The sequence below is a fragment of the Robertmurraya korlensis genome (assembly GCF_023715225.1).
Taxonomy (GTDB): domain Bacteria; phylum Bacillota; class Bacilli; order Bacillales; family Cytobacillaceae; genus Robertmurraya_A.
Genome location: NZ_JAMBNS010000012.1, coordinates 113,507 through 171,177, shown reverse-complemented (window position 1 = coordinate 171,177; position 57,671 = coordinate 113,507). Strand labels below are relative to the sequence as shown.

At 39.9% G+C, this 57,671-nt stretch carries 44 protein-coding genes and 2 riboswitches (2 of these 46 running past the window's edge); of the genes, 33 read left to right on the top strand and 11 right to left on the bottom strand.

Annotation, left to right across the window (positions count from 1 at the left end; genetic code table 11):
- The 12 genes from M3175_RS19920 to M3175_RS19865 form a co-directional block, all read left to right on the top strand.
- A protein-coding gene (locus M3175_RS19920; protein WP_251522806.1) for a sugar ABC transporter ATP-binding protein crosses the window boundary here: on the top strand, window positions 1-1,198 show its 3' portion. 335 nt of this gene lie to the left of the window's left edge; only the last 1,198 of its 1,533 coding nucleotides appear in the window; its start codon lies beyond the left edge, outside the window; its stop codon occupies window positions 1,196-1,198.
- A gap of 12 nt (window positions 1,199-1,210) precedes the next feature.
- Complete coding sequence (locus tag M3175_RS19915; protein WP_251522804.1) at window positions 1,211-2,218, top strand: ABC transporter permease; 1,008 nt, start codon at window positions 1,211-1,213, stop codon at window positions 2,216-2,218.
- A gap of 2 nt (window positions 2,219-2,220) precedes the next feature.
- Window positions 2,221-3,231: an ABC transporter permease gene (locus M3175_RS19910; RefSeq protein ID WP_251522802.1), complete on the top strand. Its 1,011-nt coding sequence runs from the start codon at window positions 2,221-2,223 to the stop codon at window positions 3,229-3,231.
- Window positions 3,232-3,293: 62 nt separating this feature from the next.
- Window positions 3,294-4,337 carry a rhamnose ABC transporter substrate-binding protein gene (gene rhaS, locus M3175_RS19905; RefSeq protein ID WP_251522800.1) on the top strand — a complete coding sequence of 348 codons (1,044 nt, stop codon included), beginning with the start codon at window positions 3,294-3,296 and terminating at the stop codon, window positions 4,335-4,337.
- A gap of 272 nt (window positions 4,338-4,609) precedes the next feature.
- Window positions 4,610-6,379 (top strand): sensor histidine kinase, encoded by a 1,770-nt coding sequence (locus M3175_RS19900; protein WP_251522798.1) that lies wholly within the window; start codon window positions 4,610-4,612, stop codon window positions 6,377-6,379.
- Complete coding sequence (locus M3175_RS19895; protein WP_251522795.1) at window positions 6,357-7,829, top strand: response regulator; 1,473 nt, start codon at window positions 6,357-6,359, stop codon at window positions 7,827-7,829. The genes M3175_RS19900 and M3175_RS19895 overlap by 23 nt, the downstream gene beginning before the upstream one ends.
- A 239-nt stretch (window positions 7,830-8,068) precedes the next feature.
- Window positions 8,069-9,382: an ABC transporter substrate-binding protein gene (locus tag M3175_RS19890; protein WP_251522792.1), complete on the top strand. Its 1,314-nt coding sequence runs from the start codon at window positions 8,069-8,071 to the stop codon at window positions 9,380-9,382.
- 79 nt (window positions 9,383-9,461) lie between these two features.
- Complete coding sequence (locus M3175_RS19885) at window positions 9,462-10,328, top strand: carbohydrate ABC transporter permease (protein WP_251522789.1); 867 nt, start codon at window positions 9,462-9,464, stop codon at window positions 10,326-10,328.
- Window positions 10,328-11,215: a carbohydrate ABC transporter permease gene (locus tag M3175_RS19880; RefSeq protein ID WP_251522787.1), complete on the top strand. Its 888-nt coding sequence runs from the start codon at window positions 10,328-10,330 to the stop codon at window positions 11,213-11,215. Before M3175_RS19885 ends, M3175_RS19880 begins: the two co-directional genes overlap by 1 nt.
- A gap of 87 nt (window positions 11,216-11,302) precedes the next feature.
- On the top strand, window positions 11,303-14,242 hold the full coding sequence (locus tag M3175_RS19875) for a family 78 glycoside hydrolase catalytic domain (RefSeq protein ID WP_251522785.1): 2,940 nt from the start codon (window positions 11,303-11,305) through the stop codon (window positions 14,240-14,242).
- Window positions 14,223-15,791, top strand: a complete 1,569-nt coding sequence (locus M3175_RS19870; RefSeq protein WP_251522782.1) for an alpha-L-rhamnosidase-related protein — start codon at window positions 14,223-14,225, stop codon at window positions 15,789-15,791. Before M3175_RS19875 ends, M3175_RS19870 begins: the two co-directional genes overlap by 20 nt.
- 25 nt (window positions 15,792-15,816) lie before the next feature.
- On the top strand, window positions 15,817-16,698 hold the full coding sequence (locus M3175_RS19865; RefSeq protein WP_251522780.1) for an ROK family protein: 882 nt from the start codon (window positions 15,817-15,819) through the stop codon (window positions 16,696-16,698).
- Between the two features lie 44 nt (window positions 16,699-16,742).
- On the opposite strand, the gene M3175_RS19860 is transcribed toward M3175_RS19865, so the two are convergent.
- Complete coding sequence (locus M3175_RS19860) at window positions 16,743-17,561, bottom strand: mechanosensitive ion channel family protein (RefSeq protein ID WP_251522778.1); 819 nt, start codon at window positions 17,559-17,561, stop codon at window positions 16,743-16,745.
- A gap of 177 nt (window positions 17,562-17,738) precedes the next feature.
- On the opposite strand from M3175_RS19860, the gene M3175_RS19855 reads away from it, so the two are divergent.
- Entirely contained in the window at window positions 17,739-18,320 is a 582-nt protein-coding gene (locus M3175_RS19855; protein WP_251522776.1) for a DUF4256 domain-containing protein, read from the top strand.
- A gap of 330 nt (window positions 18,321-18,650) precedes the next feature.
- Window positions 18,651-19,913 carry a cell division protein FtsZ gene (gene ftsZ / locus M3175_RS19850; RefSeq protein WP_251522773.1) on the top strand — a complete coding sequence of 421 codons (1,263 nt, stop codon included), beginning with the start codon at window positions 18,651-18,653 and terminating at the stop codon, window positions 19,911-19,913.
- A 109-nt stretch (window positions 19,914-20,022) separates the two neighbouring features.
- Here ftsZ and M3175_RS19845 read toward each other — a convergent pair whose 3' ends face one another.
- The gene (locus M3175_RS19845; RefSeq protein ID WP_251522771.1) at window positions 20,023-20,997 is read right to left on the bottom strand and encodes an AraC family transcriptional regulator; all 975 of its coding nucleotides are present in this window, start codon (window positions 20,995-20,997) and stop codon (window positions 20,023-20,025) included.
- 258 nt (window positions 20,998-21,255) lie between these two features.
- Between M3175_RS19845 and M3175_RS19840 the strand changes: the two genes are divergently transcribed.
- From M3175_RS19840 to M3175_RS19810, 7 genes are all read left to right on the top strand, one after another.
- Entirely contained in the window at window positions 21,256-22,653 is a 1,398-nt protein-coding gene (locus M3175_RS19840) for a PTS transporter subunit EIIC (RefSeq protein WP_251522769.1), read from the top strand.
- A gap of 54 nt (window positions 22,654-22,707) precedes the next feature.
- A complete protein-coding gene (locus M3175_RS19835; RefSeq protein WP_251522766.1) occupies window positions 22,708-25,296 on the top strand; it encodes a glycosylhydrolase-like jelly roll fold domain-containing protein in 2,589 nt (862 codons plus the stop codon).
- A gap of 13 nt (window positions 25,297-25,309) precedes the next feature.
- Entirely contained in the window at window positions 25,310-26,356 is a 1,047-nt protein-coding gene (locus tag M3175_RS19830; RefSeq protein WP_251522764.1) for an AraC family transcriptional regulator, read from the top strand.
- Between the two features lie 341 nt (window positions 26,357-26,697).
- Window positions 26,698-28,119 carry a rhamnulokinase gene (gene rhaB, locus M3175_RS19825; RefSeq protein ID WP_251522762.1) on the top strand — a complete coding sequence of 474 codons (1,422 nt, stop codon included), beginning with the start codon at window positions 26,698-26,700 and terminating at the stop codon, window positions 28,117-28,119.
- 18 nt (window positions 28,120-28,137) lie between these two features.
- A complete protein-coding gene (gene rhaA, locus M3175_RS19820) occupies window positions 28,138-29,391 on the top strand; it encodes an L-rhamnose isomerase (protein WP_251522760.1) in 1,254 nt (417 codons plus the stop codon).
- Between the two features lie 145 nt (window positions 29,392-29,536).
- A complete protein-coding gene (locus tag M3175_RS19815) occupies window positions 29,537-30,301 on the top strand; it encodes a DeoR/GlpR family DNA-binding transcription regulator (protein WP_251522758.1) in 765 nt (254 codons plus the stop codon).
- Window positions 30,302-30,548: 247 nt separating this feature from the next.
- Window positions 30,549-31,721: an iron-containing alcohol dehydrogenase gene (locus M3175_RS19810; RefSeq protein WP_251522756.1), complete on the top strand. Its 1,173-nt coding sequence runs from the start codon at window positions 30,549-30,551 to the stop codon at window positions 31,719-31,721.
- 52 nt (window positions 31,722-31,773) lie between these two features.
- Here the strand turns inward: M3175_RS19810 and M3175_RS19805 are convergent, their stop codons facing one another.
- The 7 genes from M3175_RS19805 to M3175_RS19775 form a co-directional block, all read right to left on the bottom strand.
- Window positions 31,774-32,025 carry a hypothetical protein gene (locus tag M3175_RS19805; RefSeq protein ID WP_251522754.1) on the bottom strand — a complete coding sequence of 84 codons (252 nt, stop codon included), beginning with the start codon at window positions 32,023-32,025 and terminating at the stop codon, window positions 31,774-31,776.
- Between the two features lie 185 nt (window positions 32,026-32,210).
- The gene (locus tag M3175_RS19800; RefSeq protein ID WP_251522752.1) at window positions 32,211-32,474 is read right to left on the bottom strand and encodes a tape measure protein; all 264 of its coding nucleotides are present in this window, start codon (window positions 32,472-32,474) and stop codon (window positions 32,211-32,213) included.
- Between the two features lie 156 nt (window positions 32,475-32,630).
- Window positions 32,631-33,635, bottom strand: a complete 1,005-nt coding sequence (locus M3175_RS19795) for a DUF3231 family protein (protein WP_251522750.1) — start codon at window positions 33,633-33,635, stop codon at window positions 32,631-32,633.
- Between the two features lie 132 nt (window positions 33,636-33,767).
- Window positions 33,768-35,714 (bottom strand): FtsX-like permease family protein, encoded by a 1,947-nt coding sequence (locus tag M3175_RS19790; protein ID WP_251522748.1) that lies wholly within the window; start codon window positions 35,712-35,714, stop codon window positions 33,768-33,770.
- Entirely contained in the window at window positions 35,704-36,465 is a 762-nt protein-coding gene (locus M3175_RS19785) for an ABC transporter ATP-binding protein (RefSeq protein ID WP_251522824.1), read from the bottom strand. The genes M3175_RS19790 and M3175_RS19785 overlap by 11 nt, the downstream gene beginning before the upstream one ends.
- Before the next feature lie 99 nt (window positions 36,466-36,564).
- The gene (locus M3175_RS19780; RefSeq protein ID WP_251522746.1) at window positions 36,565-37,569 is read right to left on the bottom strand and encodes a sensor histidine kinase; all 1,005 of its coding nucleotides are present in this window, start codon (window positions 37,567-37,569) and stop codon (window positions 36,565-36,567) included.
- A complete protein-coding gene (locus tag M3175_RS19775; protein WP_251522820.1) occupies window positions 37,566-38,258 on the bottom strand; it encodes a response regulator transcription factor in 693 nt (230 codons plus the stop codon). Before M3175_RS19775 ends, M3175_RS19780 begins: the two co-directional genes overlap by 4 nt.
- A gap of 226 nt (window positions 38,259-38,484) precedes the next feature.
- Here M3175_RS19775 and M3175_RS19770 point away from each other — a divergent pair, with 226 nt between their 5' ends.
- Window positions 38,485-39,669: a GGDEF domain-containing protein gene (locus tag M3175_RS19770; protein ID WP_251522744.1), complete on the top strand. Its 1,185-nt coding sequence runs from the start codon at window positions 38,485-38,487 to the stop codon at window positions 39,667-39,669.
- Window positions 39,670-39,751: 82 nt separating this feature from the next.
- Here the strand turns inward: M3175_RS19770 and M3175_RS19765 are convergent, their stop codons facing one another.
- Window positions 39,752-41,080, bottom strand: a complete 1,329-nt coding sequence (locus M3175_RS19765) for a flavin monoamine oxidase family protein (RefSeq protein WP_251522742.1) — start codon at window positions 41,078-41,080, stop codon at window positions 39,752-39,754.
- 202 nt (window positions 41,081-41,282) lie between these two features.
- Between M3175_RS19765 and M3175_RS19760 the strand changes: the two genes are divergently transcribed.
- The 5 genes from M3175_RS19760 to aroQ all read left to right on the top strand — a co-directional run bounded on the left by M3175_RS19760 (window position 41,283) and on the right by aroQ (window position 46,262).
- A complete protein-coding gene (locus tag M3175_RS19760; protein WP_251522739.1) occupies window positions 41,283-42,719 on the top strand; it encodes a DEAD/DEAH box helicase in 1,437 nt (478 codons plus the stop codon).
- A gap of 120 nt (window positions 42,720-42,839) precedes the next feature.
- Complete coding sequence (locus M3175_RS19755) at window positions 42,840-43,610, top strand: YhfC family intramembrane metalloprotease (RefSeq protein WP_251522736.1); 771 nt, start codon at window positions 42,840-42,842, stop codon at window positions 43,608-43,610.
- A 47-nt stretch (window positions 43,611-43,657) separates the two neighbouring features.
- Window positions 43,658-43,749: riboswitch (cyclic di-GMP riboswitch) on the top strand.
- A 43-nt stretch (window positions 43,750-43,792) separates the two neighbouring features.
- Window positions 43,793-44,662: an amidase gene (locus M3175_RS19750; RefSeq protein WP_251522735.1), complete on the top strand. Its 870-nt coding sequence runs from the start codon at window positions 43,793-43,795 to the stop codon at window positions 44,660-44,662.
- Window positions 44,663-44,777: 115 nt separating this feature from the next.
- Window positions 44,778-45,662 (top strand): LysR family transcriptional regulator, encoded by an 885-nt coding sequence (locus tag M3175_RS19745; RefSeq protein ID WP_251522734.1) that lies wholly within the window; start codon window positions 44,778-44,780, stop codon window positions 45,660-45,662.
- 141 nt (window positions 45,663-45,803) lie between these two features.
- Window positions 45,804-46,262, top strand: a complete 459-nt coding sequence (aroQ, locus tag M3175_RS19740; RefSeq protein WP_251522818.1) for a type II 3-dehydroquinate dehydratase — start codon at window positions 45,804-45,806, stop codon at window positions 46,260-46,262.
- Window positions 46,263-47,083: 821 nt separating this feature from the next.
- On the opposite strand, the gene M3175_RS19735 is transcribed toward aroQ, so the two are convergent.
- Window positions 47,084-47,944 carry a TetR/AcrR family transcriptional regulator gene (locus M3175_RS19735; protein WP_251522733.1) on the bottom strand — a complete coding sequence of 287 codons (861 nt, stop codon included), beginning with the start codon at window positions 47,942-47,944 and terminating at the stop codon, window positions 47,084-47,086.
- Window positions 47,945-48,127: 183 nt separating this feature from the next.
- Between M3175_RS19735 and M3175_RS19730 the strand changes: the two genes are divergently transcribed.
- The 6 genes from M3175_RS19730 to M3175_RS19705 all read left to right on the top strand — a co-directional run.
- Window positions 48,128-49,669 (top strand): DHA2 family efflux MFS transporter permease subunit, encoded by a 1,542-nt coding sequence (locus M3175_RS19730; protein WP_251522732.1) that lies wholly within the window; start codon window positions 48,128-48,130, stop codon window positions 49,667-49,669.
- A 117-nt stretch (window positions 49,670-49,786) separates the two neighbouring features.
- Window positions 49,787-50,464 (top strand): response regulator transcription factor, encoded by a 678-nt coding sequence (locus M3175_RS19725; protein ID WP_251522731.1) that lies wholly within the window; start codon window positions 49,787-49,789, stop codon window positions 50,462-50,464.
- A 1-nt stretch (window position 50,465) separates the two neighbouring features.
- A complete protein-coding gene (locus M3175_RS19720; protein WP_251522729.1) occupies window positions 50,466-51,458 on the top strand; it encodes a sensor histidine kinase in 993 nt (330 codons plus the stop codon).
- A 96-nt stretch (window positions 51,459-51,554) separates the two neighbouring features.
- Window positions 51,555-52,238: an ABC transporter ATP-binding protein gene (locus tag M3175_RS19715; protein WP_251522728.1), complete on the top strand. Its 684-nt coding sequence runs from the start codon at window positions 51,555-51,557 to the stop codon at window positions 52,236-52,238.
- Window positions 52,235-54,823, top strand: coding sequence for an ABC transporter permease (locus tag M3175_RS19710; RefSeq protein WP_251522727.1), 2,589 nt, complete (start codon window positions 52,235-52,237; stop codon window positions 54,821-54,823). The genes M3175_RS19715 and M3175_RS19710 overlap by 4 nt, the downstream gene beginning before the upstream one ends.
- 436 nt (window positions 54,824-55,259) lie before the next feature.
- Window positions 55,260-55,457: riboswitch (cobalamin riboswitch) on the top strand.
- 328 nt (window positions 55,458-55,785) lie between these two features.
- Window positions 55,786-57,671: the 5' portion of a ribonucleoside-diphosphate reductase subunit alpha gene (locus tag M3175_RS19705; RefSeq protein WP_251522726.1), read on the top strand. It continues 400 nt past the right edge of the window; the window shows 1,886 of its 2,286 coding nt (coding positions 1-1,886); the start codon lies at window positions 55,786-55,788; its stop codon lies beyond the right edge, outside the window.

Below are 57,671 nucleotides of genomic sequence, written 5' to 3'. Positions count from 1 at the left end.
AAGAAGAATTCGCTGGAAGGAAATGCATGAGGAAGCCAATCGATTGTTAAAAGAATTAGGTGCTAGCTTTGAAGCCAAAACCATTATGGGAACGCTCAGTGTCGCACAGCAGCAGATGGTTGAGATTGCAAAAGCCTTGTCGACCAATGCCAAAATCATCATTATGGATGAACCAACGGCAGCACTGAGCAGAAATGAAAGTGAAGATCTTTATCGAATAACGGAGAAGTTAAGAGATAGTGGCACATCGATCATTTTCATTTCGCACCGGTTTGAGGATATGTACCGATTGGCAAGCAAGGTAACCGTTTTTAGAGACTCCAAATATATCGGCTCTTGGGGTGTTCATGATATTTCCAATGAAAACTTAATTGTCGCGATGGTAGGAAGAGAAATTAAGCAGCTGTTTCCAAAAGTGGAGGCTACTATAGGACCAGAAGTACTGCGTGTCGAGGGATTAGGGAAAACGGGCTTTTTTGCAGATGTCTCCTTTACGCTACGAAAAGGAGAAATCCTTGGAATCACCGGATTAGTAGGAGCGGGACGAAGCGAGGTATGTCAAGCGATCTTCGGTGTAGAGCCCGCAGACAAAGGAAAGATTTTCGTCAAAGGGACAGAAACAAGAATTCAAACACCGCTCCAGGCGATGAACAAAGGAATAGGATACTTGCCTGAGGATCGGCAACAGCAAGGACTCATTCTTTCATGGGGAATTGATAAAAACATTACCTTGTCCTCCTTGTCTCTAATATCCAAAAAAGGGTGGATGAATCGGAAGAAGGAAGACGAGTATGCGAACGATCTATCAAAAAAAGTGAATGTGAAAACACCGAGTGTGGCCAACTTGGTTAGCTCTCTTTCAGGGGGAAATCAGCAAAAGGTGGCTGTGGCAAAGCTATTGATGACGGGGTTGGATATTATTATCCTTGATGAGCCAACGAAAGGTGTCGATGTTGGAGCCAAGTCTGCTATCTATGAAATTATTAGCAATCTGGCTGCACAAGGATACGGTGTCATTATGGTTTCCTCGGAGATGCCAGAAGTAATCAGTATGAGTGACCGAATTCTCGTGATGAGAGAGGGAAGAATTACGGCAGAAATGCAAGCAAAGCAGGCGACACAAGAAGCGATTCTTGAAGCAGCGATGGCGAGTAAGGAATCAACAGAAGGTCAATCGCTTGAGGCATCTGGCTTATAAGGGGGGAGAATTATGACTGCAAACAATGGACAAAAAGGAACGCTTATAGAAAATATCGCCAAATTCCGTGAGGTCGGATTACTCGGCTTCATCATCATCCTATCGGTCGTCATTCAATGGAGAAATTCTAGCTTTTTAACATGGGAAAACATTAATGACATGATTACGAATACGGCCATCTTAAGCATTCTTGCGGTGGGGATGATGCTCGTTATTATCACAAGAGGAATAGATCTATCCATCGGGGCGACTCTTGCATTATCAGGAATGATTGCAGCTTTAACGGTGGGAGCGTTTCCGAATCTGAGCCCCATCTTGGCCATTTTATTAGGAACTATGATTGGGTTGGTGAGTGGAGTCATCTTAGGAGCGATTATATCAAAGGGAGGCGTCCTTCCGATCATCGCGACACTGGGAATGATGTACATCTTCCGTGGTCTTACCTTTATGGTGAGCGGTGGACAATGGGTGAGTGCTCATCAAATGCCAGATAGTTTTAAAGGCATCGCAACGGGTTCTTTTTTAGGAATCAATAATCTTATTTTAATAGCTGTACTCATTTATGTAGCATTCTACTATTTTATCAATCATACAAGAACAGGCAGACAAATTTATGCGGTCGGAAGCAATCCTGATTCAGCCAAGATCAGCGGTATTAACCATGATAAAATCATCTGGCTTGTGTACACAATCATGGGTGGTCTCTCTGGTTTGGCTGGAGTGTTGTGGGTATCGAAATTCGCTTCTGCTCAAGGAGATACAGCGTCTGGTTATGAGTTAACGGTGATCGCTGCATGTGTTCTTGGGGGAGTCAATATTGCAGGAGGATCGGGGAAAATCTCCGGAATTATTCTAGGTTCGGTGTTAATTGGGATTATGAATAATGCCCTTCCTTTAATCAATGTTTCTCCTTTCTGGCAGACAGGAATACAAGGGTCCATTATCCTCATCGCTGTTGTATTAAATGCCCTTGTGAAACGAGGAGTAGATATGAATGCTCTTATGAGGAGGAGAATCTAACAATGGATCAGGTAAATAAAAAACCATTTTCATGGAAGGGCTTCTTCCTGCAGTGGGAATGGATGCTCATCCTATTGTTTCTAGTGGTTAATGTCATTAATACGAATCTATCACCCTTCTATTTAGATAGTGTTGGGTTAAGGGATGCAACCATGACGTTTCTGGATAAGGCATTTATGGTCTTTCCGATGGTGATGATTATGATTTTGCGTGATATAGATATTTCTGTTTCTTCTACAGTGGCTTTGGCTTCTGTCGTCATGGCTCATTTGTATACCTTAGGCGTTCCAATGGAGTTAGCGGTTGTGATTTGCCTTGCGGTGGGAGCTGTTTGTGGTCTGATAAATGGGCTCTTGATTGTAAAGTTTAAGGAGCTTTCAGCTGTTATTGTTACGCTCTCCACGATGATTATCTACCGCGGAATCGCTTATATCATTTTAGAAGATCAATCAGCCGGTTCTTTCCCTGAATGGTTTGGATTCTTGGGATGGGGATATATTGGCGGAGTACCATTTATCTTGATTGCCTTTGTCATGATGGCGGTGCTGTTTGGGTTATTGTTGCACAAAACGACATTTGGTAGACGAATTTACGCCATCGGGAACAATCCCACAGCCAGTCGTTTCTCGGGTGTGCAAGTGGATAAAATCAAAATTATTGTTTTTACACTTGCTGGTGTGATGGCGGCTATTACGGCCCTCTTTTTAACATCAAGAATGGGCAGTACAAGACCCAATGTGGCGCTCGGATACGAGTTAGATGTGATCGCGATGGTGGTGTTAGGTGGGATTAGTACAGCTGGTGGAAAAGGAAAAATGATTGGTGCCATTATCGCTGTTTTCCTCATCGGATTTTTACGGTATGGACTAGGACTGATCAATATGCCAGCGCAAGTGCTAATGATCATCATTGGACTGCTGCTCATTGTAGCGGTTATGGTTCCCAACCTGAAACCCAAAGCGAAGGCAAAAGGAAAGCCGCCGAAGAGTCAAGATCAACAGATTGCTGGATAAATACAATGCAGTCCAAGACTGTATGTAGATAAATAAAACATTACAAAAAAGGGGAGAACAAAATGAAAAAGCTGTTCCTAGAATTTTTGTCAATTTTTCTAGTATTCTCAATGCTTGCGGCTTGTTCGCAAACATCCTCGAACGAGGGATCAGGTGATTCTGGTAGCAAGGATGGGAAGAAGCGTTTTGCTATCGTCTTTAAAAACACTGGTAACCCTTATGGAGAAAAACAAATGGATGGGTTTAAGCAAGCGATCGAAGCGCTTGGACATGAAGCGATTTTAAAAGCTCCAGACCAGCCAACTGCTGAAGCGCAAATTCAAATGATTGAAGAGCTGATTTCTCAAAAAGTGGATAGCATTGCGATTGTAGGAAATGATCCAGATGCACTTCAACCGGCCTTGAAAAAAGCGATGGACCAAGGTATTAAAGTTCTTTCTCTAGACTCTGCTGTTAACGCGCAAAGTCGTATGGTTCACGTTAACCAAGCGGACCCTGTGGCAATTGGTCGTGTGCAAATTGAAGCGATTTCAGAAATGATTGGTGGAAAAGGACAAATTGCTGTACTTAGTGCAACTTCTCAAGCAACGAACCAAAATGCTTGGATTGAGCAAATGAAGGAAACCTTAAAGGATCCAAAATATAAAGATATTGAACTAGTAAAAGTAGCTTACGGAGATGATTTACGCGACAAGAGCGTGTCTGAAACAGAAGCTTTATTAAAGTCTTACCCAGATCTAAAAGGAATTATTGCTCCAACAACCGTAGGGATTGCGGCTGCTGGAAAAGTATTAACGGACAAAGGTCTAAAAGATAAGGTTCACTTAACAGGTCTTGGATTACCTAGTGAAATGGCAGAGTATATTGAAAGCGGTGTCTGTGATTGGATGTACCTATGGAATCCAATTGATGTAGGATACTTAGCAGGATATGCTGCGGATGCTCTAGTGAATGAGACGATTACAGGTAAGGTTGGCGACAAATTCACTGCGGGTGACCTTGGTGAGAAGGAAATCGTTGAAGACGGAGATGGCACGCAAATCATGCTTGGCGATCCGTTCAAATTTGACGCTAGCAATATTGCTGAGTGGAAAGAAGTATACTAATTTGGGAAGGGCTTACAGGTGATGTCTGTAAGCTCTTTTTTGTTTTGGAGACTTTATCGAGATAGTAAAAGGAATCGCAAATAAGTTTTCCGAATCGCAAATAAACACCTAAAAAGAAGCGCGGAGGAAAACAATTTTGTTTAAAAGTGATTGAATTTCATTAAAAGGCTTTCTAGATCACCGAAAAAAACGATAGCATTCACGAAATCTATGTATTATAGTTACTTAAAAAAGATTCGACAAACTTCCTCGCTCAAAAGGTGATGATTAAAATGAAAGCGCTTATCAATAAGGTTAAAAACGAAAAATATCGGTATAGAAATTTCATCTTAATTTTAGCTCTTTCTATTGGTCCTTTGATGGGCCTAGGATTTGTTTCTTTTAATATTACGAAGAATCTATTAATCGAGAATCAGACGTCCACCATTCAAAATCATTTAGAAACGTCGAGTGAGGTAGCCGATTTATTGTTTAGAAATATCATTAATATGGAACGGATCATCACGTGGAATAAGGATGTCCAGAAAGAATTAAAGGAAAGTGTCACACTTGATGTGGCTGGTGGGAGATTGGTAGACAATGGGTCCCTCAGGCGATTACAGGATCATATTGCTAGCAGTTTTATAGATACTCAGGATATCGAATCGGTTTGTATTTTTAATGTGGAATTTCAAGGTATGTGTTATGGGAAGTCGGAAAGTTACGGGCGGTATGGAAATGGCGGCTTTCACGAATATATACAAGATACAGATTGGTATAAAGAAGTGGTAAAGAAAGATGGGAAGTCAATTTTTTACGGATATAATGTGCTTCAAGGAAATAAATCGGCCAACACGTTTTCCTCTGTTAAACTACTGAAGGATCCAGGGGAATTTTACGATCCTGCTACTACAGGGATATTAGTGGTGAATATTAACAAATCAATATTTTCCAGGGTATTTAAAAAGAGTGAGGGTAGTGCCTTCCTAATTTTTGATCAGAATGAGGGAATCATGCGTGATGTGTATCACTATCCAAGTTCCTTTCAAATAAATGAGCAATCGGACTCTCCGTTAAAGGACTTGAAAAAGGAAGGATATATTGTCACAGACTACAAGAATCGCATTACGGGCTGGACTTTTTCCCATGTGATTAATGAAAAGGAACTATTAAAGCAGTCTAATCAAATTAGGAACGTCACGATTTCCATCGCATCGGTCATCGCCATTGTTGCGTTTGTATTCTCATTTTTATTATCGGAAACTCTATCGAATCCAATCATGAGGTTACGAAAAATGGCAGCTGAGTGGACGAATGGAATATTTCATCCGTCTGAATCAGATACCCCAACAGATGAAATTGGAGCGATTGGGCAGACCTTTCAAAAAATAACGGGTGAGAATAAAGCATTGAATGAAGAGTTAATCCGTGCACAATTAAAGGAAAGAGAGGCAGAGCTTCGAGCGTTGCAAGCGCAAATTAAGCCGCACTTCCTTTATAACACGCTAGATTCGATGTATTGGATGGCGGAGCTAGAAAATAATCATGAAGTAGCAAAGATGGCCGTAGCCCTTTCTGAGACCTTTAAGTTAAGCTTAAATAATGGGAAGGATATGATTCCTGTTTCCAAGGAACTCGAGCATATTAATCACTATTTAACCATTCAAAACCTACGATTTAATCATCGCTTTAGGTATGTGGAGGAAGTAGATCCACTTCTACTAGATAAAGAGATTCTTAAATTGCTTCTTCAACCGTTAGTGGAAAATGCCATCTATCATGGTCTTGAGCCTAAGGTTGGAAAAGGAACGATTACATTAACCGGTCGACTCGAGGATGGTTGGGTTCTTTTCACGGTTGAGGATGATGGGGTAGGAATTGAAGACCTCGATGTTACGAGAACGGGTTATGGCATGCAAAATGTGAGAGAGCGTTTATTCCTGTGTTATGGACAAGAGAGTGAACTTACCGTTACGAGTAAAGTGAACGAAGGGACTAAAGTAGAAATTCGTTTTCGAGATCATAAAGGGGGTCAAGAGCGTGCGGAAGGCAGTCATTTTTGATGATGAATTTATCGTACTAAAGGGTCTAGAACGAATGATTGATTGGGCTGAGTATGACGTTGAGTTAGTGGGAACGGCTGCTGATGGAGAAGAGGCCTTAAAAATCTTTCATGACCATCGACCAGATATCGTTTTTACAGATATACGTATGCCAGGAAAAGACGGATTACAAGTTATTGAAGAAATCTTAAAGGAAGCACCTGAGACGCAATGTATTGTGTTCAGTGGATTCAATGAGTTTGACTATGTGAAAAAGGCCTTAAGGTTAGGTGTAGTAGATTACTTAGAAAAGCCGATCACGATTCCTATTATCAAAGAAGCGTTAGATAAAACACTCAGCCGAATTACTCAACAAGAAACGGTCAATGTGTTAAAAGACAACAGGCAGAAAGAAAAGCTAGAAAGGGAGACATTACATTTATTATTTGGTAAAGGTGATGTGTCACAGTGGAGAGAGCTTTTTGGCCAAGAGGAAAAAACGCTTGAAGGGGTAACCGTTCTCGCCCTTTCTTCACCAGTTCAATGGCCTGGACTGATCAAAGGTCATCGAATGATTCCTATCCAAAATGGAGTAGAGAATCTGTTGGTTCTTTGTCATTTGGTAAAGGAGGATGAAAGCTTTTGGGCAACCTTGAGGAAATGGTCAGAAGAAGCTGGGGTGACCGTGGGCTCGGGAAAATCGTATTCCAATCTACTAGACATTAATAAAAGTTATCATGAAGCTTTACATGCTCATAGATACGCGCAGTTTATGAATGAACTAGACTGGTATCGATTCGAGGATATTGGTGAACATCCAAGCTATAGTACCGACTTATCGAAACATGAACAAGCCGTCATGTTCCATATCCGAACAGGGGATAAAGAGGGATTATTAGAACCTCTAAATACTTTAATCAGTCAAATAGAAAGCAGGAGGCTTCATCCGGACGTTATTGAGCGGGATATCCTAAAGCTAGTCTATCTCGGTTTAGAGGTGTTAAAAGAGACTGGGTGTGACCCAAACCAGACATGGCCAAATTATATGCCTCATCTTGAAATTCGCAAGCGGCAAACAAAGGAAGACATGTTCGCTTGGGTTTTCGATCAACTGGAGAAGATCATGGATGCTTCTATTAATATTCGCTCTACTTATAAGCATGAAGCGGTTGAACGTGCTTGTGCCTTTATACAAGAGAATTTTACTAGAGATCTAACCCTCCAGGATGTTTCAGATCATGTTGGAATGAATGCAACCTATCTTAGCCTCTTGTTTAAAGAAGAAATGGGTGAGTCGTATATCAAATACTTAACTCATTTGCGAATGGAAAAAGCAAAGAAGCTCCTGCTGGAGGGGAAAAAAGTAGCGGAGGTAAGTGAGTTAGTCGGATATCATAGCTATAGACATTTCTCCGAGCTTTTTAAAAAGCATGTTGGGATTAAGCCAGGTCAATTTAAGGAAATGAAATAGTCTTGTTCCAATGAACAGGACTATTTTTATGTACAAAAAATTCATACCCAAACAAAAAATACGGACGTAATCAAAAAAATGAGACCATTAAAAAATACAGTGAAAGCACTTACAATAAAGATAGATCCAAGGACAACAACCGGGGAAAACATAAAAATAGAATCTGATCTTCCTTTAAGGAAGCGAGACAGCTGTCATTGGATTATAGGTCATCATTATATATAAGGGGGAAGTAAAAGATGAAGGCTAAAAACAAAATTTTTGCCGTGCTATCAAGTGCCGCGTTATTCGCAGGAATTCTAGCAGGCTGCAGCAGCAACGACAGTGCTTCAGGAGACAAAGAAGAAGATTCAGGACAAGTTACGCTAACCATTCTTGTGGATAACCAATCCAACTTGGATGGGATGAAAGCGGTAACAGATGCGATTGAAGAGAAATATGACATAAAAACCGAATATGAACTGCGACCAGGTGGAGGAGAAGGAGACAATTTAGTTAAAACACGTCTTGCAACAGGAGACATGACAGACTTAATGGCATACAACTCTGGTTCTCTTTTCCAAGCATTAAACCCTGAACAGAATTTTTTAGATATTTCAGATGAACCTTTTGTAGAAACCATAATGGATGATGCAAAGGAAGCTTTGTCTTCAAATGGGAAAGTTTATGGGATTCCGGCTGCAAGCTTTATGGCAGGAGGCTGGTTTTACAATAAAAAGATTTATGAAGAGCTAGGCTTATCTGTTCCGAAAACATGGGATGAGCTAATGTCGAATAATGAAAAGATAAAAGAGGCTGGAAAAACAGCGGTGATCGGTTCATACAAAGACTCTTGGACGGCACAAGTTGTCGTACTTGCGGACAATTACAATGTCCTTCAACAGCATCCAACTTTTGCTGAGGATTTCACCGCAAACAAAGCAAAAATTGCGGACACACCGGGAGCTCTTCGAAGCTTTGAAAAGTTAGCTGAATTGTTTGATGCAGGGTACTTAAATGAGGATTTCCTTGCGACTGGTTATGAAGCAGGATTACAGAAATTGGCTGAAGGTGAAGGGGCACATTATCCAATGTTAAGCTTTGCTCTTCCGATGTTACAAATGAATTACGCAGAGGAATTAGATAATATTGGATTCTTCCCTCAACCAGGTGATAGTGCAGATGAAAACGGATTAACCGTCTGGGTACCAGGTGGAGTATTTATTAATAAAAACACAGAGCATCCTGAAGAAGCAAAGAAATGGATGGAATTCTTCGTATCGCAGGAAGGTAACGATCTTTACAATGCTAAGATCACGCCACAAGGACCTCCGGCTATTAAAGGAGTGGAGCTTTCAGATGATGTGTACGGTGCTGTTAAAGATATGCTTCCATTCTTTGAATCAGGTAAAACAGCACCTGCTCTTGAATTCTTAAGCCCAGTAAAGGGGCCAAACCTTCCACAAATCGCTGTTGAAGTAGGAAGTGGTATTTCAAAGGCTAAAGCTGGAGCAGAATTATATGACAAAGATGTTGAAAAGCAAGCAAAACAACTTGGCCTTGAAGGCTGGTAATCAGCTGGTTAAATGAGAGGAGGCCCTGTCAATAAGACAGGGCTAATTTTCTAACCAGACTAGAAAAGGGGAATACTTTATGACAAAGCTAACCAATCGATCGTACACGTATTACTTCTTATTGCCCGCAGGAATTATATACTTCGTGTTTTTCCTACTGCCCACGATCATGTCGTTTTTCTTTAGTATGACATGGTGGACCCTCACGGATTGGAAGTTTATCGGTCTCGAAAATTTCATCACTTTTTTAACTGAACCATCATTGAATATTGGTTTTAAAAATACCCTCATATACGCGATTGTGACCTGTTCATTAAAGGTAATTCTAGGACTTTTACTGGGTGTATTCTTAAGTCAAAAGCTAAAAACGATTGGCTTTGTACGATCTATGGTTTTCTTTCCAACCCTATTAAGTACGATTGCTGTCGGAATGGCGTTTGCGATGATGATGCATCCCACACAAGGGCTAATTAATACGGCGCTAAAGATTGTTGGAATTACAGGACCAGATTGGTTAGGAGACACGACCATTGCTCTATTATCTGTTGCATTAGTAGATGTATGGAAAGGGGTAGGGATGGCAACGGTCATCTTTATCGCAGGAATTATGTCAATCCCAGAGGACTATTATGAAGCACTAGCGATTGATGGTGGGAACTCATTTCATAAGTTTTGGAATATCATTGTTCCTTTAAGCAGACCAGCCATGAACTCTGTTATTATTCTAGCTTTTATCGGTGGATTACGTTCGTTTGATTTAGTGTGGGCAATGACAAAGGGAGGCCCTGGATTTAGTACCGACTTGATTGCTTCTATTATTTATAAGCAATACCAAGGTGGCTTTTATGGTCTCTCCACAGCAGGAAACGTGATCTTGTTCATTGTGGTTTCTGCTCTTGCCTTCCCTTTATATGCATTCTTGAATAAGAAAGAGGTGGACTTATAATGAGTGAAACGCAGATCGCAGTAAAAGCTGAAGCACCATTTCGCACCAAGCATACGAGAAAAAGAAAGACGGTAAGGAAGTTATTTAGTGAGATCTTAGCGATCATCCTTTCCTTAATCATTTTCGGTGTTCCATTTTACTTCGTTATTGTTAATGCGAGTAAGGATACGAAAGAGTCTTCTCTATTAAATATGGACCTTCCAAGCTCGTTTCAACTTGTAGAAAATATCCAATCCGTTATGGCCGCTCAAAACGGAATGATCGTAAGAGCTTTCTTCAATAGTATGATGATCACGGGTTTTTCAATTGCCATTTTGATTTTAGTAGGGGCCATGGCTGGATATGTACTTCAACGTCGAACAAGCAAAATGTCACCGTTCTTCAACTTTTTGATTTTAGCTGGACTTATTATTCCTCCAGCCATCGTACCAACGATCTGGGTTCTTGATGGAATCGGACTATTTAAAACGATGCCAGGCATTATTTTAGTAGAGGTAGCACTGAACTTACCATTTACCATCTTGCTTTATAAAGGATTTATGGCAACACTTCCAAAAGAACTGGATGAAGCCGCACTGATTGATGGCTGTGGAAGAATGCGCTTGTTCTTTAGCATTATCTTGCCATTGTTAAAACCAGTTTCAGCTACCGTCATCGTTCTAACGGCTGTTGGAGTGTATAACGATTTCGTTAACCCGTTATACTTCTTCCCAGGTGCTGAAAACGCTACGTTACAGTTAACACTCTATAACTTCTCAAGCATGTACAATACGCAATGGAACTTGTTATTTACCAACATTCTATTAATCTCGATTCCACCACTTATCTTGTTTATTTTCTTCAATAAGAAAATTGTAGCAGGTATGACTGCAGGAGCTGTTAAGTAGAAAGGATGCAGAAAAACAAATCTTACTTGTCCAACAGAATGTGAAGGATCAGTGGGGTTTGTTTTTTTATTAAAAGGAGGCACAAAAATGGCTGGACTTCATATTACCAATCTAACATGCGAGTATCGTGAAAAACCTATAGGGATTGATGTAAAAAATCCAAAATTGAGCTGGCAGTTGGAATCTGATCGACGTGCTACCTTTCAGACGGCCTATCAGGTGCAAGTATCAATATCTAAACACTTTGAAAATAGTATTTGGGATACAGGAAAAGTAGAGTCTGATCAATCCATCCAACTCGAGTATACAGGTCCAATTCAGTCTCGAACCCTATACTTTACTCGAGTCAAAGTGTGGGATAACTACAATCGGGTATCGGATTGGAGTGAGGTCTCTAGTTGGGAAACAGCTTTCCTTGATCATAATGAGTGGGAAGCTAGCTGGATTACTCCAGACGAAACGATGATGGATCCTCAATCAGAGGAGATTTTTCAACTAAGGAAAGCTTTTACCTTGGAAAAAGCTGTTGCTTCCGCACGTGTGTATGCGACAGCCGCTGGATTATATGAGGCGTATATCAATGGAAAGAAAGTGACTGAAAACCTTCTGACACCTGGCTGGACGAGTTACCAAACCCGCTTACAGTATCAAACGTATGATGTTACCGAATTATTGTCAGAAGGTGGAAATGCGGTGGGGGTCCTTCTAGCAGATGGCTGGTACAAAGGGAACTTAGGCTGGAGCAATAAAAGAAATATCTTTGGTGACCAGCGAGCCTTCTTGATGCAGCTTCACGTCAAGTATGTGGACGGTTCAGAAGAAGTGATCAGTACCGATCCATCATGGAAGGCTTCAACAGGACCGATTGTATCTTCGGAGTTATACCATGGAGAAGCCTATGATGCACGCTTAGAACAAGCAGGCTGGAACCAATTTGAGTTTGATGATACCAATTGGGCTACCTGCGTAGTGATCAGCTTACCTTTTTCACATCTGGTGGCACAAGAAAATTGGCCAACAAAAGTAACAGAAACACTTCGACCAGTAGAGGTATTTGTGACGACATCCGGTGATACCGTTATGGATATGGGGCAAAACATGGTTGGACGCATGCGTTTTCAGGTAGAAGCGCCTAAGGGAACCGTCATCACCTTGGAACATGCAGAGGTTTTGGATAAGGACGGCAATATTTATTTCGGAAATTTACGAAAAGCCAAACAATGTGTGACTTATGTTACGAAGGGAGAAGGAGTAGAAACCTTTGCTCCACATTTCACCTTCCAAGGCTTTCGTTATGTAAAAGTTCAAGGTTATCCGAATCAAGAAAACAGTCTAGATCTTAGTCAATTTACTGGAGAGGTCATTCACTCAGATATGCCAGCAACGGGTGAATTTACTTGCTCCGATCCACTTGTGAATCAACTTCAGAAAAACATTGTCTGGGGACAAAGAGGAAATTTTGTCGATGTTCCGACCGATTGTCCGCAAAGAGATGAGAGGCTTGGCTGGACAGGAGACGCACAAGTATTTATACGGACGGCACTTTATAACTACCAAGGCGCTCCATTTTTCAAAAAGTGGTTAAGAGATCTGAAGGCAGATCAGTTGGAGGACGGAGGCGTTCCATTTGTCATTCCAGACTTGCCTAATTTAATGGGAGGGAATTCCTCTTCCGCTGCTTGGGGAGATGCGGCGACGGTTTGTCCGTGGACCGTGTATATGGTGTATGGAGATAAGAGCGTCCTTGAAGATCAATACGACAGCATGAAAGCATGGGTCGAATACATTCGGAAACAAGGAGAGAATGAATTCTTATGGAATACGGGCTTTCACTTTGGAGACTGGCTTGGCTTGGATGCAAAGGAAAACAGCTATGTTGGAGCCACTCCGAGAGATTTCATCGCTACCGCTTTTTATTTCCACTCAACAAGGATTTTAAAAAACAGTGCGATTGTATTGGAAAAGTACGAAGATGCAGCTGAATATAGCAGTCTATTAAAAAAGATAAAAGAGACGTTTGTCCGAGAATTCATCTCTCCAACTGGGCGACTCGTTTCTCCCACTCAGACCGCGCATGTACTCGCTCTAGCCTTTGACTTAGTAGAGGGTGAAACGAGAAAACGAGTAGCTTCAGATTTAAATCATCTAGTCATCGAAAATGACTACCACTTAACAACAGGCTTTGTTGGCACGCCATATCTATGCTTTGCACTTTCAGAAAATGGCTACCATGATACCGCTATGAAACTACTGCTTCAAGATAGCTATCCATCATGGCTTTACTCAGTGAAAAAAGGGGCGACCACCATTTGGGAGCACTGGGATAGCATCAAGCCAGATGGAAGCTTTTGGAGTGATGATATGAACTCTTTTAATCACTATGCGTATGGAGCCATTGGTGATTGGATGTACCGTCGAGTAGCCGGATTAGATATGGATGAAAGTGATGTTGCTTATAAAAAGATTCTCATTCGTCCTCAATTTGCGGGTGGGAAGCTGACACATGCTAGAGCTGAACACCAGTCCTTATATGGAAAAATGGTCTCGTCGTGGGAATGGACGAAGGATGAAATCAGTGTACGGGTTGAAATTCCTGCGAATACGACGGCGACGATTGTGTTACCGAATGTTCATAGTGAGCATCTAAAGGAAAATAACGTAGAAGTCGTTCATGCAGAGGGAGTCGTACAGGTTGAAAATCACGACGGGGATGTTCGGATCGAAGTCCGTTCGGGCGTATATACCTTTACGTATCCAAACCAAATGGGAAGCTTGGATCTGTTTACAAAGAATTCTAGAGTGCTAGACTTTCTTTCCTCTTCAAAAGCGATGGAAGTACTTGAGAAGCACTCTCCTGGAATATCCGAAAAAATTGGGCCTTTTTCACATATGAAATCCTATACTCTAACGTGTTTCGCTAAGGAACCAACTATTCAACTAAGTGATTTAGATGGAATCATTCAAGAAATTAATGAAGCTATTATAGCCGAAAAAAAGGAGACTAATCATGAGTACTCAAAAGCTTAAGAATCATGTGGTAGTAAAAAATGAAGCCTTTATTGAAGAAGCTCACCGATTGAAGCCAGAATTAAAAAACAGTGTGGTAAAACCGACTGCGCTCGTTCATGTGGTTCCTAATCCCGATGTAATGCATGGATGGAAGGTGGAGCCTGCATCTTCCATGGATGAATTACAAAAACAAGAATACAAGAAAGGTGATTCGTTTATCGTTGATTTTGGGGACCACCAAGTGGGGTACCTAGGCTTTCGCGTTCGACCAGTGGGAAGTCCACCGGATGCCCCGTTAAAACTGAAGCTAACAATTGGAGAAATGCCTGTAGAAATGGGTGAACCATTTGAAAACTATGACGGCTGGTTAAGTAGTGCGTGGTTACAGGAGGAAACGATTTTTGTAGATGTTTTGCCAGCAACCATTTCCCTTCCACGCAGATATGCGTTTAGATACGTGAAGTTTGAGGTCCTAGCCACCTCGCAGAAATATCAAGTGATGTTTGAAGATATTGAATGTAGGGCCGTCACGTCAGCTGATCTCGAGGCGGTAGAGGTCTTGGGACATCCAGACTCTATGCTACAAAAAATGGATGAAGTCAGTATTAAAACCTTAGCCGATTGCATGCAGGATGTGTTTGAAGATGGACCGAAGCGTGACCGCCGTCTATGGTTAGGAGATTTACGTTTGCAGGCGCTAGCTAACTATGAAACGTTTGGGACGAATGATTTAGTCAAGAGATGTTTATATCTTTTTGCCGGTGTACCGAATGATCAAGGAAAGGTGTCAGCTAATGTATTTATTGAACCACAGTTGATCGCAGATGATACTTTTTTATTTGACTACTCTCTTTTCTTCTTATCCACCTTACACGATTACTATCTAGCAACACGAGACCAAGAAACATTAGTAGAATTATGGCCAACCGCATACCGTCAAGTGGAACTGGCTCTTGAACGATTAGATGAACAACATATTTTAGTAGATTCTTCAGAGTGGTGGTCATTTATCGATTGGCAGCAAGGCTTAAATAAGCAGGCTCCTTCACAAGCCATTTTAATTTATACGTTAAAACAAGCCGTCTTTTTAATGGAAGAACTGAATGTGTCGGAAAAGGAAATTGTTGCAGCTCGTTTAGAGGAGATCGTTGGTGCAACGAAGAAGTATTTATGGGATGAAGAACAACAGTTTTTTGTGAGTGGGCAAGAGCGACAAGTATCATGGGCAAGTCAAATCTGGATGGTTTTAGCTGGTGTCGTAACAGAGGAAGAAAGTAAGCAATTGATGCTGCATTTATTGGAGGAGAAACCTGAGATCGGAATTGCCACTCCATATATGTATCATCATTTTATTGAAGCATTACTGATTGCGGGAGAAAAAGAGCTAGCCATTTCTGAGATGAAAACCTATTGGGGTGGAATGATTGAAGATGGTGCGGATACCTTTTGGGAACTTTATGACCCGAAAGACAAAGAATTCTCCCCATACGGAAGCCATTTGATCAACAGTTATTGTCATGCTTGGAGCTGCACGCCAACATACTTAATTCGAAAATACCATCTATAAGTTCGTTGGCTAAAAGGAGAAGAAGATGAAAAAGTATATTTCTTTTGACGTGGGTGGAACAAAGGTAAAGCACGGAATCGTACTTGAAGATGGAACGATTGTGACAAAAGGGAGCTACTCAACTACCTGTGATGACCTAGAGGTCTTTTTGGTTGATATGGTCAGAACGATCATGGAATATAAAGAGGCTCATGAAGTGGAAGGCGTCGCCATTAGCCTTCCGGGCTTCATTAATCCAAGCACCGGTTTTGCTGAGAGAGCAGGAGCCATAATAGCTCTGGACAGAAAAAATCTAAAGGAGCTCCTGGAAGCCATGGTTCCTTTACGAGTGGAGATTGAGAATGATGGAAATTGCTCGGCGTTAGCGGAAAGATGGAGCGGAAATGCCGTAGGCTGTGATGACTTCATTTGCTATACGATCGGCACAGGAATTGGCGGAGGGATCATGGTGAATGGAAAGATCGTCCATGGCCATACATTCCGCGGTGGTGAATTTGGCTTTATGCTAACGAAAGTAGATGCTAAGGGGAAGGAAATGCTTCATACCAACTCTTCTACCACAAGTCTGATCAAAAGGTATAGAGAGTATAAGGGCTTGGAAGCGGATGTAAAGGTTGAGGGAGAGTCGATTTTTTCCGAGGCTACTGAAAATCAAGAGGTGGACCAATTAATTCATGACTGGTTGGAGCATATAAGTTACGGACTCTTTAATTTGGCAGTGACTCTCAACCCACAGAAGATCCTAATTGGTGGGGGAGTTAGTGCGAGAGAAGGTCTAATTGAGCAAATTCAAGAAAAGCTAGAAGAACTTGAGTGGTGGAAGTTTTTAAAAGTGGAAATTGCTCCATGCAAACATAGAAATGATGCCGGGATGATTGGGGCAGTATATCACTTTATGAACAAATAAATGGAACAAGAAGGGACCTATGCATGAGCATACGTCCCATTTTTTTAGTGGCCCGTGTTAAAGTTCTCTGCCATCTCCAGGTTGTTCATATAGGCAGCCATGGCCAATTCATACCTGACCTTTTTGCTAGCTTCAACGAGATCTTCTTCCTTCACTAGTCCGGATATGGAGTACCTATGACCCCTGAAATCAACGTTCAGTTCGGTGATTTGGTTAAATTTGAAGCTCTCCAAGGGAACACCTTTCTCATCCTTCAACAAGAATTCTCCATATTTCTCGTTACAAGTTTGAGCTACTTCGTCTAGTACCTGATAAGCGTCCTCTGGATTTTGGCTATAGCTGAGAACAAGGCTTTCGTTCACCCGGCGCCTTCCCCTGCTCCCGTTATGTAGTTCATTGATATTGCTATAGGAAACCGAATACAGGTAACCATCAAACTGACGAATTTTCAGGTGGCGCATGCTGATTTCCTCGATTTTCCCCTGATGATTTCCATTAATGATCACATAATCTCCGTGATGAATCTGACGTTCAAACAAGTAAGTCAGCCCCATAATGTAATCACGGATGATATGCTGGAAAATCAATGCCAGAGCACCGGCCACCACGACCGAACCGGTAACAAGCCTAGTTAGGTCATAGAAATTGCTGAGCACATAAAGAAAGAAGAACACCAGTCCCATTAACTTGGTCACCTGGTACGCGAAATGCATCAAGGTTTCTTCGCGCTTTTCATCCAAGAAGCTCGTTTTGTCAAAGAAAAGCTTGATGGATTTACGAATCAAATAAACAGTAAGTATAATCAGCAATGCCACAATTAAAATCTTTACGGGCAATTTTTCGAACAGTTCCAAGGAAAACATTTGATCAACCCTCCACTTCTTTTACTATACCAAAGGAATGTGGAAAAGGAGAAAAATTAACTTGCATAAATGGATGGGAATACTATCGTAGTTTTTTGAAAACGATTTATTTTTAAACTACAATGCATATATACTTAAACCATTAGAAGTAATAACCAACCATTAGGGGGAATGAAGATGACAAAGGGAAATGCCATCAGTAATAATGAGGAATTGTCATTAGACCAACGTGAAGATTTAATTAAAGTATTGAAAGCTCGTTTTGAAAAAAACATAAACCGCCACAAAGGTCTTGAATGGGATAACATCCAAGCGAAGCTGGAAGTGAACACGGAAAAACTGTGGTCGCTTTATGAAATGGAAAGAACCGGCGGTGAACCGGATGTGGTTGGTTATGATCAGGAGAAGGACGAATACATATTTTATGATTGTTCAGTGGAAAGTCCTAAAGGTCGCAGAAGTGTTTGTTACGACCACGAAGCGTTAGAGTCAAGGAAAAATCATAAACCGGAAAATAGCGCAATCAATATGGCATCTGCCATGGGCATTGAACTATTAACAGAGGATCAGTATCGAGAGCTGCAGCAGCTTGGGAATTTTGATATGAAAACATCGAGCTGGGTACAAACACCCTCTGCTATTAGACAACTCGGTGGGGCCCTTTTTTGCGACTGTCGCTTCGATCATGTCTTCTTGTATCATAACGGTGCCGAATCTTACTATGCTGCAAGAGGATTCCGTGGCTCGCTAAGGGTCTAAATTTTGTATGAGGACTTCCTAGCGATGAGTTAGCGTTAAACTATAAAGTGAATGTATGAAGAGAAGAAGTGGTCGATTATGACCACTTTTTCTTATTCGATAAACGGGACCGCACGTTACCAGCGTTACCTCGCCATATTCCCGTCATATCTGTAAACTCCTGCCGAGTCGCTTGTGCATCACACCCACGAAGAATGACACTATGTTACTGTAAAATTACAGTTCTTTAACAAATTGCAGGAAAAGACAGAATTTCCATGCTGATAGCGAATTTTATAGGTATAGAGAAAAATAGGGGGCAATATCTGAAGCTATTTGGGGGGACTATATATGCTAGGATTTGAAACCAATATCGATCAATTTGCCACTATAAAAGTAATTGGGGTTGGGGGCGGCGGAAATAATGCCGTGAACAGGATGATTGAGGACGGTGTGCAGGGAGTGGAGTTCATTGCCGTGAATACAGATGCGCAGGCTCTCAACATGTCAAAAGCGGAGGTCACGATGCAAATCGGCGGTTCGCTGACCAGGGGCCTGGGGGCTGGTGCCAATCCTGAAATCGGCAAAAAGGCTGTCGAGGAAAGCAGGCAACAGATCAGGGATGCCTTGCAAGGTGCGGACATGGTGTTCGTAACGGCAGGAATGGGCGGCGGAACCGGGACCGGAGCTGCGCCGGCGATTGCCCATATCGCGCGCGAACTTGGTGCACTTACAATTGGAGTGGTGACTCGTCCGTTCACTTTTGAAGGCCGTAAGCGGGCACAAAATGCGGCCTCTGGAATTGAAGAGATGAAGAAAGCCGTTAATACCTTAATTATCATTCCAAACGAGCGATTGCTGCAAATCGTTGACAAGAAAACACCGATGATTGAAGCCTTCCGTGAGGCGGACAATGTCCTCAGGCAGGGTGTACAGGGCATTTCCGACTTGATCGCTGTGCCAGGCTTGATTAACCTGGACTTTGCTGACGTGAAAACGATCATGTCCAACAAAGGAACGGCGCTTATGGGCATCGGAGTGGCTTCAGGCGAAGACCGTGCTGCCGAAGCTGCCAAAAAGGCCATCTCCTCGCCGTTGCTTGAAACAAGCATCAATGGCGCGAAAGGAGTGCTGATGAACATCACAGGCGGCATGAACCTCAGTTTGTATGAAGTTCAGGAAGCGGCCGATATTGTGGCGGCTGCAACAGATAATCAGCTTAACATGATTTTTGGATCGGTCATCAATGAAAATTTGAATGAAGAAATCATGGTGACCGTGATTGCCACCGGCTTCGATCATGATGAAGAAGACGCACCTCCGTCAAACACATTGCACCGTTCTGGAGACAGGATTGCCATTTCTCGAGAACAATACCACGCTCAGTCGAGACAGCGAGAGCCTGTTGTTCATGCAGAATCGGGTTATTACGGCCAAGCCCAAAATTACAGCCAGTTCGGAAGCTACGGCCAATCCGGCAACTACAGCCCATATGGCAATCACAGCCAGCCGCCTGCCTACGAAAATCCCTCGAATTACGAACAGGATACCGAGCAGCAAGAAGACTCGCTTGATATTCCATCGTTCCTGCGTAAGCGAAGCAGAAGGCGGTAAACCAACGAACAAAAAAGGTTAAATCATTGGTGATTTGATCTTTTAATTAATAAAGAAAACTCGCCTTTTTTGGGGGCGAGTTTTGCTTTTTTATAGGCCAATTTTGATGTCAGCTTTTCTTTCTGTACTCATGTGGAGTCATTCCATAGAGTTCTTGAAACTTTTTATAAAAAAATCCTAAGTTTCTATAGCCGATCTCATGGGCAATTTCATCAATGTTCATTTTACTGTTGGTTAATAAGATGGATGCACGTGTCATTCTCTGCATTTGAATGAGGTCTTTAAACGAATGCCCTGTACTTTTTTTCAGGTAGGTACTTAAATAATTGGGATGAAAGTTAAAGTGCTGGGCTGTTGAAATAAGTGAACAACTATTAAAGTTATCTTCTAGGTATTGCAAAATATCACCAAGGTACGTTTTGGAAGAACCAATATATTCTTGAGATTTATTATTTTGGTAGGTCCGAAGAAGTTCTCCAAAAATAATAATCATATAAGATTCAATCATATCTTTTGAGAAAATTTGTGGTTGATAATATTCAAGCAAGACATTTTCAATGACATCTTTTAGATGCTCATTTTTTCCAGAGTGAAACATGATGTATCTGTTGTGATTTTGGGTCGTTGAAATGGAGTTGACTAGAAAGCTCGAGATAATCCCGTTGCCAGCTAATCTACTTAAAAAAGATGTAGAGATAAAAGACTTAGGTAGTAGAAAATTAATAATAATGTCTTCTTCATAGGTGTTTTTTATCGTATGTGGAACATTAGTGTCTAGTATACAAACGTCCCCTTCAACCAGTTGAACTTCCTTCCCATTGATGATTTGGGTACAAGATCCAGCGTAAACATAATTGATTTCCACATAACTGTGTATATGCATAGGAATCACTGAATACCGAGAGTGCTTGGTGACCCAAATATGATTCATGTCAAAATCAAAAACATAAACAGGGTCACCAGGATGATCACTAACGGTTTTAAAGTTTTTATACTTGGTTAAACCTTGCTCTGGATTTTGCTTGTGCTTTAATTCGCTCTCAGACATTTCAAACAGGAGATGTCGTAATTCCGTTTTATTCATTAGAGCCTCCAAGTTCTAAATTCTATATATGAAGTTTGGTAAGTCGATTGATGAAGTATAGACGTTACGATTGGTTCTACTCATTGTTAAAATAAGTTTATGATAACGTTATCAATTTAAAAAAAAGCAAAAAATTACTGTGTAATAATAAAAATCTTACTCTATTAGATGATTGAGAGGCAAGGTATAAATTTTGAAAACTGCTTGGTTTTTGTTAGTTTTGAATCACTTCAAAGACGAGAAAAGGAGTTGGATTACATGAATTATGAACAAGTCGCTAGGGATGTTTTAGCTGCTGTTGGTGGGAAAGAGAATGTAAGCAGTGTGATTCATTGTGTAACAAGATTACGATTTAAGTTGAAAAATCGCAGTATAGTAGATACAGATCAAGTGAAGCAAGTAAATGGTGTGATGACCGTTGTTGAGAGTGGGGGGCAATACCAGGTAGTTATTGGTACCGAGGTTCCCTCTGTCTACCAGGAAGTGACGAAAATCATCGGTGAATCTCCAGTGACGGTAGAAGAGAACTCCGAAGAAAAGAAGTCTTTGTTTAATCGTTTTATAAGTATGATTACAGGAATTTTTATGCCGACAATTGGTGCACTTGCTGGGGCGGGGATTCTTAAAGGGCTGCTTGCCTTGTGTGTGTCATTAAAGTGGATGACTACTGAAATGGGCACATACCAGATCTTATACGCTGCGGCTGACGCCCTTTTTTACTTCTTTCCCATACTAATTGGATTTTCAGCAGGAAAACGATTTGGCGCCAATCCATATATAACAGCTTCTATTGGTGCAGCACTCGTTTATCCAACCATGCTCACAGCCTTCACTGAAGGTACGGCACTATCATTTTTAGGAATACCAGTAGTTTTACTGAATTATACTTCTTCTGTATTTCCTATTATTGCTGCATCTTGGATTGCTGCTAAGTTAGAAGGATTTTTAAATAAGAAACTTCACGCCTCTATTAAGCTATTTGTCACACCGCTTATTGTGATAGCAGTTGTATTGCCACTAACATTTCTAGCAATAGGACCTCTTGTTACGCAAGTGAGTAATCTATTAGCAGCTGTCACAAATGGAGCTTATAATTTATCTCCATTGATTGCGGGGATTATTCTAGGAGCTTTCTGGCAAGTCATTATTATTTTTGGACTACACTGGGGATTTATTCCTCTACTCATCAACAATATTACAACACTTGGGTTTGACCCAATCAATGCATTATTGTTTGGACCTGCAATGGCTCAAGCTGGTGCCGCATTGGGAGTGGCTCTTAAGACTAGAGAAAAGTCAATGAAGGCGGTAGCAACTTCTGCGAGTATTTCAGGGATCATGGGTATTACAGAACCAGCGATCTATGGAGTGAACCTTCCGACAAAGAAGCCTTTTATTATGGCATGTATTGCAGGTGGAATCGGAGGGATTTTTGCTGGAAGTATGGGGGCAAAAGCTTTCGGATTTGGTGCTTCAGGAATCTTTGGCATTCCGCTATTTATTAATCCAGAAGGGTTTGATGCAGGATTTGCTGGATTCCTCATTTCTATTGGAATTAGTTTCTTCGGTGCAGCTATCCTGACTTATTTGTTCGGATTTAAGGATAAAGAAGTGAAAACTAATACTACTAAAATGGCAAATGTAGAAGTGAAGTAAGAGGGTTAAGAACAAGTACGCCTATGGTACAGGCCACATAAGGAATGATTCAGAATGAAGAGATTAAACGAAGTGCTAGAACATAAACAAGGTAATTATATCTTCCCATTCTTATGGTTACATGGAGAAGAGGATCAGCTTTTAAGAGAATATATGCAAAAGATTTATGATACGGGAATTCGGGCGGTATGTGTCGAATCCAGACCTCATCCTGATTTTCTTGGAGAAAAATGGTGGCGTGATATGGATGTGATCATGGATGAAGCAAGAAAGAGAGAGATGAAAGTATGGCTTCTTGACGACTCTCATTTTCCTACTGGTTATGCTAATGGGAAAGTGGAATCTGACCATCCAGAGCATGTGAAAAAATATTTGAAGATTCATCAACTAGACTTTGTTGGTCCACTTGAGGATGCCTCTATTTTAGTAAAGTGGGGAAGTCCGGGAAATCGATTGTCGCTCGAGCACAAAATAGAAGCGGTTCAAGATGAAATTTTGGGTATTGTTGTGGCTAAAAAGACGGGTCCAAATAGCATTGACCCTAAAACCTTACAAAATGTCAGTTCTTTTGAAAGTGAAGGAGTCTTACGTTGGAATATACCAGAGGGAGAATGGCGAGTTTTTGTTATGCTCCAAACCATTTTTGGTGGAGAGAAGCATACAGAGGGATACTTAAATCCACTTGATCCTGAAGCAGTAAAGGTATTAATAAACGAAGTATATGAGTCGCATTATTCTCATTATGCGGATGACTTCGGAAAGACATTTGCCGGTTTTTTCTCAGATGAACCTCGTTTCGGGAATATGCATGGGTCGGATGGATCGATCGGAAGATATGAAATGGTCTTTCCGTGGAGGGAAGATCTATTAGAGAAATTTGATAAGGAGGAATTGATCAAGCTTCCGTTGTTATCTCCTATAGAAGCAAATGGTGCTGAACACTCGATTCGATACAAGTATATGGACGTGGTTTCACGTTTGTATGGAGAAGCCTTTACAGGTACGCTGGCTTCTTGGTGTCGTGAACATGGAGTCGAATATATTGGCCATCTCATTGAAGACAATAACTCTCATGCGAGGTTAGGCTACGGAACGGGACATTACTATCGTGGCTTATGGGAACAAGATATGGCGGGTCTCGATGTGGTGTTAAATCAGATTATGCCTGGTATGGATAAGGGTCCTTTTAAATCAATGACATCCAAAGGTTGGGATGGCGAGTTCTTCCATTATGCTATGACAAAAATGGGAACTTCTTTAGGTCATTTGGATCCAAAAAAGAAAAATCGAACGATGTGTGAAGTCTATGGTGCCTATGGTTGGGCTGAGGGAATCAAATTAATGAAGTGGATTACGGACCATATGTTAGTAAGAGGTGTAAATCATTTTGTTCCACACGCGTTTTCACCGAAGTCATTTCCAGATCCGGATTGCCCACCACATTTTTATGCCAATGGATACAATCCGCAATATCGCTTTATGAATGTCTTATTTAATTATATGAATAGAGTTAGCCATTTATTAAGTGGGGGAAAGCACGTGGCTAAAGTTGGTTTGCTTTACCATGCGGAAGCAGAATGGTTAGGGGAGTACATGCTATTTCAAAAGCCGGCACGTGAATTAACCCAGCACCAAATTGATTTTGATGTTATTCCCATTGATTTAATTTGTGAAGCGAGCCTTCAACAGAGGCAGTTCAGAATTAATGAGGAATCATTCGATGCATTGGTTATTCCTTACTCGGAGGCATTGCCACAAAAATTCCTTGAGAGAGTGAAACAGTTAACCGATGCAGGTATTACGGTACTATTTGTTGACGGAACACCAACAAGGAATGAGGAAGGGTTACCTATAAGCGAATGGATACAAGATTGTGAAGTGGTTGGACTCCATGATCTTGCAAATATGCTCTATTCAAAAGGGATATATGAAATCAAAGCGTCAGAGAAACAACCTTATTTACGCTACTACCATTACGAACAACCAGACGGACACATCTATATGTTCTTTAACGAAGATCCTTATAAGCGTATTGAAACAGAAGTGACTTTAGGGATCGGAACACATGTGGTTGCATATGATGGGTTTTCGAATTCATTCCGAAACATTCCCTACAAAATTGTTGATGGTAAAACGATCGTTGGGTTAAGCTTAGAAGCCTATGAGTCTGTCATCGTAGTAGAAAGTATCGAGGAAAAGACAAATCACCCTGCCTTAACCATAAGTGAGGAAGTAAAGGGAGATTGGCAAGTATCTTTCTCATCTTCTAAGATGTACCCTGATTTCGAGCCGGGTGCGAAACTAGTAAAGCTTCAGGATATATCTAAGCTGGAGGGATACACTACTTTTTCAGGAACAGTGAAATATGAAGTGGAATTTCAACTGAATGAGGTACCAGAAAATGCCGTTCTTGATTTAGGAAAAGTGTATGAGGTAGCTGAGGTAACACTTAATGGAAAAAATCTTGGCGTAAAAATCACTCCACCATATGTATTTGATGTGTTGGGGTCACTGGTCGAAGGGACAAACTCTCTAATCATTGAGGTAACCAATAATTTAGGAAGACAAGAGCAAGATTATTTGTCACAGTACATGATATTAGAGCCGACTGGGTTACTAGGTCCGGTTATGTTGAAAAAATAATAGATAGAGAAAAATGGAGCTTGCAGTGTTTATCCCTGCAAGCTTTTATATTACACTAAAGACAACACAAATCACGTTCATGAGGTGTAATATGGGAAATGATCTTCTTGCAACCTTGATGGAAATGACAGAAGAAGAACAGATGATTCTCGAGCAAAGTAGCGAAATCAAAAAGGACCTTTATACGAATCAAACGTCTTTTATTATTGAAAGTGAAAAGTTCTTGAATCCAAACGAGATGATTATGCTGCGAAAGCATACACGATTTATTGATTTTCCCAAGCATCGCCACAATTATATCGAAATTAATTATGTGTTTCATGGTGAGTTAAAGCAGAAAGTTGGAACGGAGAATGTTCACTTAAAGCAGGGCGAGCTATTATTTTTGAACCAGCATATTGAACATGAAATTGAAGCTTGTGCAAAAGAGGATATTATTATTAATTTTATTATTCAGCCAAAATTCTTTGATTTCATTTTTTCGTATTTATCCTCAACGAATTTAATGAGTAACTTCATTATAAACAGCCTCTATAATCACACGCAGAACGGACAATACTTATACTTTGCTGTTACACATGTGGAGTCTATTCAAGAGTTAATAAAGAAGATGATGGATGAAATCATGGAACCTTCGTTATTTTCAGAGTCTACCTTGAAGCTTTATATGGGGCTTTTAATGATAGAGCTATTAAAGCACACAGATAAATTAAAGCAAAATGAACTAAGCACCGAACATCACTATATCCTTGTCGAGACGATGAAGTATATTGATGAACATTATCAAAATGCTTCTCTCTATGAATTAGCTGAGCAATTGAATCAGCCTCACTATGCAGTAAGTAAGCAAATTAAGCAGGCGACGAAATATACTTTTAAAGAGCTTCTACAGGAAAAGAGACTAACAAAAGCCAAAGAGTTTCTAGAAAGAACCGAAATGCCGATTACAAAAATCATTGATGAAGTAGGCTACGATAATATGAGCTACTTCTACCGGATTTTTAAAAGCAAATACGGAAAAACTCCCAAGGACTATCGAGTGGAGCTGAAGAGCAGATGAACTTTGTGTTCAGCTGCAAATAAAATTCTTGAATCGCAAATAAACAACTGAAAAGCAACTTGAAGGGGAAACTTTTTGTTTAAATTTGGTTAAAATAGCCCTCTAGAGAAACAGAAAAGCACTGGTCGAATATAATTTCGGCCAGTTTTTTATGTTTTTAATGAAAAATTGGCCCTTCTATTCAATTTAAGCTCTTATGACTGTCGGAGCTGACCAAGCTGCTTCCGCTTTTCTTCTTGCAAATAAGGTCAATAAATTAAGTGAATCCCGTTATAGGATATTTCTCTGAATCTAGTATGATAGTAGTATCGTAAGCGGTTACACCAAAAGGAGCGTTGAGGATGAACAAGTACAGTATTGCTGTTGATATTGGTGCTTCAAGCGGAAGATTAATGTTAGGCTATAGAGAAAATGGGCAATTACAGTTACGTGAATTATATCGATTTGAAAATAAGATCGTGCAAAAAGGGACCCACTTTTGCTGGGAGATTGATCGACTGTTTGAGGAAATCAAAACAGGGTTAAAAAAGTGCAGTGAACTAGGTATTGCACCAGATAGCATCGGGATCGACACGTGGGCGGTTGACTTTGTCTTACTAGATGAAAATGATGAGCCGCTTACAGAAGCTGTGTCCTATCGTGATCCACGAACGGACGGCATGATGGAAGAGGTATTCCAGATCATCTCAAAAGAACGACTTTATCTAGAAACAGGGATTCAATTTCAAAAGTTCAACACAATTTACCAGCTCTACTCACTGAAAAAGAACCATCCTGACATTTTAGCAAAAGCAAAATCCTTTTTAATGATACCGGATTATTTAAACTTTTTACTCACAGGAAAAAAATCGAACGAATACACCAATGCAACATCCACACAACTGGTCAATGCTTTTACGAAAAAGTGGGACTACGAGCTGTTAGATATTTTAGGAATTAATAAGGACATGTTCCATGAAATTCAACTGCCAAAGACGATTCTAGGAAACTTGAAGGAAGAGCTTGTATCTGAACTTGGCTTTGATATGAACGTTATTCTCCCTGCCACACATGATACCGGATCGGCCGTCATCTCTGTGCCAGAAGAGGAAAGTACCATTTATATAAGCTCAGGAACATGGTCGTTAATGGGGACGGAGAATCATTTCCCGATCTGTGTCACGAAAGCGCTAGATTACAATTTTACCAATGAAGGCGGCATCGATTATCGCTTCCGTTTCTTGAAAAATATTATGGGGCTTTGGATGATTCAAGAGGTAAAGCGAAACTACGATCATGAATACTCCTTCGCTAGACTAGTAGAACTGGCGGAAGAGGCAGGAGACTTCCGGGCGATCGTAAACGTCAATGATGATCGATTTTTAAAACCGGAAAATATGGTACAGGAAATGATGAATTATTGCATCGAGACGGGACAAAGTGTTCCTAGTACACCAGGGGAAGTGGCGAAATGCGTGTATGATAGTTTAGCCGCTAGCTACAAAGAAACCATCGGAGAAATCGAGAGCATCTTTGAAAAGTCATTCCATAAGATCAATGTCATCGGTGGTGGCTGTCAAAATGAAATGCTAAATCAGCTTGTGGCGGATGTGACGAATAAGGAAGTGCTCGCTGGTCCGATTGAAGCCACAGCTATTGGGAATATCGTAGCTCAATTGATGGCATTAGGTGAATTTACGGATCTAGAGGAAGCACGTTCTATCATCAAACAGTCTTTTGAAGTGAAAAAGTACGAACCTACTAAATCAGTAGCCAACTCATAATCGGAGAGGAAGAATATTATGACTATTAAGGAAAACTATGAACTAGCAAAGCAAGCATACGCAAAATGGGGAATCGATGTTGAAGACGAATTACAAAAATTAAAATCAGTTCCTATTTCTATCCACTGCTGGCAAGGTGATGATATAGGGGGATTTGAAGTAAATCCAAGTGAGCTATCTGGTGGAATTGATGTAACCGGAAACTACCCTGGAAAGGCAACGACACCGGAGCAATTGCGTAGCGACCTAGAAAAAGCACTTTCTCTCATTCCAGGAAAGCATCGTGTCAATCTTCATGCGATCTACGCAGAAACAAACGGGGAAGTGGTAGATCGTGATCAGCTAGAGCCAAAGCATTTTGAAAATTGGGTTGCTTGGGCGAAGGAACAAGGATTAGGGCTAGATTATAACCCCACTCTATTCTCCCATCCAAAAGCATCAGATGGATTAACCCTTTCACATCCAGATGAAGAGATTCGTGAGTTTTGGATTAATCACTGTATTGGAAGTCGAAAAATCGGGGAGTATTTCGGAAAAGAACTGGGAACTCCAGCGTTAACAAATATTTGGATTCCAGATGGCTATAAAGATATTCCGAGTGACAGATTGACGCCAAGACAACGCTTAAAGGACTCTTTGGATAAAATTTTCGCAGTACCAGTTGATGAGTCATATAATCTTGATGCAGTAGAAAGCAAAGTATTTGGAATTGGGTCTGAATCGTATGTGGTCGGTTCTCATGAATTCTACTTAGGCTACGCATTAAAGAACGATAAAATCTGCTTACTAGATACAGGACATTATCATCCAACAGAAACAGTATCCAACAAAATCTCTTCGATGCTTTTATATAGTGACAAGGTAGCACTTCACGTATCAAGACCTGTGCGCTGGGATAGCGACCATGTCGTGATTTTAGATGATGAACTAAAAGAAATCGCCCTTGAAATTGTTCGTAACGATGCACTAAATCGTGTAATCATTGGTCTTGATTTCTTTGATGCAAGTATTAACCGTGTAGCGGCTTGGACAATTGGTACAAGAAATATGGTAAAGGCACTGTTATACGCGATGCTTGTGCCAAACGAAAAGTTAAAACAGCTTCAAGAAGAAGGCAATTTTACCGAAAGATTGGCATTAATGGAGGAATTCAAAACCTATCCGTTCGGAGCAATATGGGATTATTATTGCGAACAGATGGGCGTGCCAGTAAAAGAAGCTTGGTTAGAAGAAGTAAAATCATACGAAAACGAAGTACTTTCAAAAAGATAACAAAAAAGATAAGTAGATCTTCCTTTGTGGAGGTCTACTATCTTTTTGTTTTTCAAAGAATATGCTATAATTTAACATGAAATTAACATAAAAATAAAAATAATCAAATATAAATCAACGTTCAATCGGGGAAGGGTGTACGTTCGTGCTTGTAGCTGAAAGGCAGAGGAAAATTGTTGATCTAGTTAATGAACGTTTAAGTATAAGAGTGTCAGAACTGAGCAAAATTTTTTCAGTGACGGAAGAAACGATTCGTAGAGATCTTGAAAAGTTAGAAAAGGATGGCTTGCTAGAAAGAAGTCATGGTGGTGCCGTAAGTATTGACAAGGAAGATAATGAAGTTTCTTACTTGGAAAGAGAAATTACCAGAGCGGCTGAAAAGCGTGCCATCGCGTTAGAAGCGGTAAAAATGGTGGAGCCGGGGGATCAAATCGTACTTGATGCGAGCACTACCGCTTGGTATATGGCCAAAGAGCTGCCAGACATGCCGTTAACGGTCTTAACGAATTCAATTAAAGTAGCCCTGGAGCTAAGTAAAAAGGAGCAAATCCGTGTGATCTCAACGGGTGGAAACCTAATGTCGATTTCACTTTCGTATGTAGGTCCTCTAGCAGAACGTTCCTTGAAAATGTACCATGTGAACAAAATGTTCTTTTCATGTAAGGCGATTCATCCAGATGGTGGACTTAGTGATACGAATGAACTGCAAGCGTTATTAAAAAAGGACATGATTCAGATTGCGGATAAGGTGATCTTAATGGCGGATTCAAGCAAATTTGGAAAAAGAGCCTTCTCGCAAATCAACTCATTATCCGCTGTGCATAGCATTATTACCGATTCAAATATGGATGATCGGACAAGAGAGAGACTTGAAGAAAAGGAAGTCAAATTAATCTTTGTCAATATATAAGAGGAAAACAGACCAAGCTAGGTCTGTTTTTTATTATGGTAACAGAATTAAACAAAATATCTTTGTGTCCAAAATGTTAAAAATCAAAAATAAACAAAAATATATACCTGTATTTATGTTGATTATATAAAGTGAGGGGAGTAAGATTAGAGTATAGGAAATATAAAGAAAGGTTTTTGAAAACCCTTCGTAATTTTTTTGTATTCATTTGTGAAAAGGTGAACAATTGTTGAAGGAGGAAGAAAAGATGAGCAATGCACGTGTGTATTATGTACCAAGCACCAACCTAATGGGCAGAGGCTGTTTAAAAGAACTGCCAGCACTTGTAAAAGAACTGAGTCAAAAAAAGGCATTAGTTGTCACGGATAAGTTCTTAAATCAATCCGGTTTAGCAGGAAAAGTTCTTGCGGAACTCGATACGATTGATCTAGAATATGTCATCTTTGATGATGTAAAACCCAATCCTACAGTTCAAAATGTGTATGAAGGGGTTGAAGTGTTTAAGGAAAACGCTTGTGATTTCATCGTATCAATTGGTGGAGGATCTCCTCAGGACGCGGCAAAGGCAATTGGACTTTATGTAACAAATGGAGGAGATTTACGAGACTATGAAGGTGTTGGAAAAACTAAGAATAAGTCGGTTCCGATTGTTGCTGTCAACACGACCGCTGGTACTTCCAGTGAATTTACTATTAACTATGTAATTACAGATACAGATCGTGAAGTAAAAATGGTTATGGTGGATAAAAACAGCTTAGTAACCATCTCAGTAAATGACCCAGAACTGATGGTTGATAAACCAGCTGATTTGACTGCTGCGACGGGGGTGGATGCACTCACTCACGCAATTGAAGCGATTGTGACTCCAGGTGCCTTCCCTGTTACAGATGCAACCGCATTAGCGGCTGTTGAAATCATTTTTAACTACTTGCCTCGTGCCGTAAAAGACGGTCATGATATTGAAGCTCGAGAACAAATGACATACGTCATGTTCCTAGCAGGTATTGCCTTTAACAATGCAGGACTAGGTTTTGTCCATGCGATGGCGCACCAGCTTGGTGGTGTGTACGATCTTCCACACGGAGTATGTAACGCCATGCTTCTACCGATTGTGGAAAGAGAAAATGCGAAACGTGATCCGAAGAAATTCCGTTTAATTGCCAAAGCAGCAGGCATTCAAGTGGAAGGAAAAACAGATGAGCAATGCGCCGATGAAGTAATTGAAGCAATTAAAGCTCTATGTAAGGAAGTAGGAATTCCAAGCACCCTTGCTGAGTTGGGGGTAACGGATGTGGATTTAGATAAACTAGCAACAAATGCATTAGCGGATGCTTGTGCACCAGGGAATCCATTCCAGCCAACAAAAGAAGAAGTGATTGAAATGTTTAAAGAAATCGCATCTCCTGTAGTATTAAGCTAATTTTTATAAGAGAATGTGGTGACGAAATAGAAAGTACAAAATAGCGTGAGACTCACGCTATTTTTCTTTTAAACAAAGGTATATTCAGTTTGCTTAGAATAATTGCATTCGTAGGGGACACACTTCCCTTAGGATTCGGACACCCAAGGGCAAATTCCTTCAAGTCCAGTCCGAATAACCCATTGATTTGGACACTCAAAGACGATTTCCTTTCATGTCTTGTCCGAATAATCCATTGATTCGGACAGTCAAAGGCCACTTCCTTCAAGTCTAGTCCAAATAACCTCAGGATTCGGACAGCCAAAGGAGAATTCTTTCAAGTCCAGTCCAATTACCCTCAGAAATTAGACTCTCAAGGCCAATTTCAAAGCGCGAACCTCTACTTAATCATTTATTTTTACAAAAAGGGCATGGAGTTTCCTCTGTTAGCTACCATACAGCAATTATCTTCATATCCTTGCAAAATCAAACGGAGTCCTTTAATAATGGCTATTCATTAATATTCTTGCTCACACGATTTTCGGAAGCTGAATGGTTATCTTCTTTATCGCCCTCCACCATCTGGTTACCAATCGCACCGCCTGAAACACCGCCAATTACAGCACCAACTAGTCCAAATGGAGAACCGATCATCGCACCCGCAACGGCTCCATTCAAAGTTCCTGCTGCTTCACTGTAGTCATTGGCCCCTTGGTTGTTGTCATTCTCTTCTACCTTTTCTTCGAAGTTATTGCGTTCGTTATTCGGATCCATCTACTCACTTCCTTGCGTATTAGTGGGGAATATTAAAATATGTAAGCGCACCATCTTAAACATATCCTACCCAGCCGAAGTCATTTACTTACCTTGTTTAGTAGTTGTTTCTTACTATCATTAAGCAATAATGAGATAAAAAAATGAAGGCCTCTATTATTCATCTTGTGCAAGTTCTTTTCTATTGGGAGCAAGTGGTGGTTGTTCTAACCACTTGTTTTTTACCATAAGATCAAACCAGTTTTTAGTAATGGCCAATGATTTTAGAATGGCTTTTTCATAAACGCCCCCTAGGTCTGTTCTCATGGCAGTTGCTAGACCTGTTCCGTAATATACTTGTGCCGTTTGAGCCAAGAATCCCATATGATACAACATTAATTTGTCTGAAAAAGGAGAGTCTGTGGACATGGTAACCTCTGATTCCCAAGACATTGGAACGGGCAAATTATCTTTGTGCAATATATTTGAAAGGGATTGTATGTTTCCATCTGCAGCTTTTTCTAAATCCTCAAAAAACTTTCTTATTTCTTTCGAACCAGTGACTTGACTGAATCCGATTGAAAGAGCTTTTGCCATAATGCTCTTTTTTATGTTAAGAGAAAGACTGATTAATTCTGTTGCAGATAAAAGTCTCCCTTTTCCGAAGATTCCGTCTATAAAATCTTTAGCAGAAATAAATTCAGGGCCCTCGTTAGGATAGAAATAGGGGTCTCTTTGAAATTTTCCCTTTTTAAGCAATAGATCAATAGTTAAGTCGTACATTCTTTTTGCATCATGATCACATGAATTGTAAAATTCCCGTAGGTCCTTTCTGACAGAAACACTAAAAGCAGTTGTATGTCCCAACAAACCATTTATCGTCATAATATGTAAATAATTTAAGCAGAATGTGTCAGAGAACAATCTTTCTGCACCTTTATTCAGGTCGGACTCAGTGAATCCAATGGGAACTGGAAAGCCCTCTTTCTCAATGAGGGAAACAAGCTGCTTCTTTTGCTTTTCCCATGTGTCTAAGGCAATTTCAAAAACCTCTTTTATTGATGGGTCTTCCAAAATAGAAATCATATACCGATTTACTACCTCGGTCATTGTTCCGTTTACATACTCCCCCCATAGTGTTCCTATTTCGGAAGCTGTGAGTTTTAAATTATCATATTCCATTTGTTCTCACCTCTTCCGTATTTTTTACTTGTACGGAAATAGATATGCATGCTCTTGGGCCAAGCAACTCAAATATTTGTAGAGAAAAAAGGATAGATGGAGCAAATATCATGCTGCTCATCTATCCTTACTTTAAAGGGCATTTCTAATCACTTTTTTATAATTCAGCACAGACAAAAATCCGAAGATGGAGTATAAGCCTGTATATAGAATCATCACCAGGGCCATTGGTGTCCAAAGCTCAGCCCCGAAAAAGAACCAGCCGGATTGGACCGCAAAATAGCTATGGGAAAGACCAATGACTAAAGGAATGCCAAAGTTGAATACCTGTTTCAGGCCGATCCCTTTTGTTAAGTCTCCTTGAGTAAAGCCGAGCTTACGTAGGATGGTATAATTCGATTTCTCATCTTCGCTTTCGTCCATTTGCTTGAAGTAAAGAATACACCCGGATGTAATAAGAAAGGTAAGTCCAAGGAAACCAACGATAAACATCATGAGCCCCATGAGCTGTTTCTGTTCTGTGCTCATTTGAAGCTGAGAATCATTCATGTAATTTTCATGAAGTCCTAAATCAATAAAAAGATCATTTGCTTGTTGTATCGTCTCTTCCTTTTTCATTTCAATCCCGATAAAGACAGAAGATTCTCGCTGTACTTCTGGAACCAAGTCTTCTTGAAGGGTAGAAAACAAGGAATCATCCACAATCGCAACAGGTTGACCACCGTTTGTAAAATACCAGGAAATAATAAACTCATCTCTTAACCCAATATAATCAAGAGGGATAGATTCGGATTTACTGTGTAATTCAATGTTTCCAGAGTCATCTAGAGCCATGAATTTCGATAGCATATCACTATATCCGGTAAACACCGTTTCTGTTGGAGACACATCAATACCCGGAACAGATTTTTCACTAACGACGGGCAGCTCCATTTTGTTGAGATCTGTATCCAATAATTCTCCTTCTATATTGATAATCGATTTCAGATTCGCAGTGACCATCACAACCTCAATCATGGTCTCCTCAAAGGGCAGATTCTCACGTTTTAGAGCATCCTTAAATGTTTGTGCATCTTCTTTGCTAACAAAGGCGAAATCATTAATCACATTATCTTCAGCTGATTTTTCTGCTGAGTAATAAGAGATATAACTTAGGGATAACAAACCGATGGCGAGTGCGGATACGGTTGTTACTATGGTTAATAGAAACGAATTCGATTTCATTCGAAACATGATAGAAGATAAGGAGAGAACTTCTCTAATATTTAAGTACCCATCCTTCTTTTTTCGAATAAGATTAAAAATAAAGCTGACCGAGCCTTTGTAAAAGAAATAGGTTCCGATGATGACGGAAGCTAAAATGATAATCATGGCAATGAAAAGCTCAGTCATGTTTGTAAAATCTCCACTAAACAGCTTGGTTGAAATATAGTAGCCAAAAGCGATGAGGATAATACCCAAAATCCCCATAATCATCTCCCATACAGACAGCTTTTGTACCTTCGCCTCTGCAGAAGAAGTCACTCGAAATAGGGATAAAATCGTCTGTTTTCGTATAAAAAGAGCATTCATCCCAAGAATTAATACGAAAATCAGCGTAAACACAATGAGTGTTTGAACAAATGCTTGGCTTGAAAAATGTAAGGTCGTGACCGCGTTTACTCCAGTAATTTTTAGCAAGATCATCATGATTAATTTAGAAAGGGAAAATCCAAGGAAAATACCAAGGCCTACCGACAAAAAGTAGAGAAGAGCATTTTCCATTCCAAGAATGCGAAAAATCTTTCGTTTAGTCATGCCAATTAAATGGAAGAGCCCGATCTCTTTACTGCGTCTTTTGATAAAAATCATATTGGCATATACGAGAAAGACGGTAACAATCCCAACAAGGAGGACGGAAGCGGCTCGTATCGAAGCTCCTCCTTTCACGCCCCCTTTTACCGTGTCCATGGCAGGGTCATATTGCAGGGTCACAAACGCAAAATAGAGAGAAACACTAAAAATCAAGGCAAATACATAGAGATAATAGTTTTTGATATTCTTTTTAAAGGAACGAAGGATGAGTTGATTAATGGTCATCTTGCACCCCTCCTAACACTCCTTGTGTTTTCATAATATCCTGGAAAAAGGCTTGCCTTGATTCTGAACCTCGATTGAGCTGCGTATAAATTTGTCCGTCTCGAAGGAAAATGACTCTCGAACAGTAGCTGGCTGCTACAGGATCATGAGTGACCATCACAATGGTAGATTTTCGCTTTTGGTTCAAGTGGCTAAGCTTATTTAATAAATCGGACGCTGCCTTTGAATCAAGTGCTCCCGTTGGCTCGTCAGCAAAGATCAGGCTTGGCTCATGAATGAACGCACGGGCAGCGGATGTTCGTTGTTTCTGTCCTCCGGAAATTTCATTAGGGTACTTATTTTGAAGCTCGGCAATCCCTAACTCATTGGCTACATCCGTAAACTTCTGGTCTGCTTCCTTTTTTGGTGTTTTTGTAATGGATAAAGGAAGCAAAATGTTTTCTTTGACTGTAAGTGTATCTAATAAATTGTAATCCTGAAAAATAAATCCTAAGTTCTTTTGACGGAAAAGGGCGAGTTCTTTATCACGCATCTGTGTAATCTCTTTTCCTTCCACAAAAATAGAACCTTGGCTGACATGGTCTATAGAGGAAAGCACATTTAGTAGAGTGGTTTTTCCTGATCCAGATGCTCCCATGATACTGACGAATTCTCCTTGTTCAATGAGCATATTGATGCCTTTTAGTACCTCTTGCTTATTAAATTTATTTCCGTAGCTTTTGTGTATTTGTTTTGCTTCTAGAATATTCAATTTCATCCTCTCCTTCCTTCAATGACTTGATTATAAATGGATAGGGAGCTCCCATCCTTCGATTCATCTAACATTTGAAACAGGCATGTGACATCTTTGTCACATGCCTGTTATTTTGACGAATTCATTTCGATTCGGGAGGATAAGAGAAAAGGTTGAACCGACTCCAAGTGTGGACTGAACACATAGTTGAATGAATAAGGATTCGGCTGCTTTTTTCGCTAAATATAATCCCATTCCAGTGGCAGCATGATCTTGATGGGTGGAAGTAGACGTAAACCCTTTTTCAAAAATACGTGGTATGTCCCGTGGATCAATCCCACGCCCAGCATCTTGTATTTCTATGACGATATGACCGTCTTTCTTTAAGCTTCTTATGTAAATATCGGACTGGCTGCTGTATTTAACGGCATTGGTTAACAGTTGCCGAAGGATAAAAGCGAGCCATTTCGCATCAGTAAGGATCTCTCGTTCTTGAAGACTAACCTCTATGCCAATGCCTTTTTGGATACACCAAGATTGCAAAGTTTTGATTTCTGGAATCAGCAGAGGGTGAAGATCTATTTTTTCTATAAAAAGGTCATTTTCAATAAAGTAAAGACGTTTCTGATGAAGCTGTTGGTCGAGTAAGAAGTGAACTCTTAGCCACTCATGTGTGAGGCTTGCTTTTGTTTTTTCATCAGGAATACGGTCAATCATGAGATGCATAGCTGTTAGCGGAGTCTTTACCTCATGAATCCAAGCTAACATCTGATCCTTCTCATCTTCTAATGATAGTTGATGGTGATGAAACTCTTTTCTCAGCAATTCGGTTTGGTGGTAGACGCTTTTTTCTATGATCCTTTCAAAAGGACTTTCTGCTTGTGGAATTTGAGACAAATCTAGATTGTTCTCCCACTCCTCAAATCCTTTGAAAAAACGTGTCTCCTTTTGATATCTGATAAAAAGGAAGATCGAGAATAGGAGAAATGATAAAAATACAATGTATAGGATGGGGATGAGCGGGATCGCAGAATCGAGAAAAGCCACAAATACAATTAAGAGATGGATAAAGAAATAAAAGAGAATCCAACTAAGGCGTTCCCATACGAATTCTTTGATCATGAAAGAGCTCCCTCTTCTATGGCGATATAGCCCTGTCCTACCTTGGTTTCTATATAGTGGCCAAGCTTCAACTCATCCAGTTTCTTTCGTAATCGATTGACGTTGACCGTTAGTGTATTATCACTGACAAACCGTTCATCGTCCCAAAGGCTTTTAATGATGGTCTCGCGGCTCACAATGCTGTTCTTTTTTTCGATTAAGATTTTTAATATGTACATTTCATTTTTTGTCAGCTCTATGGAGCCATTGTTGTTCGTTACTGTATTTTTCTCGTAATCCACTGTAGCACCGCACCAGGTTTTCCACTCGACTGTGTGATTGCTATAATTGTAGACTCTGCGAAGAATCGCTTGGATTTTCGCAATTAACACGTCAAAATGGAAAGGCTTTTGAACAAAATCGTCTGCCCCTAGCTGCATGCTCATCACCATATCTGTCGGATGATCACGGGAAGAGAGGAAGATAATCGGCACATTGGAATGGGCTCGGATCAGGCGACACCAGTGAAAACCATCGTATTTTGGAAGTTGAATATCAATGATGACTAGATCAGGCTTAACTTTCGTAAATTCCTCAAGAACAAGGGAAAAGTCTTGAATACCGTGAACTTCATACGACCACTGTGACAGTCGGTCTTTTATTTCATGAAAAAGACTAGAATCATCTTCAATGAGAAGAATCTTAAACATACTTATCACCACTTTCTTCATCATTGTAACGAAACCTCCAATAAAAGAAAATTATTTGCATGTAAAAAAATAACAAATAATGAAGTGTTTGTAGTTAGTGTCCACCCCAGACGGACAAAATGACTGTTTTTGTCCACGAAGGGTGTCAGACACCACAAATTGTAGTAGTATATAACGGTATATTATTGTTCAGGTGCGTGATACATAAATGGGCTTCTCTCTTGATATGAAAACAATTTTTGTTATTTTGGTTACGGGGCATGTTTTTACGGTGTTCCTTATTAGTGCTTATTGGCGGGACCATCGAACAGATAAGACGGTTACTACTTTTTTCTTGGCTAAATGTGTTCAAGCCCTTTCCTGGACATTATTAACCTTACGAGGTGGCATATCGGATGTGTTCACCATCTCGGTTGCCAACACCTTACTGTTTTTAGGAACTTCGTTTGAAATGATGGCAATTTTAAGACTGTTGAATGTGTTAACCAAACGGATAAAAATAGCGTATTTGATTATGACCTTCATAAACATAGTTGCTTTTCATTTAGCGATTCTATTTTTAAATCTAGAAAGCAACCGAATTGCGGTTGCTTCATTTGGTACGGCTATGCTTATGATTCTACCTGTCTATCATTTAGTGTTTAAGCACAAACCCTCACGATTAAGAAGGATATTAGGAATGTTTTATTTATTTTTAGCTTTAGCGTTGTGCGGTAGAGGAATCGTTACGCTTGTTTCTGCTCATACATGGAGCTTTTTTACGCCAGGATTTTTCCAAACTCTTTCTTTCATAGGACTTTATCTTGTGATGCTGATTGGAAACACAGGATTTATCCTCATATTAAAAGAACAAGCAGATCAAGAGCTTATTCGATTAGCCAGTTATGATGACTTAACAGGAGCGTTAAATCGAAGAGTATTTTTCTCAGAAGCGAAGAAGTGTTTATCGGCTTGTTCTAAGAATAAGCAGCCCATATCTCTTATTTTGTTTGATATTGATTATTTTAAGAAGATTAATGATAGATATGGACATGATGTCGGAGATCATGTGCTGCGTGAATTCAGTCAAAAGATTCAGAAGTATATCAGCAAAGGGCATTATTTTAGTCGTTTTGGTGGCGACGAATTTGCAATTCTTCTACCAGAAACAGATGAAGAACAATCCATGAAGTTAGCACAGGAAATTTGTAAAGCGATAGAGATGGAGTCATTGACGGAAGGGGGTCTTTCATACACAGTTAGTATGGGGATTCTAACCATTATTCCTACCGTAGAAACAGAACTAGAAACAATGTATGTGGCCTGTGATCGAGCTCTCTATGAGGCAAAAAGAAATGGAAGAAATGGTGTCAGTCGAGGCTTTTTATCTATAGATGGGATTGAAGATAACAGGATTAGTCAAATTAATTAAAATATAGAAAAGGGAGGTGTTTGTCCACCCCACGCGGACAAAATAGGTAAAAGTGTCCACGAAGGGTGACAGACACCCATTTTTAGTTTAGGGTTTCTTTTGCGGCGCGTTCTCCTGATTGAATGGCACCTTCCATGTAAAGGCGCCATTCATTTGCCGTTTCCGTTCCCGCCCAATGAATAGGTCCAACCGGGTCTGTTAAAGCAGTTCCATATTCAGAGATCACTCCAGTTGCAAAATGGGCAGCATAGCCTCCTCTTGCCCAAGAATCCTCTGCCCAATCCTTCTCATAAACACGGATCGGCTCAAGTGCTTTGCTTCCGAATAAATGGGCAATACAAGCTATCATCTCTTTCCTGCGTGCTTCCTTTGACAATCGGCCCAAACTTCTTGCATATTTTCCCCCGATTAGTGCGGTTAGAACTCCATGAGGCTCGCCTGGAGTGGTGCTATCCATCGTAGCTCGAATCGGTCCGCAATCGTAGTAAGAACTGCCAGATAAACCATCTTCTCTCCAAAAGGGAGTATTATACACGAGTACTGATTTTATGATCGATCCTTGACCAACTCGCTGACAAAGCTGTTCACGAAGTGCAGGAAGTGGGGGATTGTATTGTATTTTTGCACTAAAAGCAGGAGGTACTGCGACGATGACTTTTTTGCTAGTCCAACACATGGAATCGGTGTGGACGGTTGCACCATGATCACTCCACTCAATTTTTCTAACAGGCTGGTCTAAGTGAATATGATCCTGCATCATCTTTGCCATTTGTAGTGGTAAGGTTTGCGCGCCATTCATGATCCACATATCTTCCGCAGTCACAATTTGTTCCAATCCTCCGGCAGATTGAATAAACCAAAGCATGTCTAAAAAGGAAAATTCGCTAAGCTCAAGGGAGGAAAGTTCTTCAGAGAAGATACGGAAAAAGGCCTTTCCGTATTTCGAAAACATTTGTCTTTCTATCCAACTGTCCATGGTTAGCGCATCATATTCTCTCATTAAAGGTGAATGAACTAGCCCTTCTTTTTTAATAAGCTGTGTTAATTGATCAATCTTCTTTCGAGTTAAAAATAAATCTAACATTCCTTGTGGTGAAACAGGTGGGGAAGTGTTTGAACCCAGCATGCGCTTGTTATGTAAATCATAGATAATTTTTCCCTCTTTATAGGAAGGGATGGTCTTTATTTCGAAAAATTTCAATAAGGACTGTATACGAGGCTGAAATGGAGAAATCCACTGAGCACCAAGGTCAATCGTAGAATCTTGATGGGTAACCGTTAATATTCTTCCCCCTATACGGTTTTGAGCTTCTAAAATAGCAAAGCTTCTTCCGTGCTTTCTTAACTCCCATCCAGCAGCAAGACCAGATAGCCCAGCTCCCACAATGACTACGTCTACATGATTTAGCACATGGAGTGCCTCCCGTAAAAAATTTAGCTGCTGAAAATAAAGATTTAGGCATCGTGAAAGTATTTTCCCTCTGTTCGTAAAGAAACATGTACATTTTCACGAATATGTGGTCAAATGAAATGTACTTTACCTATAGGCATAATAAAAAGAATACGTTCGGTAAAATTAATATTGTAAAGAATTTTTGAAAAGAGGCTGTTTGATGGATTTTACAGATTTCACTTTAAGTGAAGAAATATTGAGTACTTTAGCAAGCTTACAATATCAACAACCAACTGAAGTCCAAAGAAAGGTCATTCCCCTTGTCATGGAAAAGCATGATGTGGTCGTAAAGTCACGTACAGGAAGTGGAAAAACAGCATCCTTTGCCATTCCGATTTGTGAAATGATTGATTGGGCAGAAAATAAACCCCAAGCTCTAGTCCTTACTCCTACTCGAGAGTTAGCTGTGCAGATCAGTGAAGATTTTATCAATATCGGCCGCTTAAAACGAATTAATGCAGTAGAGGTATATGGAAAGCAATCCTTTATGTATCAAAAAACGAAACTGAAGCAAAAGACACATGTGGTGGTAGGGACACCAGGTCGACTGCTTGATCATATTCAAAAAGGCACAATTGTGTTAGATCAAATCCGATACCTAGTGATCGATGAGGCGGATGAAATGCTAAACATGGGCTTTATCGAACAAGTGGAGGCTATAATAGAAAAAATGCCAGAGAATCGAGTAACGATGCTCTTTTCAGCCACTCTTCCTGATACCGTAAAAAACCTAGCCCAAAACTATTTGCAATCCCCTGTCGAGGTGGAAATTAAACCTTCAAGCAATACAGCTGAATTAATTGAGCATTCTTTAATTTGGGTGGAAGAACATGAAAAGCTTCAATTATTGCAAAACGTAACGATTATTGAAAACCCGGATAGCTGTATCATTTTTTGCCGGACAAAAGACCGTGTGGATATGGTTGTCGACCATCTAACGGAACTGGGCTATGATTGCGATAAAATACATGGTGGAATGATTCAGGAAGATCGTTTAGAGGTAATGAGTGAATTTAAACGGGGAGAGTTCCGCTACCTGATCGCAACCGATGTGGCCGCCCGCGGGATTGATATCGAAAATATCTCACTCGTAATTAACTTTGATATTCCATATGAAAAAGAGAGCTATGTGCATCGCACTGGAAGAACCGGCCGGGCAGGGATGAAAGGAAAGGCAACTACATTTGTGACAGAAAGAGAAAAACGACTGTTAGAAGAGATAGAAGAACTGATCGGTTTTCCTATTCCACAGAAAGTGCCTCCAACTGCCGAACAGGTCGCAATGTCTCAATTTGCCTTTGAACAGAAGATCAGTTCGGAACCAGAGATTAAGCAATTAAAAAGTGAAGAACTCAATAAGGATATCACCAAACTCTATTTTAATGGTGGAAAGAAAAAGAAGCTGCGCGCCGTGGATTTTGTAGGAACGATTTGTAGAATTGAGGGTGTATCTGCAGAGGATATCGGAATTATCACCATTCTTGACACAGCCTCATATGTAGAAATCCTAAATGGCAAGGGATCACTCGTATTGTCCGAAATGAAACATACAACGGTAAAAGGCAAACAATTAAAAGTTCATGTGGCAAGAAGATAAGCACTTCCTAGAGGTGCTTTTTTTATTTGGAAAAAAAGAACAATACCCATTGACAGAACCATATTCTTACTTTAATATTATCATTATCAATAATGATAATAAAGACAAGGGGGATTTACCATGATAAGTAATGCAACGATTTTGAGTATGGTCGCAGTAATCCTATTTTCCATTCTTCTATTTGTTAGTGCCATTCTTTTTACAAAAAAACAGGTAGGAATTTCTCTCAAGCCGTTATTAATAGGTAGCATCGGGTTTGTTATGATTACTCAAGTATTAGAGAAGCTTCTTCATGTGGTCGTCATAACGAGTTTTCCAAACTATGCGGAACATCCATGGTTATTTGGCTTATATGGGGGTTTCGCTGCAGGGGTTTTTGAGGAATTAGGACGTTATATCTTATTTATATGGCTGTTGAAGAAATATCAGGATTACAAGGGTGGTCTATCCTTTGGAGTAGGCTGGGGTGGCATTGAGGCCGTAGTTATCACTCTTTCAACGGTAGTGCCATTTCTTATCTTTGCAACGATGATCAATGCAGGTACGTTTGATTCTTCTATCGGAGCTAGTCTTCCAAGTGAACAAGCGGCAACCATTAAAGAGACATTATTAAATCAAGGAATTTCCCACTATTTATGGGGAATACCGGAGCGGTTCTTCGCCCTCTTTATGCAAATCGCTTTTTCTTTATTTGTCTTATTAGCGGTAATTAAAAAGAAGTTCCAATACGTATTGTTAGCTATAGTTGTTCATGCCGCTATTGATTTTCCTTTAGTTTTCTTCCAAACTGGATATATCAAGAGCTTATGGGTCATTGAGTTGTATGTCGCTATCCTAGGAGTTCTCTCTTTCTTTATCATAAAAAAATTAAGAAAATTACTGATTGGGTAAAAATACCTGAGGCAAAAGTCTAGATTAATAAAGTATAATAAAAGAAAAACTGTAAAAGGCAAACTTCTCCGAAAGGGAAGGACGCAAAGCCGTGAGCCTAATCGCTTGTTCAAAAGCGAATGGTCGTCAGGTTGCCAGGTCTCATTTTGTGAGCCCCGGCTTGCAGAATGGGGGAACGTGAAATGAAGAAGCTTGTTGTATCAATGATTTTTGTGTTGCTTTTTTCAATGGGAGGCTTTGGATCAAAAATGAGTGCATCTACGGTAGATCGCTCCACATGGCTTTGGAATCCGTGGGACATTGTAAGTAATGAAACAGGAACCTTAAGCTTCCTTGAACAAAAGCAAATCAACAAAGTTTTTGTACAAATAGATCGTGATATCCCAATGAATGTCTACCGTAGCTTTATTACGAAGGCATCCGTAAAAGGGATTAAAGTATATGCTCTAGATGGAGCACCAAGCTGGGTAGCTCCAAAAGGATATCGAAATCAAGATGCGTTAATGAATTGGTTAAAAACCTATCAAGCGGGCTCAACCGCTTCTCAAAAATTTACGGGTATTCATTTAGATGTAGAGCCTTACTTATATAGCGGTTGGAATACGAATAGAGCGGCAACGGTCAAAAGTTATCAAGAATTAATCACAAAAGCGAATACGTCTGCTGCAGGCTTAAAATTACCTCTTGAAGCAGACCTGCCATTTTGGTTTGATGAAGTTTCTTATAACAATACGTACGGCAAAGGCAATCTAGCAGAGTGGGTTATTACAAAAACGAATAGTGTAACGATTATGGCCTACCGTGACACAGCTCCAGCCATCATTGAAATCGTAAAGAATGAGGTAGCCTTTGCTGGGAAACATAATAAGGCATTAGTAATCGGAGTTGAAACAGGTGCAACAGACGAAGGAGATATGATTTCCTTTTTTGAAGAAGGGGAAGCATACATGAACGACCAGCTTGCTTCTGTTGCTTCTCATTACGGAACAACCCTTGGATATAATGGACTCGCAATCCACCATGTGGGAAGCTGGAAAACCATAAAACCATAAAGAACTATGAAAAGCACTCGTTAAAGAGTGCTTTTTTGTTCATATTCAGTCGATTTTCTAATCTAAAAAACATCATATACTTTGTTTATAGATTGGAAACAAGGAGGGCGCTGTTATGAACCTGAAACATTTACAATACTTTCGAGTGTTAGCCAAAACACAGCATTATACAAAAGCAGCCGCTCAGCTATATATCACACAACCAAGTCTTAGTCAGGCAATCGGCGAGCTTGAAAAAGAATTAAATATCAAGTTATTTGAAAAGGTTGGTCGAAATATAAAGCTGACCAAGTACGGCCAATATTTTTTAACGTATGTCGAAAACGGATTAGAGGAGCTTGAAAAGGGTGAAAGAAATCTTCAAAAGCTCACCAATGCCAATACAGGTATCATCGACTTAGCATTCATTTTCTCCTTAGGCGCCGATTTTGTTCCATCGATTATTCAGTCCTTTATGGAAGAAAACGAGGGCGGACACGTGACGTTTTCGTGTATTCAAGGAACGACGCAGAGCATTATCCAAGGCTTAAAGGAAGAAAATTATGACCTAGCTTTTTGTACGTATGCGGAACACGAACCAGAGATTGATTTTATTCCATTATTGAAGAGAGATATTGTACTAATCACCCATAAAGACCACCCATTAGCGTCAAAATCTTCAGTGGAATTAAAGGATATTGCTGACGAGAAATTCGTTTGTTTTAATAAAAAAAGTCTATTTCGTCCCGTAATTGATCAATTGTTTTCAGATGCTGAGATCACTCCATATATTTCTTGTGAAGTAGCAGAAGATACGGCATTAGTGGGCTTAGTGGCAGCCAAACAAGGAGTGGGTATTCTTCCAAGATCTTCAACTCTAGACCTGTTTGATATTAACGTACTCCCTTTTCAGGACCCACTTCCAGAACAGATTATCTACATGGCAAGTGTAAAGAATCGTTACCTCTCACCAGTAGTGGAAAAGTTTAAAAGTTTTATTGAAAGAAATTCACTTAACTAAAGAGACTTTTTTTGTCATTTTTCATAGGGTAGGCCTATAGATCTCGCAAAAAAACCGATTGGTATTTATGGATAGACTGTTCTAAACTATTCATATAAACAAGTTTGTGAAATGATGAGCAAAAGGAAGAGGGAATCTATGATGAAAAAAGTACTTATGTTAAACGGTGTGAATCTTAATATGTTTGGAAAACGTAATCCGAAGGTGTATGGAACTATTACTCTAGATGAAATTAACAAAAACATGAAAAAGTTAGCAGAAGAGTTAGATTTAGAACTTGAAACATTCCAAACGAACTGTGAAGGAGAAATGGTAGATCGCATTCATCAAGCCTATCGTGATAAGGTCGATGCAGTGATTATTAATGCTGGTGCATGGACTCACTATAGCTACGGAATTCGCGATGCTTTAGATATTTTAGAAGTACCGTTTATTGAGATTCATATGTCTAATATCCATGCAAGAGATGAATTTAGACATCGTTCTGTATTCGCAGATATTGCTAAAGGTCAGATTAGCGGTTTTGGATGTGACAGCTATTTATTAGGGCTAAGAGCAGCAAAAACTCTTATTGATGAAAAACAATTGCAAGAGGCTTAAAACAAAAAGCTAGCAGGCCCATGACTAAAGGGTTCCGTTTTCGGGGACTTTCTTATTAAAATACACAAGAAAAGTCATATCAATTTGGAATACGTCTTTTCTTTATTTATTAACGTTTCTACGAAATCCCATTAACTTTGACATAGCAATTAACATCATAATAACGGACATTAAGTATTGTGCAATTTAAAAAGAGGGTTAAAACTCCTGTCATTTTCCAGTGCCGTTTCGATCTTTATAAACTGGTCGATAAATAGCTGCTGATTCCCGCATCTAGGATCAAGAGGGTCCGCACTTATCGGTTGGGGGATCAGGTTAAGCACCCGAGCTGATAAATAGACAGAGAAATTCCGCTTAATTGGTAATTATTATTGAAAAAGGCTTAAATAGATGGAGAGATTCCGCCTATTGGCTCGAAAAATTCGAAAATGGGGGATTTTGTTTTGCATAAGCGGAAATCCTCCCCTTATTTACCCCGAAACGAGTTCCATTCTGCATTTAACCGAAAAATCTCCGCTTATTTTCCTTTTGTTAGTTACTCGATTAAGGACAAGACATCTTATTTAAAAGGGAGTGAGTTTTATCTCAATAATCCAAGAGAACCTCATTTTGATGCATTACGGTGAACCGTATCACAGGTAAGTTAGGTTTTATATAAATACCGTTTTTGGATTCATAATAAAGAAACTCGCCAACAATGATATGGCGAGTTTTCCTTTTTTATATACCAATAACGATGCCAATACGACTGTCATTTCGGCACGTATTTTATGAAAAGTACTTCAAAACGGAACCCTTTAGCCTATGACCTGCTAGCTTTGTTATTTTAAATACGAACGTAATGGTTGTAATTTTGCTTTTCCGAAGTGTTCCTCTAAGGTTGATAAAGCACTCTCCACTACAAAATTCCTCTTATTATTAGGTTGCAAAAGCTCCTCTAAGATGAAATCGAGTAGCTCGATATATTTCACAGTATCAGGCCTATTCATGCTCTCTTTTTTTAGACTCATGATTTCAAGAGTAAGCTTTTCTTGATAAGTTTTATCTTTCTTATGGCAAGAAGGAGACCAATCATCCAACAGTTCCGGTGGAAGAAGTTGCTCCCCGGTTTCTCCTACATTCTTCATTAGAGCCAACAATCGATTAACACTATATCTTACCACCCGTTCAGGATTGCTTTTTAAGCTATTCGCCATTCGCTCATACTTAAGATTATGGTGGAAAATAGCTGTAAACATAATGGCAGCATCAAGAAGATAGGGTTTCATGCTCTCGCCGAAAATTTCATGAAAGCGCTCGTACACCCATCGTAACATTCGCAATTGAAAATCACTTATAAACTTTTTTAACTCAGAATCATTTAAAAATAACACTTCTTCATATAAAGGAATAAGGTTACTTGCCCGATTGGTCTTTACTTGCAGCTCCATTTGCTTAATGAACACTTCAATATCTGACGGGTCTTTTCCGATTAAAAGTTCGTTTCTCTCATGCTCAAACTTTTTTTGTATCACGCGAAAAATAGCCATGAGTAGCTCGTTTTTAGAGGAAAAGTAATTATAAAAGGTTCCTTTAGAAATACTACTATAGTCTAAAATGTCTTGAATGGAAGTTGCTTGAAATCCCTTTTCAACAAAAAGCTTGTGGGCTGTATTGATAACGTGTTGCTTCCGATCATTCATCATATCACCTGAATTAGTATTTGGACTCACTGTATAAATGTATAGTAACTTATTTTTCTGAAGGTTACAAACCCATAATTTAGCTGTGTTTTTTCATTGCATTTTTTGTACTGACGGTATAATATATGTAAAGTATATAACAGCAGTACATTTTATTGGACTTATAGTATAGGAGGAACATATATGGCTGAGAAACAAGATAAACGGCCGCCATACGGAATTATTGGAGTTCTGTTAATTGGGGCATTCATTACGTTTTTAAATAACACCTTATTAAATATTGCTTTGCCATCGATCATGAAGGATTTAGAGGTAGAAGCTGCAACCGTTCAGTGGTTAACTACTGGTTTCATGCTTGTTAACGGAATATTAATTCCGGCCACTGCCTTCTTGATACAGAAATATTCTGTTCGAAATTTATTTTTAGTCGCCATGAGTTTATTCACGATTGGTACATTAGTGGCTGGTGTGGCTCACGAATTTCCGATTCTTTTAGCAGGACGTATGCTTCAAGCATCAGGATCTGCCATTATGATGCCATTGCTTATGAACGTTATGCTCGTTAGCTTTCCGATTGAAAAAAGGGGAACAGCGATGGGGGTATTTGGTTTAATTATCATGTTCGCCCCAGCGATTGGACCAACTTTATCTGGATGGATTATCGAACACTATGATTGGAGAATGCTTTTCCACTTTATTACACCTATTTCAGTGTTAGTGGTATTAATCGGATTCTTCCTTTTAAAAGATAAGAAAGAAAAGAGCAATCTTCGTTTAGACTTTTTTTCTTTAGTTTTATCAAGTATTGGATTTGGTGGAATTCTTTACGGCTTCAGCTCGGCAGGAAGCAAGGGTTGGGACAGCCCGCATGTGTACCTAGCAATTGCAGTTGGTTTCATTGCGCTAGTAACTTTTATTATTAAGCAATTGAAACAAGACAATCCGTTGTTAAACTTTAAAGTGTTTAAATACCCGATGTTTGCCTTGTCATCTACTATATCCATGGTAACAAACATGGCATTATTCTCAGGGATGATTCTTATTCCGATTTATGTTCAGACCATTCGTGGAATTTCTCCAATGGATGCAGGGTTAATGCTCCTACCAGGTGCCGTCGCCATGGCGATTATGTCACCTATTACAGGGAGATTGTTTGATAAATTTGGTGGTCGAGTATTGGCGCTAATTGGTCTAGGAATCACGGTAATCACTACGTATGAGTTTAGTCAGCTAACAGCAGACTTAAGTTATACGCATTTAGTAATTCTTTATACGGTTCGAATGATCGGGATGTCATTTGTTATGATGCCAGTTTCAACAAACGGATTAAATCAGCTTCCGACGCGTTTCTATCCACATGGTACGGCAATGAACAATACGTTAAACCAAGTGGCAGGGGCAATCGGAACGGCATTACTTGTTACCGTTATGTCTAATCGTACAGAAACACACGCAAAAGAAATTGCTGACGAAGCCATGAAGACGGCTGCAGGTCAAGGAGCAGGAGCTGCTCAGCCAACTGCTGAAATGATCGCTCAAATGAAAGAACAGATTATGATGAAGGCGATGCTCGAAGGAATTAATGATGCCTTCCTAGTAGCTACAGGGATTTCTATTGTCGCATTCATCCTCGCATTCTTTATCAAACGTGTGACACAAGCAGAGGATCCAATAGAAGAAAAAGAAGAGCCAAAGATTGTATCTACGAAGCTAGCTGAAAATTAATAAATTTTGCTGGAGGGCCCTAACTTGGGGTCCTCCTCTTTTTATACTTGGAGAATATAACGGATTGCCATATGATAGACATAGTACATATTTTTGTTAAGAATTGGGTGTCGTTAAATGAACATATTACTCGTCGAGGATGATAAAATCATTGCTTCAGGTCTCGAATACTCTCTCCAGCAGGATCAGTTTTCAACCATACTTTGTTACAATGTGGAATCAGCAAAGAAGGTTATCAAGGAAAAACTGAATGAAATTGACCTCTGTTTATTTGATTTATCACTACCAGACGGAAGTGGTTATGACCTTTGCCGATTGGTAAAAGAACATAGTGATGTGCCTGTTATCTTTTTAACTGCTATTGATGATGAGGGGAATGTGGTCATGGGGTTAGATATGGGGGCGGATGACTATATTACAAAGCCATTCAGAATTCGTGAGCTTTTGTCTCGTATAAAAACCGTCCTACGTCGCTATCAAAAGCAGACCCAGTCAATGTTGGATATTGAATCCATACGAATCAATACCTTAGAGGGAAAAGTATATAAAAATGGGATGGAGATTCAAGTAACTGCACTAGAGTACCGCCTACTCCTGATTTTTGCGAACCATTATGGACAAGTGCTATCAAGAAGTCAGTTATTAGAACAGATTTGGGATGTGGCTGGTGACTTTGTAAACGATAATACACTGACCGTTTACATAAAAAGATTACGAGAAAAGCTAGAGGATGATCCGCAACATCCAATGATCATCAAAACCATTCGCGGATTGGGTTACAAGATGGGAGAGTAGTATGTTAAGAAATCGAGAGTTTCAGCTTTTTGTCCTTTTGCAACTCCTTATTGGAGGAACAGCTGTTGTCGTTGCTTCTCTATCACTCATAGAACCAGTTTTCCTGATTGTACTGACCACCCTCCTATTTATTGCTAGCAGCCTTGTATTTACTTGCTGGCGCTATATTGAAATTAAGAAACTCTCTGGTTATCTTCGGAAAATAAGTTCAGGTGGAACATCACTTGATATTCGTGATAACTATGAAGGGGAGCTCAGTATTTTAAAAACTGAAATATACAAAGTTACCATCATGCTTTCTGAGCATAAGAAATTGCTGCAAAGGGATAAGGTACACTTAACAGATGCAATTTCCGATATCTCTCATCAGTTAAAGACGCCATTAACCTCTATGATGGTAATGGCTGATCTACTAAGTGCCTCTACCTTATCAGAAGGAAAGCGAAAAGAATTCACGAAAAATATACAGGTCCAGTTAGAACGAATCGAATGGTTAGTATCTTCTTTATTAAAACTTTCAAAACTAGATGCCGGGACCGTCACGTTTAAAAAGGATCCAGTAAACGTGAAGCAGCTGATTGAAAAATCGGTTGAACCATTATTAATTCCCATGGATATAAAAGACCAGAAATTAATCATTGATGGTGTAGAAGATGTTTCTTTTCTGGGTGACTTCCATTGGACTAGGGAGGCGCTCATTAATGTGCTGAAAAATGCTGTGGAGCACACAAAAGAAGGGGGAGAGATACGAATACAATATACGGAGAATCCCCTTTTTACAGAAATTTCGATTGTGGATAATGGAGAGGGAATTGCGAAGGCCGATCTTCCGTATGTGTTCCAGCGTTTTTATAAAGGGAAGAATGCTAGTGAAGAGAGTGTGGGAATTGGATTGGCGATGGCACACAGCATGATTACAAGGCAGAATGGAACACTTGAGGTAAAAAGTAAAGAAGGGGTCGGGACCACGTTTCTTTTTAAAATATTTAAGTAATAGCCTTAAGTGACAAAATTGTCACCTTATTAGTCACTTGATAGTCATTTTCGGGCGATATACTAAAACGTATCAAGGACGTAATGGAGGGACAGGATGGAAATTTTACGAATTGAACATTTATCTAAGGTGTATGGAAAAGGAGAAACAGCGGTTAAGGCGCTCGATGATGTGTCTTTTTCCATTAATAAAGGAGAATTTGTGGCCATTATTGGGCCATCGGGATCTGGGAAGTCTACTTTACTGCATCTTTTAGGTGGTGTCGATAGACCGACGAGTGGGAAGGTATTTGTTGATAACACAGATATCTATGAGCTTAATGAAACACAGTTAGCCATTTTTCGGAGAAGACAAATCGGACTAATCTACCAATTTTATAACTTGATTCCTATTTTAACCGTGGAGGAAAACATCACTCTCCCTCTTCTTTTAGATGGTCATCGAGTGGATAATAAGCAGTTTGAAGAGATCGTGAGTATTTTAAATATACAAAATCGATTGCAACATCTTCCTAATCAGCTTTCTGGCGGGCAGCAGCAGCGTGTGTCGATCGGCCGAGCGTTGATTAGTAATCCCGCAATTATGTTAGCAGATGAACCAACGGGAAATTTAGATAGTAAAAATAGTGAGGAGATTATCGATTTATTAAAAAGGTTTAATAAAACGTACCAACAGACATTGATCGTAATCACTCATGATGAGCGAATTGCCCTACAGGCTGATCGTGTCATTGCAATAGAAGATGGCAAGATCACCAAGGATGAGGTGATTCGTCCGTGAATATTGTCAACAAGCTGACCATCAGGCATTTAAAAAAGAACAAAAGAAGAACGTTGGTCACCATCATCGGCGTCATCATCTCCGTTGCAATGGTGACGGCTGTTATGACATTAGGTGCTTCTTTCTTGGATTTACTAAAAAGACAGGCGATCTCAATGGATGGAGAATGGCATGTCGTTTATAAAGATGTCAATAAGGAACAAATAGAAATCATCCAGTCTGATAAAGAAACGAAAAAGCTGGTTCTATCTTCTGATCTAGGTTACGCTCCCCTCGAGGGAAGCCAAAACGTATATAAACCTTATCTATTTGTAAAAGCATTTAGTTCTGATGGATTCAAACAGTTTCCTGTTACATTAAGTGAAGGACGACTACCAGAGAATGAAAATGAGATGGTGATTAGTGATTCCATTGAGTCGAATGGCAAAGTTTCATTAAAGATAGGTGATCAGCTTACTTTACCCGTCGGAAATCGCATGTTCATAGATGAGTCAGGAACGAAAGTAGAGTATGACCAACAAACCTCTCTTCAAATGACAGAAGGAGAGATCAGTGAAGAGCTTCAAAATCAAGTAACGCGTGAGTATACAGTTGTAGGTGTGATGAAGAGAGTCTCGTGGGAGCCAACTTTTTCACCCGGTTACACAGTCATTACGTATTTGGACGATTCAAGGTTAGATGAAATTGATCAAGTGAATGCCGTGGTTGTTTTAGAAAAAGTGAATAAATCTTTATTTAAACACGCAGAGCAACTGGCAAAAGAGAATAACATTTCACGTGTTGATTTTAATAGTGCATTGCTTCGCTATCATGGAGTAACGGACAATGACGGTTTGAACCGGACGTTATACTCGTTATTAGCGATTATTATGTCAGTAATTATGATAGGCTCCGTTGCGCTTATTTATAATGCCTTTGCCATATCTGTATCGGAGCGTGCCCGTCACTTAGGAATGCTTTCTAGTGTGGGAGCTACGAAAAGGCAGAAAAGAAACTCCGTTTTTTTCGAAGGAATTATTATTGGTTTGATTAGTATCCCAATCGGTCTCTTGTCAGGGATTGTGGGGATGGGTGTCACTTTTTGGTTTATTAATCAATTTCTTGAAGGGGCGCTAGGGGTATCGGAACCATTAAAGGTAACGATCACACCTTATTCGATGATAGGTGCTAGTGTTATTTCGATGATTACGATCTTTATCTCTACATTTATACCGGCAAGAAAGGCTTCTAAAATAACGGCTATAGATGCGATTCGTCAAACCTCGGATATTAAGCTTACTAGTAAAGCGGTGAAGACATCCAAATGGATTCGACGTATGTTTGGTTTGGAAGCAGAAATTGGATTGAAAAATTTAAAGCGAAATAAGGGTAGATATCGTGTGACCGTTTTTTCCCTTGTAATTAGCATCGTGCTGTTCCTATCTGTTTCTTTTTTTACGGATAGCTTAAAGAAATCATTGGTACTATCACAAGGCGGGGTTAACTATGATATCCAGGTGGGTGCTGATAGAGTATCCGAAACGGAATTGGCTGATATCTTTGGGAATATTCAAGCACTTCCTGATGTCACGAGTTCAAGTGTAACAAGAAGGTTAGATCTAACCACATTGGTGGAGAAGGAGAAGGTAGCTGACGAATTAAAGGGAACTTTAAAATACGAGGATGGAAAAGCACCGTATTTCCTTGTGTTAACTGGCCTTGATGAGGAAAGCTTAAAGAAATATACGGACCAGGTGGGAATTGATGTAAAACCACTCACTGATCCGGAACATATTTCTGGAATCGTTGTCGATACCATCACTTATCAGGATGGACAGACGGGTAAATTTATTGAAGCCAGCGGTATCCATGCAAAAGTTGGTGAATCAATAAAATTAATGTATGACGATTATAAGGCGGGTGAAAAGATTCCGTTAGAGGACCTTGAAATAGCAGCGTTGACTGAGCAACTACCAATGGGGGGCTTTTCATATGGGCTCGGGACTCTGAATATCATTGTATCTAATCAAGTCATTGATCAACTGATGAATGAATCGATAGAGGGATCTGTACAGCCTACACTCTTTTTAAAATCCTCTGACCCTATGAAGACACAGCAGGAAATCGAGGAAATGAAAAAGCCGAACCTATCTATTTTTAATGTGTACCAAAGTAGACAACGTGAGGAACAGATGCTCATGCTCCTGTCTGTCTTTACGTACGGATTTATTGTGCTCATTACAGCGATTTCCATTGCAAATATATTTAATACCATTTCAACGGGCATTTCCCTGAGGAAGCGTGAGTTCGCGATGCTGAAATCTGTAGGGATGACGGAGAAGGGCTTTAATAAAATGATTAGCTATGAAAGTATTTTCTATGGATTAAAAGCCTTGTTGTACGGCTTGCCGATTAGTCTGGGGATCATGTTCCTTATTTATAAAGGTACTATGAATACTTTTACTTACCCATTTTGGATTCCGTGGGGAAGTCTTGGAATCTGCTTTGTCTCGGTATTTGTGATTGTCAGCTCCGCCATGCTCTACTCGATTGCAAAAGTGAAAAAGGATAATATTATTGAGGTATTGAGGCAGGAGAATATTTAAGTTTCAAGAGATGGACATTGTCTAGGGCGATGTTCATCTTTTTTGTAAAGGGGGAGTGTGGGTGGAATTGAAGTTCGGAAAAAAGTGAGGATCAAAAATGAATTTTCAGAATCGCAAATAAAATCCGAGAATCGCAAATAAAACCAAAAATAGAGAACACCTCTCTACGAATTGCCCCTAAAACCGTCAAATAATAATAGAATATACAACTAAATCCAACCCGTATTATTAAAATCCAGCTCAAAAAACACGAAAATATGAAAAAATCAACCGTCCTCCTACAAATACTCTATTTCCCTCCCGCATCTCCCAAAGTCAACAACAATATTTTACCAAATCCAACATTTTATACTTGCGAATCTATTAAACTACCGTTACTATTAAGTGTGTAATCTAGATATGGATATACATAAGTGAAATTCCAACTATATATTGTGTTGTTGCCTTAAGATAAGATGCCGTACGGCTTAATAGGGAATCTGGTGTAAGACCAGAACTGCCCCCGCAACTGTAAATGCTGACAAAATGAACAAGCCACTGTGAAGATTGCTTACGAGATGTAGGTGCCTAAATGGGAAGGGTTCAAAGTAGAGTGAAGCATAAGTCAGGAGACCTATCTTACTTAAGATGTTTCAACTTCTTCGGGGATTTGGGAAGATGAGACGATGGCGACAGAAGACAAAAAAGTATTATTGCCTGTTTGTCTTTTGCTGAAATCGTTTCATCCGCTCAAGGAACCACTGAGCGGATTTTTTATTAGAAAAAGAAAGTATAAGTTTTTGAACTTTGAACAGTGTCTAGCTCCAGCGCCCAGCGACTAGTGTACTTCGCTCTCTTCCCTACGATAAGTCAACATCGGATCGCTTGCGCTCTCCGTGTTTCCTTTATCTCAGTCAGAGGGCTCCAGTCCATACGTCGCAAAACGGGCGCTTGCGCTTTTCGAAATTTCAGGAGGGACGATCATGACAGTAGTAGATGTACATGAAGATTATAAGTCGGTGTTACGAGCGATTGAAGAGTGTTCTTCAACGTATCAGTTAGACGCCACTGAGATGACAAAAATGATAAATGAATTAGAGGCAGCAAAAAAAGAAGTGAGCCAACAAGCTTTATTTTATTCTTTAAATAAAATCGCGATGGACCAGCCGGATTGGACCTTTGTTGCCGCACGAATCTATTTAACTGAACTATACAAACAAGCTTCGCAAAATCGAAATTATGATTCATCACATGCATATGGGGACTTTTACGACTTGCTAGAAACGTTAACAGAGAAAGGCATCTACTCTCCTAAACTGCTGCAAATGTATACAGAGGAAGAAATTCGACAATTAGCAGCAACAATCAATCCAGAACAAGATAAGTTGTTTAACTATATCGGTCTATTCCTTTTTGCTGACAGATACTTAGCAAGAGATCACGACAGAAATGTGTACGAGCTTCCTCAAGAACGATTCATGGTCATTGCGATGACCATAATGATGTACGAATCGAAAACCAAAAGACTAGAATTAGTAAAAGAAGCTTACTGGGCTCTTAGTCATTTATATATGACGGTAGCCACACCGACCCTATCAAATGCAGGGAAGAACTTTGGTCAGTTGTCCTCTTGTTTTATTGACACAGTGGATGATTCGCTTGACGGCATATATTTGAACAATTGGGATATTGCCCGCTTAAGTAAAGAAGGCGGTGGCATCGGAATATATTACGGCAAGGTTCGTGCACTAGGTTCTGATATCAAGAGGTTCAAAGGAATGTCCTCTGGGGTCGTGCCTTGGATTCGCTTGATTAATGATACAGCCGTAAGTGTGGATCAACTAGGTCAAAGACAAGGGGCCGTTGCCATATATTTAGATGTGTTCCACAAAGACGTGATGAATGGCTTCCTTGAACTAAAGACCAATAACGGGGATGAGAGAAGAAAAGCGCATGATATTTTCACAGGAGTCACCATCCCTGATTTATTTATGGAAAAGCTTCAAGAGAAAGATGAGAACGGCAGAAGTGTTGGGGAATGGCATACATTCTGTCCACACCAAGTGAAGCAGCTGATGGGATGGAAGGACGAGAACGGCAACCCGCTTGGCCTGGAAGATTTTTACGATGAAAAAGATCGAAAGTATTTTACGGAAAAATACGAAGAAGCCGTGAATCAGCCTCTTTTACCAAGAAAAACCTACCGTGCGATGGATATTATGGCGCGAATTATGGTGGCGCAGTTAGAAACAGGTACGCCATATATGTTCTATCGAGACGAGGTAAATCGTCAAAATCCAAACAAACGTAGTGAAGGAAGGACATCTATCTACTGCAGTAATCTTTGTACGGAAATTGCCCAAAACATGTCCTCTACAACCATTGTAAAAGAATACAAGGATGAAGATGGCAACTTAGTCATCGTGAGAAAGCCAGGCGAATTTGTTGTATGTAATCTATCATCTATCAATCTGGCAAAGGCTTATGGTGCCAATGAACTCCAACGATTAATTACCATTCAAGTTCGTATGTTAGACAATGTGATTGACTTAAATACCATTCCGGTCGGACAAGCCGAATTAACCAATCAAAAGTATCGAGCGGTCGGTCTAGGTACGTTCGGGTGGCATCATTTGTTGGCCTTACAATCGATTCATTGGGAATCAGAGGAAGCGGTCCGATTTGCTGATGAACTATACGAAAATATTGCCTATTATACGATTCGCGCTTCTATGGAGCTTGCTAAAGAAAAAGGGTCCTTCAGCCAATTTGACACGTCGGAATGGGCTTCTGGTAAATATTTCGAGCGAAGAAATTACACGTCAGAGCGTTGGAGTGAACTAAAGGAACAAGTGCAAGCGAACGGTAT

Coding starts and splice junctions, on each gene's coding strand:
- M3175_RS19915 (WP_251522804.1), top strand. CDS start 1,211: ATGACTGCAAACAATGGACAAAAAGGAACGCTTATAGAAAATATCGCC.
- M3175_RS19910 (WP_251522802.1), top strand. CDS start 2,221: ATGGATCAGGTAAATAAAAAACCATTTTCATGGAAGGGCTTCTTCCTG.
- rhaS (WP_251522800.1), top strand. CDS start 3,294: ATGAAAAAGCTGTTCCTAGAATTTTTGTCAATTTTTCTAGTATTCTCA.
- M3175_RS19900 (WP_251522798.1), top strand. CDS start 4,610: ATGAAAGCGCTTATCAATAAGGTTAAAAACGAAAAATATCGGTATAGA.
- M3175_RS19890 (WP_251522792.1), top strand. CDS start 8,069: ATGAAGGCTAAAAACAAAATTTTTGCCGTGCTATCAAGTGCCGCGTTA.
- M3175_RS19885 (WP_251522789.1), top strand. CDS start 9,462: ATGACAAAGCTAACCAATCGATCGTACACGTATTACTTCTTATTGCCC.
- M3175_RS19880 (WP_251522787.1), top strand. CDS start 10,328: ATGAGTGAAACGCAGATCGCAGTAAAAGCTGAAGCACCATTTCGCACC.
- M3175_RS19875 (WP_251522785.1), top strand. CDS start 11,303: ATGGCTGGACTTCATATTACCAATCTAACATGCGAGTATCGTGAAAAA.
- M3175_RS19870 (WP_251522782.1), top strand. CDS start 14,223: ATGAGTACTCAAAAGCTTAAGAATCATGTGGTAGTAAAAAATGAAGCC.
- M3175_RS19865 (WP_251522780.1), top strand. CDS start 15,817: ATGAAAAAGTATATTTCTTTTGACGTGGGTGGAACAAAGGTAAAGCAC.
- M3175_RS19860 (WP_251522778.1), bottom strand. CDS start 17,561: ATGTTTTCCTTGGAACTGTTCGAAAAATTGCCCGTAAAGATTTTAATT.
- M3175_RS19855 (WP_251522776.1), top strand. CDS start 17,739: ATGACAAAGGGAAATGCCATCAGTAATAATGAGGAATTGTCATTAGAC.
- ftsZ (WP_251522773.1), top strand. CDS start 18,651: ATGCTAGGATTTGAAACCAATATCGATCAATTTGCCACTATAAAAGTA.
- M3175_RS19845 (WP_251522771.1), bottom strand. CDS start 20,997: ATGAATAAAACGGAATTACGACATCTCCTGTTTGAAATGTCTGAGAGC.
- M3175_RS19840 (WP_251522769.1), top strand. CDS start 21,256: ATGAATTATGAACAAGTCGCTAGGGATGTTTTAGCTGCTGTTGGTGGG.
- M3175_RS19835 (WP_251522766.1), top strand. CDS start 22,708: ATGAAGAGATTAAACGAAGTGCTAGAACATAAACAAGGTAATTATATC.
- M3175_RS19830 (WP_251522764.1), top strand. CDS start 25,310: ATGGAGCTTGCAGTGTTTATCCCTGCAAGCTTTTATATTACACTAAAG.
- rhaB (WP_251522762.1), top strand. CDS start 26,698: ATGAACAAGTACAGTATTGCTGTTGATATTGGTGCTTCAAGCGGAAGA.
- rhaA (WP_251522760.1), top strand. CDS start 28,138: ATGACTATTAAGGAAAACTATGAACTAGCAAAGCAAGCATACGCAAAA.
- M3175_RS19810 (WP_251522756.1), top strand. CDS start 30,549: ATGAGCAATGCACGTGTGTATTATGTACCAAGCACCAACCTAATGGGC.
- M3175_RS19800 (WP_251522752.1), bottom strand. CDS start 32,474: ATGGATCCGAATAACGAACGCAATAACTTCGAAGAAAAGGTAGAAGAG.
- M3175_RS19795 (WP_251522750.1), bottom strand. CDS start 33,635: ATGGAATATGATAATTTAAAACTCACAGCTTCCGAAATAGGAACACTA.
- M3175_RS19790 (WP_251522748.1), bottom strand. CDS start 35,714: ATGACCATTAATCAACTCATCCTTCGTTCCTTTAAAAAGAATATCAAA.
- M3175_RS19780 (WP_251522746.1), bottom strand. CDS start 37,569: ATGATCAAAGAATTCGTATGGGAACGCCTTAGTTGGATTCTCTTTTAT.
- M3175_RS19775 (WP_251522820.1), bottom strand. CDS start 38,258: ATGTTTAAGATTCTTCTCATTGAAGATGATTCTAGTCTTTTTCATGAA.
- M3175_RS19770 (WP_251522744.1), top strand. CDS start 38,485: ATGAAAACAATTTTTGTTATTTTGGTTACGGGGCATGTTTTTACGGTG.
- M3175_RS19760 (WP_251522739.1), top strand. CDS start 41,283: ATGGATTTTACAGATTTCACTTTAAGTGAAGAAATATTGAGTACTTTA.
- M3175_RS19755 (WP_251522736.1), top strand. CDS start 42,840: ATGATAAGTAATGCAACGATTTTGAGTATGGTCGCAGTAATCCTATTT.
- M3175_RS19750 (WP_251522735.1), top strand. CDS start 43,793: ATGAAGAAGCTTGTTGTATCAATGATTTTTGTGTTGCTTTTTTCAATG.
- M3175_RS19745 (WP_251522734.1), top strand. CDS start 44,778: ATGAACCTGAAACATTTACAATACTTTCGAGTGTTAGCCAAAACACAG.
- aroQ (WP_251522818.1), top strand. CDS start 45,804: ATGAAAAAAGTACTTATGTTAAACGGTGTGAATCTTAATATGTTTGGA.
- M3175_RS19735 (WP_251522733.1), bottom strand. CDS start 47,944: ATGAATGATCGGAAGCAACACGTTATCAATACAGCCCACAAGCTTTTT.
- M3175_RS19730 (WP_251522732.1), top strand. CDS start 48,128: ATGGCTGAGAAACAAGATAAACGGCCGCCATACGGAATTATTGGAGTT.
- M3175_RS19725 (WP_251522731.1), top strand. CDS start 49,787: ATGAACATATTACTCGTCGAGGATGATAAAATCATTGCTTCAGGTCTC.
- M3175_RS19720 (WP_251522729.1), top strand. CDS start 50,466: ATGTTAAGAAATCGAGAGTTTCAGCTTTTTGTCCTTTTGCAACTCCTT.
- M3175_RS19715 (WP_251522728.1), top strand. CDS start 51,555: ATGGAAATTTTACGAATTGAACATTTATCTAAGGTGTATGGAAAAGGA.